The following is a 47,726-nucleotide window of genomic DNA, read 5'->3' on the forward strand; positions in this document are numbered from 1 at the left end:
GTTTTGCCCGTCAGGTGTCTGACCGGGTGCTATATATGGAAGAAGGCCGCATCGTGGCGGAAGGAACACCGGAGGAAATTTTCGAATCGAAGGATAATGCCAGACTGAACCGATTTTTCAGCAGTTTGCACGGTTGACAGGGGGCGGCTTGCGGGACTGACGGCATTCAAAGTTTGGGCCGCCAGTCCCGCACCCCGACTCGCAACCGAGCAGAAGCGGCCTAAAGCTGAAATGATTCAATCCATTATCACTCGCTGCGTCGTTGTATTCTGATAGTAACGCGCAAGCTCTATAATCATCGCGCCCATTCGTTCCTTCTCGGGTGCTACTACCCGCTCGATCCCCTCTTCCTTCAACGCTTCCGCCGTTATCCGGCCCACTGCAACTGCAATGACCCCATTACGAAAGCTTTCCTTTATATCCGAATAGAGATTATTGCTTTTCACAAATTCAAAAAAATAACGCACCTGCACTGCCGTTGTAAAACAAACGGCATCTACCGCTCCTTCAACTATCTCCTGGCTAAGCTGATGGGATACATCGGGATCGGGAGCTACATGCCTGTACGGCAAAATAGCCTGTACATCCGCACCTTGTCTTTCAAAAAAAGCAACCAATTCCGGCATCGGTTCGCCATGAAGCTGGATCGCAACGTCTTGGCCAGCAAATTGCTGACCTTGCAGCGCCCGGATTAATCCTTGTGTCGTTCCGTCTTCGTCTACAACAAGCGTCTGAATACCTTGCTGCTTCAGCAAACTAAACGTTTTATAGCCTCTTGCACCAACTTTGGCATGCCGCAGGATATCCAGCAGCCGATCCCGAACCCCTATTTTCTCTGCCTGCTCCATTAGAGCACTAAATCCTGTCCCTGTCGTGAAGATTGCCCAATCCGTGCCTCTGTCGGCCAATTGAAGCAGCTCTTGTTCCACTTCCCGCTCTTTCAGCATTAGCAAGCCCTGCTGCGGACGAACGAAAGCTTCGCCGCCTTGCCGCTCTATTATCTCACTAAGCTCCTGCAATTTACGGGAGCCTGCGATGACAACCCGTTTGCCTTCCAGCCCTCTAGCCACAGCGTTTCCCCCAAACGGCCCCAATTTTTTCTCGCCAATCATTTTAGACATACACCAGACTCCCTCTCGCTGAATTCCAACTTAATCACTATGATAAAAAAAACGGCAGCAAAACGAACCATCCAAAATCGGATGAATTACAGCCATCCACTTCTATTGGGGCCAGCTATTGCACATGAATGGATGTCAGTTGAGCAGTTGTATAGAAAAATAGATTTGAAAACGCTCATCCCCATTTTCAAGCGTAATATCTGCCAGCTGTTTTATTTTGTTAATTCGGTAGAACAACGTATTGCGATGAATATTTAAAGCCTTCGCAGCCTCATTCGGGGAATCCGTATAATACAGATAATACTTTAGCGTTTCTACAAAAGCCGTCCCATGATTCCGATCCTCTTCCCTTAGCTTAATAACAGCGGGATGACAGAAATCAGCAATATCTTTCTCGGCAACAATAAGTTCCGCCAGGAAATTAAGCATATGCTTTTCATATAAGCAAAAATCCAGATGCTTTCTTTGTGCATATTCGCCCGCCTTCAGCGCTTGTACATAATATTTTCGGCTTTCGGACAATTTCTTGAAAGGCAGACTGACACCAGCAATTAAGGCGTTCACATGCAAATATTCGATAAACGCCGTATTCGATTTTCCCAAGATAGCAGCACTGATTTCACGATCCATAAAAACAACCAGTCCGGTCTTGTAAATAATAAATCTGCCGCTCGGTATAAAAGATTGCAAGGAATGTACGATAAAGGGAGCTTTTCGTTCAAATGCATCGTTTTCCTCATGCGCAATTGTCATGATGTGATAGGTTTCATGCTTGGCCCACTTCAGATAGTTCAGTTGTGCCTCCACTACTTCTTCATCATTAACCCTTTTATCCAGCAAATCTCTCAGAAAAAAATTAGGCATGAAATTTTTCCCGATATTGAAAAAATCGTTCTTTTGAAGTTCCGTGGACAATAATTTACCAAAATGCTCAATCAATCTAATATCACTCTGATTGAATGGCTTTCCCGCTTCAAATAATACCAATTGCGCAACCTCAATGCCCTGGATGTGAACCAAGGAAACCAGCGTCCCGTGCAAGTCATTTGATTTTTTCTCATAATAGGACAGTTCACTGTTGCGCAGACGACCCAGAAAATGATTGTCTTGAATAAACGAAATAATGCTGGCATCCAGATATTTCTCTCCGCTTGCTGTTTCACTCAAGGCAACAGCATCCGGTACGCCTTCGGACAATGCCAGAATCATAAATTTGGTATCGTTCAGCAGCATTGGACGACCGAAAACGTCGCTGGCGGCTTGAATCAAATACTGCAGCCCCAAATTCGAATAGGAAGCATCAAACAGCTTCTGCATATTTAACGCTATCTGTACCTCTTCCCCCATTATGGCTGAGACCGCATGAAAAAGCTCATAATGGCTCAAGGCAGATCCGGCTATACGAGCAAGATTGAGGTGCCCTGCCTCCAGATACGCTTGCGGAAGCTGTACATCCTCTATGCATATAAGGTTTATTTCTTGAACAGGCGGTGTCGCCGGAAGTAAGGATACAGGACCTATATAGAGGCAATCTGGCATAAAAAAAGCCTGTTCCCAGTTCAATAAGGAATAAGCATGAACTGATTTCAACTCATTCATAAAATGAACGGAATCGAAAGGGCCGCTATTCAAACGCCTTACCAGCTCGGACAGCTGCATATATACCCTCCTCAATGAATTGTGCTGCAGCACAATAATTACTTTCTAAAACTCCGTATATTTAAATTATAGCACATGGTTCCTGTACCACCGATTTTATATAATTTCTCCATAGAGCAAATATTCTTTACAAAAAAGGGGATGTCATTCTAAGAGGATCCTAAAGTGAAATACGCTTATCCATTGTTCTATAATCCAATCTCGAAGAGGAGAAATCAAAATGAAAACGATACTATGGGCGGGCTTGTCCGCCAACGGCAACTATTCGCAATCTGATTACGACCACGCGCCATCAGAAGCAGCGCTGTATAACTTTGGAGAATTCGTCAAGGAAGCCGGAAATTATATCGTTGGCCGCCGAACGTTTGAAGCGCTGCTGCGTAATCAGCCTGCTCCTTCATCGAAGGACAATGCGGCTGACCCTTTTGCGGGGATCGACATTGTCGTCATCTCAAGAAACTTTCAGGAATTGCCCGGCGTGAAAATCGTGGCGACCCCACAGCAAGCAATCGCTTATCTTCAGGAAAAAGGCCATTCTACTGCGCTTTTAGCCGGAGGCGTGACGCTTCACAACACGTTCCTTGAAGCAGGCCTTGTCGATGAGCTCATTCTTAATATTTCGCCTCTTCTGGAGGGCAAAGGCGTTAACCTGCTGCTCAACCAGGAACGCCCTGAACACAAAGAAATCAAGCTGCTTGATTTCAAATCCATCGGAAGTGACATCATTCAATTGCGTTATGCCATTAACCCTGCTTAACTTGCTCCAACATTATGAAAGAATCGCTAATAAACGAAATGGACGTCTTGCGCGCAAACCTTCGCACTGACGTCCGTTTCGTTTATTTTTCAATATGATACATCATCAGCCGCACTGTTCGTTAATGATGAAAATCCAGCCCTGAAGCAACCGGCTTGACTTCGCCTGCTCGGATGACAAAATCGCCAAAATGCTCGCCTGATAAACGCTCTTTGGCATAGCGGTTAATCAATGGCTTCAAATGCTCCAAGATCGCCTCTTCATTCAAGTTTTCCGCATATAATCTGCTCATTCTTTGCCCGATGAAGTCGGCACCCAGATATAAATTGTATCTTCCCGGCGATTTGCCAATCAAAGCAATCTCTCCGAGCACCGGCCTCGCGCAGCCATTCGGGCAGCCCGTTATCCGGATGACGATTTCATCGTCCCGCAATCCCGCTTCATCTAATAGGCATTCAATCTTATCGAGCAGCGAAGGCAAATAGCGTTCCGCTTCAGCCATAGCCAGTCCGCATGTAGGAAAGGATACACAAGACATCGCATTCCGGCGGAGTGCCGATTGCTGCTTCCCGTCACTTAATCCGTATTGCTCCACCAGAGCAGCAATTTTATGTTTATTCCGGCTGGACACATTAGCAATGATTAAATTCTGGTTGGCTGTCAACCGGAAATCTCCTTTATGAATACGGGCAATCTCGCGCAGGCCGCTCATGAGCTTATAACCCGGATCGTCCTTGATTCGCCCGCTCATAATAAACAGCGTCAAGTGCCACATTCCGTCGCTCCCTTTAACCCAGCCGTACCGGTCTCCATGATGCTCAAAGTGATAGGGGAGCGGCTCCTCAAGAGCCCAGCCCATCCGTTCATGCAGCGTGGAAATAAACCAGTCCAACCCGTAGCGATCGATGGTATACTTGAATCTTGCATTTTTACGCACGGAACGATTTCCGTAATCGCGCTGGATCAGTACCGTTTTCTCGGCAACGTCAATCACCTGCTCCGGCTTACAGAACCCGATGACCTTTGCCACTTGAGGATAGGTTTCCTTGTCGCCGTGCGTCATACCCATTCCGCCGCCTACAGCCACATTAAACCCTTTCAGCTCTCCATCTTGTACAATGGCGATAAACCCCAGATCCTGCGAGAATACATCAATATCGTTCGACGGGGGAACGGCTACGCCAATTTTGAATTTACGCGGCAAATAAGCAGGACCATAAATAGGCTCTACCAGCTTTCCTTGCAGGCTGTCCGTTACTTTCTTATCATCGATCCATATTTCGTGATAGGCAGGCGTACGCGGTAATAAATGTTCGCTAAGTGCCCGCGCCCAGCCATATACCTCGGTATGGATATCGGACTGATTCGGGTTCGGGTTGCACATGACATTACGGACTACGTCACCGCAGGCTGCTTTGGTCGTCATCAGCATATCGTTGACGGTTTTTATCGTTTGCTGCAAATTCCATTTCACGATACCGTGAAGCTGGAAAGATTGCCGCGTCGTTAGTCTTATCGTGTGATTGCCATACAATTGCGCAAGGTTATCCAGCGCCAAATATTGCTGCGGGGAAGCGACTCCGCCAGGCGCCAATACGCGCAGCATAAACTGATAGGAAGGCTCGAGCTTTTTCTTCTGGCGTTCATTGCGCTCGTCCCGGTCATCCTGCATGTAGCTGCCATGAAATTTCAGCAGCCGATTATCCTGCTCCGAGATCGATCCCGTAATCCGGTCCCGCAGACCGTCATAAATCGTACCGCGTAAATATTCGCTTTCCCGCTTCATATGCTCTACCTCACTTGGCGGTCCTGCCGGCGGTTTGACGGCGGGCGGCAAATCAGGCACTTTCAAAGTTGCTCCATACATTGAACGCACTTCATCCGCTTGCTTATTATCCACACTTAGCGCCACCTTTCAACACAATTGTTCCAGCTTGCCTACTATTATAAAAGTAAATAGACGAAGACAAACCATCCAAACCGACAGAAATACTCGCCATCCATTCCTTTCCTCCGTCAGCTCTCCATGACAATGCACGCGAAATAGCCCGCCTCCTTCATCAGAAGAAAACGGGCTATTCACTCCTCTTGCTAGAAATCAATCAGCCGACAAGCTGTTGTATCTTCTACATCTTACTCGCCAGATCCGTCGTAACCTGATCCAAAGTTAAAGCAGAGAGCTTGTTCTCCAGCGCCAGCTGCGCTTGTGAGAAGACATTTTCCAGCGATGACTGGATATTCCTCCCAACGGAGCAATCAGGATTCGGCTTATCATGGATTGCGAACAGTTCCTCTTGCCCGCCGCTTTGCACCGCACGGTAAATGTCCAGCAGCGTAATTTGATCCGTCGGACGGGAAAGCGAAGCGCCGGCAACCCCGGGGCTCGTCAGTACAAGTCCCGCTTTGCTCAGCATCCCCATTATCCGCCGGATGACGACGGCATTGGTATTCACGCTGCCTGCGATATATTCCGAGGTTAAGCGCGTATCCTTCATAAGTTCCAGTAACGATAGTATATGGACAGCAACGGCAAACCGGTTATTGTTCATCCCGCACGCCTCCTTGCTCGTAAGTCGCAGCTATTCATGTGACGATTATAGTTACAACGGTTTTCGTTGTCAATGCAGGAAGGCAGCCTTTCCATCCTCCTGCGATACCCGGTATTCCGATAGCACATCCTGATTATTTTAAATTTCCTATTGACTGTTATCTGCCATAGATGATATTATATTTTCTGTTGACACAACATATGCGGTCGTGGCGGAATTGGCAGACGCGCTAGATTCAGGTTCTAGTGGTGTAACAGCCGTGGAGGTTCGAGTCCTCTCGACCGCATTAACTCTTGAATTTATAAGCTCGTGAACTTGTTTTAATAACAGGTCACGGGCTTTTTTTCATGCCAAAAAATAAATAAAACCTGTAAATCAGCAGCCGTTCCTTCTAAGGCAGCTTTTCAAATTTATTTTCCTGCGCATCAATTAATGCCATCTTGTAATTAAGTTTTTCCAGCGTTCTCATTAGAAGTGCTATTTGGTCTTCCACTTTCATTTTCTGATGTGCCAGCATATTTTTTCTGTCTGGCAAGGTGCTGTCTCCGCCTTTATAAAGCTCTATATATTGTTTGATTTCTGTCAAAGATAATCCTGTTGAACGAAGTGCTTGTACCGTTTCGATCCAATCGAGGTTATTGTCGCTATACGAGCGTATCCCATTCCGGTCCATCTCCTTCTTTAAGTTAGAGTTACTCTAACGAATTTTACGATCTTAACCCCGCCAAATCAAATGCTGCCCCTTATCAATTAAGGGTTAAAAAAGACGTTTGACTTAGAGCGGCTACCGCCCTGTAAGCTTACAGAGTAATTCATGACGTATACAGTGAAGGAAGTTTCGCGAAAAATGGGCATTTCACCTTATACGCTGCGTTTTTATGAGAAGGAAGGTGTCCTTACCGATGTTGATCGGGATGTGAAGGTTACAAATCCAGCCAGCATTGAGGCGGCAATTGCCGCAGGGACCGCCAGATTTGGCCGCATAGACGCCATTGTGAATAATGCTGGAGTCAGCGTTGTTTCGATTTTTGAAGCGACACCTATGGATGTTGTCCGCCGCATTTTCGAAACCAATGTCTTCGGTGTCATGAATGTAATTCAAGCTATCACACCATACTTTCGCAATCAGGGGGGCGGAACTATTGTCAATATCAGTTCAGGCGTCGGCTTTGCGACATCCCCTCTTCTAGCCGTCTATACTGCGACCAAGCATACAATTGAAGGATTGTCGGAATCGTTGTCATACGAGCTTGAATCGCAAAACATTGCCGTCAAGCTTGTAGAGCCAGGGGCTATACGGACAACGAACTTCACGGTAAACACCATGTCTGCGACCCAAGACTTGTCCATTCCAGCCTCGTACCAAGCTTATTATGACCACATGATGCAATCGATGATGAATTATCCATTCGAAGATGCGGATGAAAATCAGGTCGCTGCCCAAATATACGCTGCTGCCTGTGATGAGTCGGATCGGCTGCGCTTTCTCGCAGGCCCGGATGCAGAAGAAATGGCCAAGCTGAGATGGTCTCAGTCTGAAGATCGGTACATGACTGTCATGCGAAATCATATGGGACAGACAGCATGGCGTAATAGCAATAAACAATAAGCCGGATGACTCTAGTTCCAACAACAGAGAACCCCAACATAGTGCGGCCACAACGTTGGGGTTCTCTATATTTATCTGTATGTTCTAGTTACTCATTCAAATACGTCTTCACCCGGTTTTGAATCAGTTTGCTCACTTCTTCAACTGACTTCTGTCCCGTAATGAAAGGTTCAAACTCTTCAAAGACGATATCAAGCACTTTCTGATCACTGAATGACTTCTCCCCTCCATCTCCCTCCAACAATGTTTTTAAGGATTGAATTTGTTTCTTCACAGTTTCGGAATCGGGAATGGTAAAATTCACTTCCAGCTCGCCTTGTTCAAGCGCATGCTCCGTGTCAGCGAATTTTTTATCCAGCGCAGCTTTGCTTAATGGAAAGCCCATTAATTCTGGTGCGGACTGCATCTCTTCAGAAAGCATAAATTTGAGAAATTCCCAAGCTTCCGGCTGAACCTTCGATTTGCTATTCAAACCAAACGTAGTAAAGGAGCCCATCTTCCAACCCGACGATTTACCGTTCATTGTCGGCTTCTGATAATACTGAAGCTTCGGATCTAGAGCAGACAATAATACATTTTTGGGATTGCTCATGCTCTTCATTGAAAACAGCACTTTGTCTGTTTCCGTATAGTTTCCTTCGATTACCTTCTCGCTGAACATCACTTTTATTTGCGTCAGTGCATCTCTGAACGTGTCAGAATCGAAATCCGGATTCCCTTTTTTCAAAAGATCAGAAAAGTTTTCGTTGATGTAATCCGCAAGTATTTCACCAGGTCCGACGAACGCCAAATAGTCAGAACCGTTCTGTTCTTTCAGTCTCTTAGTAATATCAGCAAATTGATTCCAAGTCCAATTGTGATCATTTATAGTAATATTGGCTTTCTTCAACAGCTCCACATTGCCTTGCACGGCACCAAGCGAAAAGGAAAGCGGCATGACATAAAGACCGTCTCCAATTTGAGAGGATTTCAAAACGTTCCCGTAATATTGTTTTTTATCAAAGGAGGAATCTTTCTCCATAAGGTCGTTCAGATTGACTAATACCTTCTTTTCTACAAATTTATCTTCAGGCAATATCCCCATCGCAATCAAATCCGTTGCTTTACCAGCGATTGCTTGCGTCGTTACCGACTGAATATATTTCTCCATATCTGCTAGCGTTAACGCTATTCTGCCATCTCCATCAGGACTAGCCATATGGGATTTAATTTCAATATGAATATCGTCATGAAGGGCTTCAAATGCCTGGGCTGCTTTCTCCAAGAAGGGATCTGAGTTCATGACCGCCACAACAACAGTCTTCTTCCCGCCCGGCGACGAAGCGCCAGAGTTCACTGAAGAATCGGTTTTGCTGCATGCCGTTAACATTAAGAATGCTGCCAGTAAAAGTAAGGTCCATTTCTTATTCATTGTGATCATCCTTTTCAACGTATTCGAATTCGATTGCCTTCTTGAAGAGGCTCGCTCGTTTCGGCAATCAGATCGTCTTGCGGTCTGAGTCCTTTCAAGATTAAACATTCATCACCGACTTCTTCTCCAACCGTCACATAGGCTTTCTGCACAAAGTACGAATTGCCTAAGGAGCTTTTTTTCTCACGAACGACAAACACATAGCTTCCCGTACCATCTTTCTTCAACAGCTCTTTACGTATGACGAGTCCTTGTTCTGCAGTCTTTTTTTCAATTTGCAAGCTGGCCTGCTCACCGCCTTGAAGATTGTTATCCGCGGCAATCGCAACGACAATCTTTTTCTGCAGTTGGTCTTCTTTCATACCTCCTTTCATAGCCGATCCGTCTCCCCCAGATGTCGCTTCGATTTCTTTGATCACTCCATCCACCCGCAGAGGCTTGCCCCCTTGCACTTGAATAGTGACTGGAACAGTTTCTTCTACTTGTAAAAGTCCGGCCTCCTCCTCGTTAATCTGAAATGAAAACTCGAATGGACTGCCCGCTTTAATAAGCGTAAACACCGCTTGTCCCTGCGGGACACGCATGCCATCCTCCGCATTCACAGCCCCGACCTTTCCGGCAAACGGAGCTTTCAGGCTGCTTTGCTCGGTTAAATTTTTGCGCAAGTAGTTTATTTTTCGGGTAGCCATTTCGAAATCCAATTGATCGTTGTCCAAATCGCGCTTTGCCCTGCGAATCGCCTCCTCGTCTCCGCTCCGCTGGGCTTCCATGAACTGCTCCTTCAGCACTTCCCTGTTCAATTGCTGTTTCTTGAGCCGGGTTTCTTCATCAAGCAGCTGCTGTCGTGCATCTTCATTATCATAGGTAATTAGAACTTGCCCTTTTTTCACAGCGTCGTTCTTTTTCACATGAACTTTTACAATTTTCAATCCGCTTTCACTTCGTAAATCGGATTGATCCTTTAAGCTAATCACCCCGCTTCCCTAAATGTGATACTTCAGTGATTTAGATACTGGCCTCTCCGTGGTTACTTTCGGCAGTATGATGGATTGCAGCGTGTTGCTGAAAAACGTAAATCCAGCCATAACGACCAAAAACAAAACTAAAAATATGAAAGTTATACGTTGTCTCCGTTGCATCTTGTTCACTTCCCCTTTTCGTTACACCCTTGAAGTCACTCGCCCCCGCTATCCTTTAATGCCCGAAAGCTCAATGCCCTCAATAAAATGCCGTTCAGCAATGGCAAACAAGAACACCATAGGCAGCATATAGATGACCGAAGCAGCGAAGGAAACGCTAAATGCTTCTTTTTGCAAGCGAGATAAAAAAACGGATAGCGGCTGCATTTCGGCTTCTTGCAAAAAAATGAGCGGCTGTTCGACCATATTCCAGTAGTCGGCAAACAATAAAACAATTAAAGCAGCAATGCCGGGCTTCACCATTGGCAGTACAATAGATAAGAAGGTTCGCAAATAACCGGCTCCATCCATTTTCGCGGCTTCCATATAGGCATAAGGAATATTCAACATAAACTGCCGCAGCAAGAAGACTCCAAAAGCAGCAAATATACCAGGCATAATAATAGAAGAGGGATGATTCAATAGTCCAAGCTTTTCTGCCATCAAATAGTTGGGCACGAGCGTCACTTGAAACGGCATGAGCATCGTGATCAAGTAGAACAGAAATAAGGGCTCACGGCCGGGAAACCGTAATTTCGCAAATGCGTAGGCAGCCACAGAAGCGATAACAACTTGTCCCAAGATGATCGGAACGACTAGAAATACCGAGTTCCAGAACATATATAGAAAATGCGGAGCCGCTATCAGCACTTTGTAATATTGCTGCAAGGATACGAAATCGGGTATCCACTTTAAGTTCACAAATTCACTCGTATTGCTATTTCCGAGCATGTCATAGTTGGTCATAATTTCCAGTTCCGACATAAACGAACTAACAGCCGTTAAGACGACCGGGACGAGCAGGACAACAGCGATTGCGGTTAGGAGGCATGTTCGCAGCAAGGCGAGTATCCATTCTTTTTTCAACCGGCACACCCCCTATTCCATAAATGCACGGAATGCACGCTCGATCGCATACATCACCGCCACAAGCAATAAAATGCTGGCGGCCATCAGCACAGCTGCTGCCGACAGTTTCTCGATTTCTAGCGACAGAAACATGTTGTTCATGTAATGTTGAATCATATAAATGCTGTCATGCGGATAATCGCCGGCAACGAGATACGTTTCCCGGAACACTTTGAACGAATTTAAGATGGACATCAAGACGACAAAAAAAGTGGCCGGCATCAAATAGATGAGTGTAATGCCAAACAGTTTACGAATCGTCCCCGCACCTTCCAGGTCAGCAATCTCATAATATTGCGCCGGAATATTTTGTAATCCGGCCAAAAAGAGAATGACATTGTAACCGACAGTCTTCCAAATGTAGATCAGAATGATGACGAGCTTCGCCCAGTCCGATTTCATCCAGTCGCTTCGCTCCCCGCCAAAATGCTGCAAGAACGCATTCAACGCTCCGTTCCAGTCGAATAGTATTTGCCATACTAGAACAATAGAAGCTACCGGAACGACGAGCGGAAGCACGTAAGCCGAACGCAGCCAATTGCGCAGAAATACACGTTGGTTTAATAGGAGTGCCAATACCAAAGACAAAGCAATCACGATCGGCACACTGCTGGCTGTGAACCAGAACGTGTTGACCGCTGCTTTTTGGAAAGAGGAGCTGGAAAGCAGTTCTCTGTAATTAGATAACGTTAAACCCGATCCTTCCTCGGCATTCTGAAAGGAATACAGCACACTCTGACCAAACGGAATGAGATAAAAGATAGCAAATCCGGTCATACTCGGTGCGAGGAAACAGAAAGCTGCCACTAGTTCCTTATGCGACAATCGTTGTAATTTCATGCAGGGTTCCTCCAAAGGTCTGTCCAACGTTGCGGCGTTACAGGTTCAGCACACAACTTACAGTTTCTAACTATACAGATGACCGTCAATTAAGATTGGGAGGAGTTATAGAAAAAGTAAGTAAAAAGTGTGGGATTGCACCGCAGCGGAGAGCCATTTGCTACAATAAATGATAATGATTTTGTTCGGAGGCTATAGACATGAGTGCATATAAAATTGCTATCGTAGACGACGATGCAAAAATTCGAGAAATTGTATCCGCTTATTTAAATAAAGAGGGGTATCGGACCTTCGCACTATCGACCGCAGAAGAAGCGTTGGCATTATGGAAAAGAGAGTCTCCCGATCTGTGGGTTCTCGATATTAATCTTCCGAAGATGAACGGCTACGACTTTTGCCGTCAAATCCGCAAAGAGACCGAAGTGCCGATTATTATGATCTCGGCACGGGATGAAGAAGTTGACCGCATACTTGGCATAGAGCTCGGCAGCGATGATTATTTGACCAAGCCCTTCAGTCCCCGAGAATTGGTTGCGCGGGTCAACCGGCTCTTCTATCGGCTCCGTACACTCCATCCGCAAGCAGGTGATCACCGCCCCCTTCCTGTTCAGAAGCTGCAGCTGGAGCTTGACGATCTAAAGCTGGTTATCGAAGAAAGGCAAGTCTTCTGGCGCGGCAAAGAAATAAATATGACCGCTAAGGAATTTACGCTGCTTCGAACCTTGCTCGAACAACCGAACCGCGCCTTCTCCCGTGATGAGCTGTTAACCTTGGTTTGGGGCGCCGACTATTTCGGCAGTGACCGGGCAATTGATGATCTGGTCAAGCGGCTTCGCAGAAAAATTAATGAACTCCCTATTGAGACAGTCTGGGGACATGGCTATAGATTGCGCGTTCAAGGAGAGGAAGAACAAATATGAGATTGATCTATCGACTTAATCTGTCTTTCGGGATTTTGCTGTTTGCTGTTCTAGCAATTACGGCTGTCCTTCTCTACCCGCTATTGTCGAATACGCTAATCGAAGGGCAAAGAAAAGAGATGCGGGTGGCAGGAAGATTGTATCTGAATGAGCTTCAAGCTGTGCCAGGTCAAACTCTCGAAATTGCAAAATTACAGAACGGATCGCCCAGCAATGGACCAACGGAACCAATGGAGGCGATATGGGCGCAGTCCTTAAACCAGCTCTTCTACAGCCAACTAACCGCTGCGAAGACAGTAGAATGGGCCAATTTCTTCGCATTTCAAAAAGTAAATGGCGTTCCTCAACAAACAAATGGAGCCTATATTATAGAATCCATATCAAGCAGAGGATTTATAGACCCTAACAATCCCTATTCCACCACCTTTATGATGACTACGCCACTCAGCACAATCAAATCGATGCAGTGGGCTTTATTTAGCCGTATGCTGCTGATTTTATCGGCAGGAGGCGCTCTAGCCTTTTTACTTAGCATGTTCATTACGAGAAAGCTCGTTACGCCGTTGACGGACTTAAGAAAAGAATTGAAAAAGGTAGAAACACGCCGATTCTCTGAGGTTGAGCTGGTCAAATCAAGTGGAGAGGTTGGCGAAGTCGCACAAAGTGTTTATCAACTAGCAGGCGAACTTGAAAAATACCATCGTGCGCAAAAGCAGTTTTTTCAAAACGCCTCCCATGAACTGAAAACACCATTGATGTCGATACAAGGCTATGCGGAGGGAATTCGGGATGGAATCTTCACCGGGGAACATGCGGACAAAGGGCTGGAGACGATCGCAGAGGAATGTGAAAGGCTAAAAAAGATTGTGACGGAAATGATTCTTCTCGCAAAACTCGAAAGTGAAGAGGGAATTTTCGAGAACTTCGATATTCCGGTGCAAAACTTGATTACCAAAACAGTAGAACGAATGAATCCGCTTCTGCTGGACAAGGGAATTCATATTGAAGTGTCCAGCATGCCGGATTGGGGAAAACAGCCTCACATTAAAGTCGACCCGGAGAAATTGCTTCAGGCTTTACTGAATATTGTCGGCAACGCTTCGCGTTATGCAAAGGAAACGATACGCATCAATGTGTCTGAAAATGATAATCGCGTAGCCATTGAAATTTGTGATGATGGGGAAGGCATTTCGGAAGCGATCCTCCCTCGGCTGTTTCAACGTTTCGTTAAAGGACAAGATGGCCAAACCGGATTAGGGTTAGCCATTTCCCGGGCAATTGTCGAACGCTGTCACGGCCAAATATCAGCTCACAATCGAACCAACGGAGGAGCAGCTTTCGTATTAAGCTTCCCTACCTCTCAAGCCAGCTGAGTCGGCAGCCTTTCGAGGGTAAAACGTTATCAGCGGTGCAGTTTACTATCATCGGCCTAATTGATTCCAAAGCCTGTTTCCAGTACAATTCAGTGATACTCATGATCAATCATGTAGATAAGGAATGATGTAATGTGACTTTACTGCTCCCGCAGCCTGCAAAAGGCAACGGTGATAATCTCATCTTCCGTTTTATCGATATAGAGAAACTAGACTCACAAATGGAAAATGCCCCACGCTCCGCTTTCTCGGAAACGTATATTCTGCTTCTTGCTGCAAAAGGCAGCTGTATATTGATGGCAGACAAACAGCGTTATGCGTTAGAGCGAGACCGATGCCTGCTGATCTCCCCTGGCATGTTGATCGAATATGAACAGAACGGGTCCGAGTCCCTCGAGGGTTACTCGATTCAATTTGAAGCTTTATCAGAGCACGCGCGCAACGAGCAAGAGCGTATATTTCAGATTTCTCCGCATGTGTTTAGCTGTGGCGTTGATCTGCCTAAGCACTATTTTCCAGAGCTTCATCGTTTGGCCTCACTGCTATGGGATAGTCACTCAGTCCCTAAGGAGCTGCGCAAACATAGCGATATGATTTCGTTCTATAAACTAGTTTACCTGCTGATGGACATTGAACTACCAGAGCAAGAGCAAGAGAACGATACCCATTATGCCATCCTGCGCACGATTCAGGAAATGGAACGCCGCTACGCGGAGCCTCTTACGCGCGATAAGTTAGCTGCTATCGCCTGTATGAGCCCCTGGCACTATTCGCATGTTTTCAAAGCGGTCACCGGACTTAGTCCGCATAGCTATTTGTCTAAAATTCGCATTTTACAATCCAAAGTATTGCTGCGCAAAGGGATGAGAACAAGCGAAGCAGCCCGGCGGGTCGGCTACGGGGACGACTCCCATTTTCGCCGTAAATTTAGGGAAGCCGTTGGCGTATCTCCCTCAGTGTTCGCTGCCGGCAGACATGAGAGAATCGCAACGGTCAGTTATCATTATGCAGCTCACCTTATGGCGCTTGATATCATTCCATATGCCGCACCAGTCGACCGTCAGCGGGAATATCACCGAAGCCAGTACCATGATTTAATTTCCGTTCACTTGCTGCGGGGCAAGGTCATGCCTGCCAATTTCTGGAGGCATAACATGCAAAGTCTGGCGGAAGCAAAGCCTGAACTGATTTTATGCGATGATATTATTCCGCCAGAAATTGACGAGCAGCTTCGTAAAATCGCACCTACTTTTGTAGTGCCATGGATGAGCAACCATTGGCGGGATCAGTTTCGGCAAATCGCATCCATCATCGGCCAGGAGAAAGCTGCTGAGCACTGGATGGCTCAATATGAATACAAAGCTGGCGAAGCAAGGAAGGTCATTCAGCGCAGCATTGGCGACGAGACCGTTACACTCCTGCACGTCATGCTCGGTAAATTAATTATTTACGGCAGACGTAACGGAGGGGCCGTTCTATACGATGATCTTGGACTTCGGCCGCCCTGCGATACGCTTAACATTCCTGTATTTCGCACGCTTTCTATGCTGGATCTTGCTCCTCTTCACGATACCGGTCATTTGCTGCTCGTCATCGATAAGGATCAGGAATCGCTGCAGGCATGGGAACGATTGCAGCAGAACACCGAGTGGACAACGATTCGAGCCGTGCAAAAAGGTCGAGTCTATATAATAGAAGAAACGCCATGGCTAGAGTATTCGCCTTATGCTCATGAACTTGTTATCGAACAGGCTCAGCAGTTATTGGGTAATAAACAGAATTGACTGAACGCACAATTCGCCTGCTCAACACCACACAATTCTCTCTATGAATCGCAATACTAGGGTGATAAAATAGCTTTTGTTGATAATGAAAATCAAAATCACCTTAGGAGGCACTATGCGTTACAAATTCCGAATAAGCTCAACCTTTTTTTTGACGGCACTTACTATCCTTTTACTCATAAGCGGATGCGGCTCGAAGGCAGACAATAACAGCACAACTCCTTCAGCACCACCCGATACAGGAACGGAGACCAACTCAGAGCCAAAAGAGTTCAAACATGAACTCGGTTCGATCCAGCTAGACTTCACTCCCCAACGGATCGTGGCTCCTTATTTGGAAGATGCGCTTCTGACACTTGGCATCAAGCCTGCCGCAAAATGGTCCTACGGCGAATTGGTGCAGGATTATCTGGAACAAGATCTCCAGGATGTGCCCAAGCTTGATTTTTCCGGTGGCGGCTTAAACAAAGAAGCGCTGCTTGCAACGAACCCTGATCTCGTAGTGCTATACACAACGAATATGGCAGACGAAGAAGCCTATAAGCAATTTTCATCCATTGCTCCAACCTATGTTTTTGAAGATGCGACGGTTGACTGGAAGAAAACGCTTGAAGTTATCGGGCAGATGACCGGTACTTCCGCTAAAGCGGAACAAGCCATACTGGATTACGACAAGAAAGTCGTGCAGGCTAAAGAACAGCTAAAGCCTTTTGTGGACAATAAAACATTTGCTGTCATTCGCGTGAAACCGAAAGAAGTCCAATTGATGGACGGCTCCTATTATAGCGGCCTCGTGCTTTATTCCGATCTTAATTTGACGCCGCATAAGCTGGTTAAGGAATTGTCCTGGAATCGCGCTCAGCCGCTATCGCTGGAAATACTGCCTCAATTGGATGCCGACTATATCTTCGTATTAGTGCAAGGGGAGGATTCAAGAGCACTGTTGACCGATTATGAAAACAGCGCCTTGTGGCGGAATCTGCCTGCCGTCAAAAACGGCCAGGTCTTCGAAATGCCAAGCAACTACTGGATGGCCAGCGGAGCGATTGCCAACACGAAAAAAATCGATGACATTTTGAATGCCCTTGTGAAATAACAAAAATGCCGGAAGAAATCGTATGCGATATACGACCTCTCCCGGCATTTTTCGTTTTGACCGGTCATTGCTCATAAACCCATGAGAGTCCTCCGTCTTTACTCGTTAAATAAATCGTTTGAGCTTCGTTTCCATTCTTGCTGATCCAGATCGGAAGACGTCCTTCCATGCCATTAAAAACAGGAGAAAGCGGCGTTTTCTCATATTCGTCAAACTGCTCCGGCAAAGCAATAGATAGTTTTTCCCACGTTTGCCCGCGATCCTTCGTCAAGTATATGACAGGTCCTTTGTCTTCATAATATCTAAAACCTAGAAAGCCAATATTCTTGTTATAGAAACCTGCACCCGTCAATTGCTCCGCATATTGTTCATTAGCGTTACCAATCTCCTGCCATGTCTGGCCGCCGTCCGACGTCTGGTAAATATAATTCATCGATTGCCCCACACCGGCTGAACCGCCGGAGATGATCCAGCCCTCTTTTTCCGAAGAAAACCCTATAAACTTCGTATCATACCCCTTGGCGCCTTCAATCGTATATTCATTCCACGTCTTCCCCATGTCATTGCTAATCGTTACATGCAGCGGAGACGATTTCCCGTCAGCAAATCCATATACAATTGCGGTTTTTTCCTCCGATAAGTAGAAGCCTGTTTCAGAAAAGCTCATTCCGGGTACCGATCCCGTCACATCCAGCGTTAACGGTGCTTTCACTGTAACGGCACCATTCCTATATCTGAATGTAATATTGCCTGCCCGATCCATCGTATAGGAATTATCTGCAATAGGGACGATAAACAGATCGTCGCTAGGTTTAGGAGTAGAAACTGATGTAGAGACGGAGCCAGGCAAAAAAGAAAAACTTCCGTTTATGTTTGTACAAGAAGCTAATAGTCCTGCTACTGTAATGAGTAGAATGACCGTTGCAAAGGGAACAGCACCATTTCGTTTGTTATTCAAGTTAAATATCCGGCTAAATTTATGCTTCATTATAGGTTTCCTCCACAACAATGAACGAGTAGTTAACGCGACATCTTATTTTCCATATATTCTCGTTTGTTCAGATAGCCTTCTGACGAAGCTCACACGGTGAATGTTGCTGAATGACGCAATGTTCCTTTTTAGTACTATGAGGATTAAATAGTGTAACGAAAAAACATCTCCCTCCAGAGTAAATTGGCAGAAGGCTGCCTTTCACCTTAAAGGGAGATGCTCTATGATTTCAATAAAGTTTGGATCCTATCATTCTGTCTTTCAAGCTGTATACTTATTCATACGTGTCAAACAAGCTGCGCACCGTAAGTTGTTCCCGGAATGCATCCAGACTCAACGTCTCCGATAAGCTGTCTTTTTTAACCGTTACCGTCTTCGGACGGGATGCCGACAAATCGAAAATATTGTCGTCGAACAAGGCATCCGCAGCTTTGAAATCCAGCTCTACAAATTTGGCGAAAGCTTGGCTCTCCAGCTCGATAACGAACCGGTCTTCTGCTTCGCTGACTTGTACGCTGATTTGCGGATTCAAATAGTCAAAATGCTTCGACTTCACGAATTGCACCGTTCCGCCGCTCACCGACTGGCCGTTCACGATGAAGTCAAATTCCAAATAGCTTTGTCTTTGCTTCTGCTTGGAGTCCAGTACAGCGGCAAAATCCAGTGCAACAATCTCTTTCGTTGCCAGAGCGTCTACCGCAGCCGCCTGTTCACCGCTTTGGATAACTTCGGAACGATGATTCAGCAAACGCCAAGTCAGCTTGCCTTCGACCGGCTCCAGCGTCTCATTGCTCACATGAAGCGCGACCGACGTTCCCTCTTCGCAAGCCGATGCCAATACCGGCGCGAAGTATCTTTTCGTCGAATAATGAGCAGCTTTCCATCTGCCGAAGTAATCCAGGCTAGACCAGGATGCAACCGGCCAAATGTCGTTCAGCTGCCAGTAAATCGCCCCCATGCATCTGCCGCGGTTTCTTCTCCAGTGCTCCACCGCATTGCGCATCCCTTCCGCTTGAATGAGCTGCGAAACATAGAGAAGCGTGTCGAAGTTTTTCGGGTATTTGAAATATTCGCTGATGTAATACAAAATTTTCTCGTTGCCCGTGCCGTTCTTCTGATGCGACTCCATCACATAGGAGAAGATATTGCGATCCTCCGGCAGCGTGAAGCTCTCCACTGTTTTCAAAGACGGGAATGACTGCAAACCAAACTCCGACATAAAGCGCGGATACAACGTTCTGAATTCGGTAATCGGTTTGCGTCCGTGCCATACATCCCAGTAGTGCATATCCCCGATGTTCTCATTGTTCGGATCGTCAAAGTTACCGGTGGATGAAGGCGAAGAACGCCAATAGAACGTATTCGGATCAATCGACTCGTTCAGCTCCGGCAAATATTGCTCGAACTGCTTGAGGTAATCCTGTTGGAGCTTCTCGCCGTAGCGCTCTCCCCAGCCCCAGTATGCCCAGGCGTATTCCAGCTCATTGTTCCCGCTCCACAACCCAAGGGAGGCATGATGACGGATACGCTTTACGTTGTCGATCGTTTCCAGACGAATACTTTCTTTAAATTGCTCGTTAAAATCATAATTGCCGCAGGCATACATATGATCCTGCCAAACGATCAAGCCATATTGGTCGCACAGGTCATAGAAATAATCGTCGCAATAGTAGCCGCCGCCCCATACTCGGATACAGTTATAGTTGGCTTCCACACAGCTTTTAATCAGCTTCTCCGTTCTTTCAAAGCTGATCCGGCCAAAGACGTTATCTTCTGGGATATAGTTCGCGCCCATAGCAAAAATACGTTTGCCGTTGGCTTCGAACTCGAAGGACTCGCCCCAGGCATCTTTTTCCTGGTTGATGGTCAACGTTCTCAGCCCGATAGTCAACGACTTATCGTCAATCGCATGGCTGCCATTAAGCAGCTCAACCTTCAAGGAATACAGCGGCTGGCTGCCGTAGTTGTGCGGCCACCATATTTGCGGATCTGCCACTTCAAGCTGAAGCAAAGCATCCGAACCGCCTGCAGCAGAAACCGTATGTTCATACGTTTTGCCGTCCGGCGATTCCAGAACCGCGCGCAAGCTAAGCGAGGAATCACTCCACTTCTGAAGATCTACCTTAATATCCAGATTTACTTTGTTATCGGAATGCTGCTGAGTAACATATACATCGTCAATTCTGCACGTATCGAAGCCAACGATCGAGATGCTGCGCCAAATGCCGGCGTCAGGAATTTGCGGACCCCAATCCCAGCCGAACATGCTGTGTGCCTTCCGGATGTGAGAGATGCCCGGTACAGCGTCGGCACAGCTGGATAAATGCTGCTCCTTCTCTTTTTCCAGCGCGTATAGCGTGGCCGATTGAATAACGATATGAATCGTATTGTCGCCGGCAACAAGCGTATTTTTAACATCGATTTCGTATGTTCTGTGCATGTTATCCGCTTTCAAAACGGAGCTGCCGTTAATGAAAACCTCGCATAACGTATCGAGACCCTCGCAGCGCAGCAAAACAACGTCATGATGAAGCGTGTCCTGCTCTACCGTAAAGTTCCGTTTGTATTCATAGTCGAACTTGGACAGTTCAAGTGCATCGTATTCGTTATCCCGGAAAAACGGATCTTCCATTTTGCCCGCTTGAAGCAAATCGTTAAATACCGAGCCAGGTACGGTTCCGTTAATCCATTCCGCTTCGTCGGTTCTCTTCATGTTCCATACGCCGTTAAGGGTTAGCAATTGCATTTGCATTCCACCTGCTTTTTCAGTAATTTATTGTGCTATATGAGTATCGTAAATTATGAGGCGAAGGGTATGTCTTTCCGCCAACAGCATGATAGTAACACTTGATTGCGTCATCAGTCTTGTATTGTTTGATCTTTTTTTGTGCTATATTAACATCATATTGTTAACCCGTAATTCAACGATGAGGTGAGCCTAACGATGCAAGTTGCCGTTCTGAAAGCCGAAACGCTGATCGATCCTAAGGTCCAGGCGAATTTTCATATCGAATACTCGATTAAACATACGACTCCGCTGCATCGCCATGATTATTACGAAGTTTTTATAATCACGTCCGGCAAATGCATCCATCATATTAATGGCGAAGCGCATGATTTGGACAAGGGAACAATGGTGTTCATCCGCCCTGACGATACCCATTGGTATGATTTTTACGATATTGATTCCGACTGCCAGTTTATTAATGTCAATTTCTATAAAGAAGTGATTGAGGATGCGTTTAAATATTTTGCCAATCCCGTTATTGCTCAAAAGTTAAAAAGCGTATGGATGCCGCCCTCCCTCGTCCTGCCGCCCTCGGACGTAGAGACGCTTGTCAGAAAGGGAGAGTTGATTCATCTCTACTCGACAATTGATAAGCAGAAAGCCAGAATATTAGCGCGAAGCTTTCTGACGGATGCCCTGGCTTATTATTACTTCAACGATCAGAACGAGCATCAAAAAATAATGCCGCAATGGCTGGATGCTCTGCTGCTAGAGCTGCAAAAAAAAGATAACTTCACTGGCGGTCTGGAGCGGCTGAATACGTTATCGGATCGCAGCGCCGGGCATATGAACCGTGTATTCAAGCAATATCTTCATACGACGCCGACGGCCTACATTAACCATCTTAAATTGGGTTACGCTAAAAACCTGCTGCTGACGACGACTTTATCCATACTCGAAATTTCGTATGAAGCCGGTTTTGACAATCTCAGTCACTTCTATCACCTGTTCAAAAAAAATTACGGCGCTTCCCCGGGGAAAATCCGCCGCCGCTAAAACGAAAAGAGACAGGCGAATCCGGAATGCCGGATGGCCTGTCTCTGCTGTACTGCCGAACTTACTATAATAATTACAAAGTAATCAAATATTCCTCAAGCCGGTCCATCGTTTGAGCAATGCCGGGCTCCATGCCCATTTCAAGCACCTTGTTCAACTGATCCTCCGATTCATATTTTGCACGGCTAACCATTCTCGTCCGATTGCCTTCCAGCGGTTCAAACGACAGCGCAACAATTGAAGATGGCATGCCTTCCGTCTCATTGCCCTCGGCATCGGAGAAGAAGTCCTGGTAAGTAAATGCTTCAGGTGCTGCAATTTCCTTATAAACGCCTTTACCCCAAGATTCAAACCCAAAGAAATCGCCTTGGCTCTCGTCCACGCATTTCATGCAATAGTGCCAGATGCCGCCTGGGCGGAAATCGACGGTACAATAGGACAATATCCAGCCGCGAGGCCCCCACCAATGCTTCAAGTGCTCCGCCTGCGTGTAAGCAGCGTACACAAGCTCGCGGGGCGCATCGAACTCCCGCTCCATAATTAATACTGAACCTTCTGGTTTAAGCGTCAATTGGTTTGTCATTTGAAATTCCTCCTGTTATTTGTTTTTCCGTCCCTTGAGCTGATCCAAATAATGCTCCAGCTTGTCGAACCTTTCATTCCAAATACGCAGATAGTCGGCGAGCCAGGCATCTATTTCCTGAAGCGGCTCCAGCCTCAGCTTGTAGCGCCGCCTGTTGGCTTCCGCCTGCACTTCGACGAGCCCTGCCTCAAGCAAAATGCGCAAATGCTTGGAGACTTGAGGCTGGCGGATTTGCAGACGTTCTGCAATCTCCCCTACGGTCAAGGAACCTTCCAGCAGCAGCTCGACAATTTGCAACCGGTTTGGATCGGATAATGCGCTGAACGTTGTAATTTCCATCCTGACATCGCCCCTTATTGAATGATGTTCACCGAGGCTGTATCGTCAAACGGATCAGCTCACGTATCCTTAATTTAAATATACCATTATGGGAATATTCCTGTAAAGGAATATTAAAAACAAAATACTGCTGCCTCATTTTACGTATCAGTAGTCAGCGCTAATTGCTTCAGCAGCTTGCCATTTCCGTCCTGTTGACTCTACCTTGAAAATAAGATACATTTAAATTGTTAAAAGCTTTTAACTACTTCAATTAGAAGCATATATGAAATTAGTAAGTCGTATCGTTATGAGGTGATGGTGATGGACAAGCAGGAGCAGCTATCCCTATTGTTTGCCCGTCAGATGATGACTATCGTCGCGAGTTATGCCAAACTTCCGGACTTTGACTTAACCTCGTCGCAATATTTTATCCTGCAGGCATTATTTCATGAGAAGCAGCTTACCAGCTCTTATTTCTCCAAAGTGTTGGACATTACACTCCCGGCCGTATCGAATTTAAGCAATAAGCTTGTTCGAAAAGGTTTGGTCGAGCGTGTCGTGTCTGAGACGGATCGGCGGCAAGTTTATTTGCAGCTTACGGACCAAGGGCGTCATATTCACGAGCGTATGCTGGAAAAGTACCAGACGCTTACGGATGGACTTTGGTCTGACTTATCGGAATCGGAAAAAGATTTGCTCATCGCTTCATATGAGCGTATTAATGAATTGCTCCAGTTGAAGAATAGCAGCATTTAATCTCAAGAACGGGGAGGCAATCAACAATGGGAAGACTTCTTAATAAAGTAGCTATTATTACAGGTGCAGCCGGCGGCATGGGGAAAGCAGACGCTTTGCTGTTCGCCAAAGAAGGCGCTAAAGTGGTCGTTACCGACTTGCAGGAAGATAAAATCAATGAGGTCGTTCGTGAAATCGAAGCCAGCGGCGGTGAAGCGTTGGGCTTCAAGCATAACGTTGCTTCCGAGGAAGATTGGGTTCGCATCGTAGATGAGACGGTTGCAAAATTCGGCAAAATCGATATTCTCGTCAACAACGCCGGCATTTCCAATGCTACGCCATTCATGGACTTGACTGTTGAAGCCTGGGAGAAAACGATGTCGATTAATGTGACTAGCATTTTTCTGGGGCAAAAATACGTCATTCCCCATATGATCGAAGCTGGCGGCGGTTCAATTGTGAATATATCTTCGATCGCCGGACTGACCGGCGGCAGCGGCACAGGTCCATATACGGCTAGTAAAGGCGCCGTGCGGATGCTGACGAAAGCAACAGCAGTCGATTACGCGAAGCATAACATCCGCGCCAACTCCATTCATCCGGGCTACATTGAAACGCCGATGACCGTCGACTTGATGAAGGACGAAAATATGCGGCAATGGTTCCTGTCGCAAACGCCATTGCCGCGTCTTGGCAAACCGGAAGATATCGCGCAAGGCGTCCTCTTCCTCGCATCCGATGATTCCTCGTACATTACAGGCGTTGAGTTGCCAATTGACGGCGGCTACTACGCGAAGTAAGGGGAATCATTGAAGGAGTAATGGAGGCAGCGGATGGTCGCTGCTTTTAGATGAAATCGCAGGTTGTCACCTGGGCGCTCATAGCAGCGCGGGGTGGCAGCCTGCGTTTTTGTTGCTTGTACCGCCGGCATATAAAGCCACTCTGCGCGCTGGGAGCTGTGGGAGGTGGCGGCTGACTTAATATAAAACTCGACGACTCAACGAAGCACCTTCGCTAATTAACGTAACATTTTTCTCTAGAGGATGGCTAAAAGGTTCGTTTGAGGGCCGTGGCGGCGATTAAAGTAACTTTTTTCTCTATAAGGAAATTGACTTACACTATAGCGAAAATAGATGCGCTGTTGCTGTCTTGGGCCGCTATCTGGCCTCAAATAGTGAAGTTTCCTCCTTTATATTGCGAAGTAGGTTCGCTATCATGCACTAGTCAGAATTGCACAGTATCTCCACGTACAATGTCCCCTCAATGTTACGCGGTGTCTAATGCGTTGCAAAACATCGTAATGATTAAAGCTCAAAATGAACAAACTACTAAAAAAGGGCCGACCCTCGGCTGAAATGCCGTTAGGTCAACCCACTCTCCGCCGTCGAGCGGCGTCCAATCCATCAATCGAACAGATCGCCGAAGACGTCTAGAACTGACTTTTTCTTTTTGTGCGGATAACCGTGCTTGCCGTCCTTGTAGGAGCCGTACTGGCCGTTGCCATATCCTTGGTTCTGCTGGTACGGGGGCGGCTGCTGACCATAAGGCTGCTGCGGGGGCTGAGATTGCGGTTGATTGTACGTGTTGTTATACCTTTCATCCCGTCCGTACTCTTCCCTCAGTTCCTTTACGCCTTTGACGAGCTTGTCCAGCTCCCCTCGATCGAGCCATACCCCTTTACACTCTGGACATACGTCAATCAGGACGCCGTCCTTCTCCACTTCCCTCATACGGACATCTTCGCAAACCGGACACTTCACTATACCCGCTCCTTTCGCCGCGTTTAAAGAGTCGTCCCTCTTTCGCTCGCGGCTGGTTCGAAGCGATAGCCGCGGCTAAGCTTTAATACGCGCCGATTCGCTTTTCGTAACACAACAGTTGAATCATCCCATGCGACGACGATGCCGACTACATCATTAGCCTCCACTTCATCCCGAATAGCTCTAACCAATTCGCCGCTAATCCGAAACTGATCCAATTGCTCTTCGCTTATCATAGCAACTCGCCTCCCTATCCTAATTTTGAAAAAAAACCTCAACGGACTGAAGCAGCCCATTGAGGTTTGGTCTATCCTTTGGTCTATCCGATTATGTTATGAAGCCTCAGTTTAACCGACATGCTCCTTGGAGTCATTCGTTTCCGTCTCGTACCATTCGTCCAGCACTTTCGAGGACATAACGCGTTTCGCAATATAATCCGCTTGACGTTCCGTAAACTGATCGCGCCACTCCATCTCCAGCTCCTCGCTCAGCTTCACGATCGTCAATAACTCCGACCAGGCTACATAACGTTTATACCAGAAAAATTGCGGATGCTCAATCATATAAGGATACAGATCATCAAATTCGGTATGTTTGCAATCGAGCGCACGTTCAAAGTGAACTTTCGCATCGTTCAACTTGGCGTTCATAAATTCTGCAGATAAGTTTCCCATTGCTTATGCCTCCTCTCAGTCACTTACGACCTATTATATGCTAAAACTCCGTGTCGGAAAAGAGCATATATACTGGAACATGCTATTCAAACGTAATTTGCCCGTCCGCCAGCGATGCGATTTTCACAAGCGGCTCCACACGAACTCCTTGTTCACGAAGCGTTCTGCCGCCAGCCTGGAACGTTTTCTCCACCACGATGCCTAGTCCGACCAAGTGCGCGCCCGAACGCTCGATAATTTTCACCAAACCGCGAGCCGCATCCCCGTTTGCAATAATATCGTCAATAAACAATACTTTATCATCGGCTGTCAAATACTGCTTGGACACCATAATGTCAGTGACCATTCCCTTCGTGAATGAAGGTACCCGCTCGCAATAAGCTTCCGGATCAGCAATGAGCGTTTTTTTGCGTCGTGCGAACACGAGCGGAACGCCCAGCACATAGGCGGCTGCGAACGCAGAAGGAATGCCTGACGATTCAATCGTCAACACTTTCGTAATTTCCTCGCCTGCAAAACGTTTGGCAAATTCATGGCCCATCTCCATCGTCAAAGCCGGATCAACTTGGTGGTTGATTAAAGAATCGAGCCTTAGTACATCATTCGAAAGTACCAGACCTTGTTGTAAAATGCGCTCTTTTAAAATATCCATCGTATTCATTCCTTCCACCAAAATCCCTTTTGGTTAACGTACCATAGGAATGGCTGCTAGCGCAACCTGCGAATGATGCAAAAGCTAACATTGGCGCATCATTCCATGCTTGAAGCTGCCCGAATATTTTTTAGCAGGCGCAACAAAAATCAGAAACTTTTTCCAGTTTCAACCGTCTAGAATAGTACAATGTTATTGCACGCTCGCAAATAGATGAATTCAGATATTACGGGTTCCACCCGCATTGCCGATATAAGGAACAAGAACCGCCGAACCGACGTACATAATTGAACAGGAATTCAATTCCTGTATAGGGAGAGTTGGAGCAATGAACAGACGCAAACGCGGATCGAAACTACATAACAGTGCGAAATTAGCCGCCGTGCTTACGCTGGCGATTGTCGCTGCCGGCTGCCAGAGCAATTATAACGGAGAGAAGCCGGACTTGACCGGAGATGCAAATGCCTTGAACGGCAAATCCTATATGCAAGGCGATACGCCACAGAAAAATTATTTGAAAAACAACCTCGTCAGCGGCGAGCCGACGGGTGAAACGGCCGATCCCGGACCCGGCGGCGGTACGAGCGCGGAATCCAACATCAAGTCGGATAACTCCGGGGGCAAAAGCTCCGCCAGCAGCGAACCGCAGTGGAACGCTTCCAAGCCTCTCATTATGGGTCTGGCGATTGGCGATGCCCGCTCCAAACTAATCAAACGATTCGGTGAGGCCGGTGATACTTACACGCTTGAAGACGGCGACGAATCCATTGAAGTCCATGAATACAAGGGCTTTTCCGTCGGTATTAACGGTAAAAACGCCATTCAATACGTTGAAGTCTATGATGCAAGCATCTCCACAGGCATTAGCGGCATTCGCGTCGGCGATAAAACCGAGACAGCTGTTAAGGCGTTAGGCAAGCCAAACACCCAAAACAGCTTTATTCTTACTTACGATGGCAAAAGCACGCTGCTCAAGCTCGATCTTGATCCGGATCATAGCAAAATCGTATCGATTAAGCTGCTAGCAGTTGCTTAGATGAATCGCAATCACTGCCATGCCATTATTAATCAAAAGGGCGCTGCTCCGTTTTTGAAACGGAAAGCGCCCTTTTTTTATATTTTCACAACGCTGAATAAGAGGCTAGTACCAAAAAACCGAACAAGCTGTCATGCTCGTCCCCGCTTCAACATACCTATGGATATATAGAAGGTTTATTGAACGGAGGACGGCCATGATGCTGAAACGTACCGGAAAGGTGCTTCAGATCGCTTCCACCTATATGGGGACGATCGTGGGCGCCGGTTTTGCGACCGGACAGGAAATTTTGCAGTTTTTCACCCGCTTCGGCTACTGGGGATCCTTGACGATCGCAATCGCGACAGCGATGTTCATCTGGCTGGGCAGCAAGATGATGCTCATTTCCAGCGAGATTCAGGCCAAATCGTATGAAGATTTGAATAAGGCGCTATTCGGCGAAAAATACGGCCGTTGGATCAGCCATTTCATGTTGATTGTGCTGCTCGGCGTAACCGCAGTGATGCTCGCCGGTGCCGGCACGATCTTTTACGAAAACTGGAATATATCGTACCAGGCGGGCTTGCTGATCACGATTGCCGCCTGCTATTTTCTGCTGCGTAAAGGCATGAAAGCGATACTGACGGTAAACGCAATCGTCGTTCCGCTGATGCTGCTGTTCACTGTTATCGTTATGATCGACACCTTCCATACGCCCGGCGCCGGACGGTTCATCTCGCTCCATAGCGATCATAGCGTTTGGGCCGCTTGGGCATCGCCATTCCTCTATACAGCTTTCAATCTGTCGATGTCACAAGCCGTGCTTGTACCGCTTGGCGCAGAAATTCGCGACCGGAAAACGATCATCCTCGGTTCCTGGGTCGGAGGCATCGGCATTGGATTCATGCTGCTAGCCGGCCATATCGCGCTCTCCGTCCATATGCCGGGCATCCAGCAATACGCCATTCCGATGGGCGGCATCGCCAAGCAGCTTGGTCAAACCGTCCAGTTCATTTATGTATTTCTAATTTTTGCAGAAATTTTCACGACGCTGATCGCGGACATCTATGGCCTAACGCTGCAGCTTCAAGAAAGGCTGAAATGGTCGCGCTCGATGCTGACGATTCTCGTGTTGCTCTGCTGCTTTGTCGCCAGCCAGATCGGTTTTGGACCGCTGCTCTCAACCCTTTATCCGATCTTTGGCCTTGTCAGCTTGGGCTGGCTGTATTTGATAATTCGCAAACGGATGACGGAAATAAAAACGTAATGGAGCTACCGCTCCAATTGGATAAGCGCAGCTTGCGGCATTAATCCGGTTAGCAGATCACGTATGTGATCATGACAAGTAAACAGCAGCATTTGCCGCGATTGTGCAAGCCGCTGGACAAGACCGGCAGCAGCCAGCAGCCGCGGACGGTCGAAATTAACGAATAAATCGTCAAGCAGCATAGGCAAACGCTGGCGATGTGCCGCTTCTTCAGCCAGAGCAAGGCGCATCGCCAAGTAGACCTGCTCTGCGGTTCCCCTGCTCAGTCTATCGGTTGGAACGAAACGTTTGTCCGCCGTTTCCAGCCGAATCGCCGGGTCGCCTGGCGTCGTCATGACCCGGACATAACGGCCTTCCGTCAACTCCCGTACATATTCGCTTGCCAGCCGCAGCACTTCCGGCTGCCTTTCCTCCTCGTAAATTCGCTTCGTCGCGCGAATGAGCGAGGCGCTGACCGCCAGCACCGCATAGCGCTCTCCATCCTGCTCCAGCTGTGCAATCGTCATTTCCTTATCAGCAAGCAGCTTGCGCCCCTCGTCCTCCTGAAGCAGTTGCTCCAGCTGCTGCCTCATTCTTCCCCGTGCATCCAGCTTTTCCGCCTTCATTCGTTCGCTGTGGTCATAGCTTTCCACTGCTTCGGCATGAAGCTCTATTAATTCAGCCTCGTCATGGGACTGGAGCAGTGAATTCAATTCAGTGAAACGCTGCTCGGACAAGCCTGCCGTCAGCTCAATCGTCAGCCGGTTCAAATCAGCGTCGATTGACGAAAGTCTCAAGCGAAGAGACAGCGCTGCGGCAAATTCCGCCGCCGTCTCCATACCCGCCTGCTTGACGAGATCGGCCGTCTCTGCGTTGGCACTGTCAATCCGCGCGCTAGCGTCGCGGATCGCAAGGTTCAGCTCGGCAAGCCGCTCCTCCAGCCGAGCCGCCTCTTGCCGCGCCGTTTCCTGCCGGCGCAGCTCCGCTTGCAGCAGCCGCAGCGACAGCGGCGGACTTGCCTTCGCTGCCTCAGGCAGCGAGGCACATAGCTCCGCAGCTTGCGCCTCGAATGCGGCTAGCTGCTGCCCTGCCGCGGCATATTTCGCGGCGCGGCGTTCGCGCTGAGCCAGCCGCTGCAGCGCCTGCTCGACAAGCTCGAATACTTCGAGCGCCGCATCAGGCGACATTGCTTGCGGCAGCGCAAGCGCCTCCAGCCAGCCGCGCCAAGCGCCGGCGGCTGCTTCTCTTTGCCGCGCCGCTTCTTCTACGGCGGCGCGGCGCTCTTCCGCTGCGGCACGCAGCCGCTGGAGCCGGTTCCCGAGCTCCAGCCGGCTTTGCTGCAGCTGCTCGCGGCGCTGCAGCGCTTCGCGCCGCGCGGTCACGGCTGCGCGCAGCTGCTCGCGCGCATGCCGAGCCGCCAGCGCTTGCTCCGGTGCAGCGGCCATGCCTGCGCCGCTTGTTCCCGGCGCGGCGAGCAGCGCAGCCGCCGCCTCCGCAGGCGCTTGCAGCAGCGCAGCAAGCGCTGCATTCACGCGCTGCGCCGCTGGCCGCAGGCGCAGCGCGGCCGCTTCACGGCCCGTGACGAGCCGCTTGCTGCGCTCGCCAATATCCCGCGCTGCTGCTGCGCCATCTCTGCTATTGCTGCCGCCGCTATCGCTATAGCGGCTCTGCCCGCTGCCACGGCCCCGCCGCTGCCCGCTCTGTCGCGGCCCCGCCGCTTCGCCGGCGGCGCCATAACGGCCGCCCTGCGTGCTGCGGCCGCGCCACCACGCAAGCGCCGCCAGCATCGCTGCAGCGGCAGCGGCGCCCAATACAGCTGCGCCATTACCCGGCGCCAGCACAGCCAAAGCAACGGCCGCGCCGGCTGCTGCCGCAGCGGCTGCCCACAGCAGCAGCCCGGCTTCGCTTCGGGCCGCTGCCTCTGGCCCGGGAGCGGCATCGCTTTGCAGCCGCTCCAGCTCCCAATCCTGCAGCGCCGCCTCGCAGTCATTCCATGCCATTAGCAGCGCTTCGCTGGTCTGCGGCACGAATATAAAGCCTCTTGCTGCGCCGCCAGCCTGACTTGCCTGCTCTGCCCCGGCAAGCATCGCTTCCGCCTCAGCAAGCGAATGAGCAGCATCCCGCTCCGCCTCTAACGCATGGCTACGCTCGGCTTGCAGTCGCTCCTGCTGCCGCGCGCGCTCCATCTCCTGCTGCTTTACGCCGCGCACATGCTCGCGATCCGCTACCGTCAGCTTCACCGCGCGAAGCTCCTCCTCGGTCCAATCCGGCGCGATACGGGCAATGAGCCGTCCTATCGCCTCCTCGTCGCCGCGCAGCTCGGACGCCAGCTCGATGCGCTCTTCCTTCAGCAGCGTCATTCGCTCGCTCTCCAGCATTAATGCATCCGCTTCGTCCATCCGGCCAAGCAGTGATTCGTCAACTTGCAAACCGCTCCGCTGACTTTCAATAAGCTCAAGCTCCCGCCTGTATTGCTCAAGCCCATCCTGACGTCTGGAACGCTCCCGTTCCAGATCCAGCCAGCGTTGCTCCGCTTCCCCCGTTATCCGCTCAGCTGCAGCAAGACTTTCCCGCTCCCGCGTCAGCTCCAGACGCTCCAGCCATTGCGGACGTACGCCATTCGCTTTCGCCAGCAGCCGCACCTTTTCCAGTTTGAGGGGAAGCCTCTCGTCTAACTCTTCCAGCTCTTCATTCAGCTGTTTCAGCTGCCGCTTCAACGTATTGTAGCCAGAGATGGCATCGGCTTGCTTGCGAAGCTCCGCTTCCGTCCCCTCCAGCGATTTCAACTGCCGGTTCATCTGCTGATTGACCCCGCGCGGCTTAAACAGCGACTCCATCTCCTGCTGCAGCCGTTTCTCGGCTTGTCCAACCGCTTTGCCGCTCTCCCAGCCGGCGTCATAAAGATAGCGGCCAAGCTCGTCTCCGGCCAGCGCCCCGACCTGCTGAAGCTCCGTCAGCGTAATCGCATACAGCTGGCGGTACGTCGATTCGCTCGTTCCGTTCAAGAAACGGCGTTCCCACTCCTCCTGCGTCAGCCAGCGCTCTTCGCCGGCTCCCGCGCCTTCGACAGTCTGCAGCGCGATCAGCTTCGGCTTGCCTCCATTAACAGAAGCATAGCGCTCTACAATATAGACGTCCCCGCTCTCATCCGAGAACATTAGACGGCCGCCATGATTTCCGCCATTAACCGGTTCCTGACGGTCAGCAGGCGGGCCGTTCCGTCTTGCGAACCCGTACAGCATCGTCCGGATAAAGCCCATCAGCGTGCTCTTGCCCGCTTCATTAAGGCCGTATATGATAGCTGACTTGCTGTCCAACCGGCATTGCAGTCCTTGCAGCTGGCCAAATCCGTCAATTTGCGCCTCCAGCAGCTTCATCCGTCCTTCCTCCCTTCACCGTCCATCAATCCCAGCGTCAGCTCCCTGGCCTGCTCCAGCCAGCGGTCCGGCAGCTCCTCCAGACTGCTGCGAAGCAAGCGGCCAAGCTTAACATGAGCGGCTATCGGCTCTATCGCTTCCCTGGCGAACGTCCGCCACTGCTCCTTGTCGGCAAGCAAAGCTGCCGTTACGCGGCTCAACTCTCCGGCGAAGCTGTCTTCATCCGCTAGTCCTTCCAATTGAAGCTCCGATGCGGTATTCGCCTCCAGCGCATAGATCCAGCTCCAGACATCATGCACCGGCTCCGTTCGCGTCTCCTGCAGCTGCTCCAGCAGTGTTCGGCGCACAAGCGCATCTGTCAGCTTCGCATGAAGCGGCCCCCTGCCAGTAAGCTGCAGCCGAATCATGACGGAGCGTCCTTCTCCCAGCAAAGCGATTCTATCCGCCGTCTCTTCAAGTCTAACCAGCAGCTCCTGCTCCGACGCTATGCCTGCAATCGGCAGCTCCGCTTCCAGCCAGCGTACCTCGTCTAGCGGCGCAAAAGTAAGCGATACCGCACGCGACGCAGATACATCCACGATATAGCAGCCTCTCTCTCCGGCCTCACGCGGGTTTCTTCCCTGAATGTTGCCCGGATAGACGACATGCGGATATTGATGCAGCACCTGTCTCGTATGGATATGGCCAAGCGCCCAATAATCGAAGCCTTTGCTGCCAATCAGCTCGTCCAAGCGGCAGGGCGCATAAGGATCATGCGACGAATCGCCATCCACATTGCCGTGCAGCATCGCAATATGGAACGGCGCTCCCGGCTCTGCTTCGTAAGTGGCAGCCAAGTTTTCCGTAACATGGCGGGTACCATAAGACATCCCGTATACAAAAGCAGCCAGCTCACCGCTTCTGCAGTAAGCCGGCCGGTATTCCATGCGGTCAGCGCCAAAAACGGTGACGGAAGCCGGAAGCTGAAGCTCCGCTCTCGCACCGTTCATCGGATCGTGATTGCCATGTATGACGAACACGGCGATGCCGTGCTCCTGTAGCCGTTCCCATTCCTTGACCAGAAGCAATTGAGCCTTCAGCGACCGGTCTGCGCTGTCATAAAGATCGCCGGACAGCACGATGAAATCAACCTGCTCGCGGATAGCCGTCTCCGTCATCGCACGCAGCGCTCCGAAGGTAGAGGCCATCAATTGCGCCTTCAACGCCTCCGGCGCTTTGCTCATGCCGCGAAAAGGGCTATCCAGATGCAGATCGGCGGCGTGAATAAATCGAAAAGGCGCGGACAACCGCTACACCTCCGTTTTGTAGGACAAATATACTTTTTTCAATTGGGAAATGACACGCTGCAGGGAATAGACCTTCTTCGCTTTATCCCAGCCCGATCTCGCGATATTGTACCGGTAGATCGGATCGGACACGAGCTTCTCCAGCGCTTCGGCCAATGCAATCGGGTCCTCGGGCGGCACCAGAAGCCCGTTCACGCCATCATCGATCTGCTCGGCGATACCGCCTACATTCGTACCGACCAGAGCGAGCCAGCACAGAGCCGCTTCCGCGAATACCGAGCCAAATGCCTCTGCGCGGGATGGAAGAACGAATATATCGAAGAACGGCATAAATTCCTCCGGATGAAGCATATAGCCGTAAAAAATGATGTCGTCGTACAAATCCAGCTCCACCGCAAGCTGCTCCAGCTCCTCGCGGATCGGTCCGTCGCCAATAATATGAAGAACGAACGGATGGCCGTTCCGCTTCAGCTCCGCACATGCGCGCAGCAGCACATCAAGTCCTTTGGCCGGAACGAGGCGGCATACTGTAATGAGTTGCGGCACCGCGTTCTCATGGGCGATTGGCTTAAACCTTTTTTCATCAAATCCGTTCGGAATGACTTTAATTAGGCTCGGATCTTTAATGTAGGGAGAAATATAAGTACGGAAAGACTCCGACACCGTCAATAGCCGGTCCAGCTTCACTTCCAGCTCGCCATAGAGCTTCGTTAGAAACAGATGCTCTGGTCCGTTCTCGGCAATTTTACCGTTCAGGATCAGCTCCCGCTCATAGCTGGAGTGAATCGTCATCATAACCGGCGTATCCGGGTACAGCTGCTTCATAACTAGCGCTGCAATGGGGTGATGCGCATGAATAATATCGTAAGACCCTTTATTTCTCAAGCGGGTCCACCAAATATAATCGCGAAACGTTTGCAAATATTTATCGACGATCGGATTGCCTGCGAATTCCGTTATATCAAACGTCTCGAAGACAATATCCTCCTGTCCTTTTCCTCTAACCCGCTTGGGCAGCGAGAACAGTTCCATTTGCCAGCCTAGCTTCGTAAAACGGTCTTGAATATAAGGGACCATGGAGGACACCCCGCCCGGTTGCTCCGGCGGGAAAAATAATGCCTGAAGTATGTTCAATTGTCCTTCCTCCTCGTAACCTATTTGCATTTCGACACTTTTCGCCTGCCGTAAAACATGATAGTATAGAACATATGTTTCTGCAAGCAGGCTAACATCCTATTAAAAATGCGGTGATACATAACTATGTCCATTATTCATTGGTTAGCAGGTCCAGACGGCCAGCTGATTTCTTCCGCCTGCGTCATCGTGATTTTAATGCTGATGCTGTTTATGTCCTTGCGGCTGTATGCCAGCTACCGGAACAAGCGTGTCTATCGCTTGCTGACCTCGGCCTTGCCTTTATTTATGATTCAGCAGCTGCTGCTCGCCTGGATTTCCTATCCTGGGCAAGCTGCGCCGCCATGGCTTCAAGTGACGGCATCCATTACACAAATTGTTTCTTTTATTATTATAAACTTTGTTTTCATGAAATTATATACTCATCGGAGCGCCCGGTTAAAAAGTACTCCGTTCGTTGTCATGATCGTCTTGACCTTTGTTATCGCTGGGGCGCATTACGCTTTATTCCCGTTATCGATGGAGGCCGCAGCCTCAGGCGAGCAGGTCCGTTTTCTGGCGCTGGACTTCTATTCCTTAATCGTTACCTTCCTCATCCTGCTCGACACGAAGGGAACGGAGATGAATACGCGGTATTCCGCGAGTCTCATCACTTATTTCATTATAGAGCTGTCCCGCATTGCGGACGGCTACGTCTTCCATGGATCGGTTGCCTGGCTGATGCTGCTTAGTCATCTGCTCCCAATTGTTTATTTCACACAGCTGTTTCTGCTGTTGTTCCAATGGGTTATCGAACGGCTGATGCTGACCTATCAATCGTCGATAACGGATGGCTTGACCGGCCTGTACAACCGCAGGCATTTCAATTTGAAGGCGGAGCAACTGCTGAGCAGATCGCGGGGTACCGCCGTTATTTTTTGCGACATCGACAATTTCAAGAAGCTCAACGACACGCAGGGCCATCATAAAGCGGACGGCGTGCTCAAACAAGTATCCGAGATCATTAAAGAGGAGTCGGCCGGTATCGGCACGGCAGGCCGCTATGGCGGTGAAGAGCTGCTCGCCTGCATCGGCACCGATAAGGTGAAGCCTGAGCGGGTTGCTGAATCGATTCGCAAACGGGTAGAGCTAGAGACGATCGTGACGATTAGCGTCGGGGTCAGCACCTCGAAGGATGCCGATTCCGTACAGGAGCTGGTGAAGCTGGCTGATGAAGCGATGTACCACTCCAAGACGACCGGTAAAAACAAGGTCACCTTATTTCAATCTATGCCTGCTGCGAAGAAGAAATCGCTTAGTTAACGCAAAAGAGCTGTTCTCCTGTAAAACCACAGGAGAACAGCTCTTTTTTGCCTGCTAAGTCACTCCATTAAGGTGCCGCTGTTATAATGAACTCTTCCCACTGGGACGCCGTATCCCGGTTCGCATAAAGGACGGAGCCCTGATTTTGGTCAGCGCTTACATATTTGTTGTTGGCTACCGCTTGGAGTGCCACTTTCCCGTTGCCGCGATCTATCCTGCGGAATTTCTCCCAGGCCTGGATCGAGGTTGCCCGCGCAACCAGCTGGGAATTCTCATCGATAACGGCCGTTACGTATCGATTGTTGGCTGCGGACAGAAGCGAGATCGTTCCGTCGGCATTGTTAATGACCGTGAACTTCTCCCAGCCTCCTACCGTCGGCCGGTTCGCAACAAGCGGACCAACACCTGCATTCTCTGCGCTCACATAGCTGTTGTTGGCCAGCGCCTGAATGCTGGAGGTGCTCGTTACCGGCGCAGGAGCTTGAGTCGAATATTTCTTAATGACATTGATCAGACCGGTATTCGGCTGGAAATAGGAAGTCTGGAACCTGTTCCACTTCGCAACGATCGTCGCGGCACTGTCGTTATAAATGTCTGGAATCGGGTTGTTATTGTTGTTGTAGTAGCCCCAATTGCCGCCACCTCTTACTTTATAGGACCAGTTGGACCACGAGGCGTTCAGCGCATTCAAGCCGCCCAGCCATTTCTCCCATAGATCAAGCTGGCCATAAGAGAATTCACCCGCATAGACCGGGACATTCCAAGCCGTTTGATATTGCGCCATCTTCGACAGCCAATTATCCATCATTGCATTGGTTACGCTCCAGTTGTCGTATTGGTCGAAATTGTAGTTATGCGTCTCATAGACAACGTTCGTCCAGCCGTAGGTGGACGGCGGCAGCGCCTGCTCCCAATCGAAGAATGCGGCAACCATAATGATATGATTAGGGTCCTTGGCCCGTACCGCTTTGTACAGACGATCGTAATAATCGAACTTCTTCTTAATTTGCGCAGCATTCTCGGCTGCGCCGTTCGATACGAGCGGTTCGTTCAGCAAATCGTAAGCGGCGATCGTCGGATTCCCGTTGTAGTAGGTTGCGATACGCTCCCAGATTTGCACAGTGCGGTCCTGATAAGTTGTATTCGTCCACAGCTGATTCGAGTTCGAGATGCCGCAAGAATGCCATGGACAGGCTCCCCCTTGTACGCCATGGAAATCGATAATGACGTAAATATTCCGCTGCGCGCTTTCTGCGACGAGCCAATTCAGCTCTCGGAAGGAGACCGAGTCGGGCTTCATTGTGCCGTCCGGGTTCATGAAATCCTCCCAATAGATCGGCACCCGTACCGAGTTCAGCCCCATGCTCTTAATGTTGTCGAGGTCACTCGCCTGAATCCAAATGTCCTGATAGCTGTTTTGCAGATTATGATTGCCGTCTGTACCAAACCGGTTCCACAGCGTTTGCGTCAGCGTATACTGGTCCGGCGTATTCATCGGCGACATCCACTCTTCCTGGAGCAGCCATCCGCCGAGATTCGGCCCGCGCAAATTCACGATAGCCCCGGTACCGGAGTTGTTGCGAATCACTTTACCGCTCGTTTTTAAGAAATCGGAAGGTCCAAACGCCGCTTCGACGGTCGCCGGCTTCGGAGTTATTACGATTAAGCTAAGCAGCACAACAAATGACATCGTGAGCAGGAACATTCTTTTCATCATCATCCATCCTCTCATTTTTATATGCATTGGAGTTTCGTCTGACTGACTTCAGGCTTTGCCGTTCAGTACGCAAATAAAGCGATTGAAGCGAAAGGCGTAATCTGGAGTAAGCAACTGGACTTCCAGGTGCAGGGAGCAGACTCCCACTATGAGTTCGCAACACCTCCATCTCGAATGTAATCGGTTTCATAAATCATTGTCTTTGATCTCTTACTATGAAAAGCTCATATATAGAATAAGAGCTTATCACCGTGCGAAATGTCTGTTATCGAAACCTTATGTAGAATTCTATCAGGTAGACTGTAATAGAATCAAAAATGAAATCGAATTCATTTTTATTATACCAAAAATGGAAAAAAAACGCAATCCGGCATTTTGCTGCCGGATCACCTTCTTTTCTCGCGCGCATTGCCTTCTATTACCGGTCGTTATACCGGTCAAATGCTGCTTTCTGAATCGCGATCGCCCGGTTTACGCCAAGCTCCTTCAGCTGCGCTGTGTAGCCTTCGAAGGCATCAAGCGGCTCGATGCCCAAAATGATTTTCAGCGACATCTCATCTACCATTGTCGTTACATCCTGCATAATGGCCGAGAACTCCGCGCTCTCCTTCTCGCTCTTCTGGACAGGCGGAAGATTATGCTTGTCCGCATCGGTATCGGCCCATAACGTAATGGCCTGCTTCTGCTCAGGCAGCGAGTAATATTGCTCGATATACCGTTTATCCTGTACAAATGGACCGAAGTAACTGGCTCTCGTATACATCGCTAAAGCTTGAGAAGGCGCCAGCTTATCGGGGTTTGCCAGGATGAGATCGGTATAGGCCGGATAGCCGTCGACCATCTTATAGCTCGTCCCTTCGATGCCGAAGTTGAACAGCATATGACCTTCTTCCCCATAGCCGTAATCCAGCAGCCTCACCGCTTCCTCGACATGCTCGCTCTTGGCCGAGATGGCAACACCGCCGCTGCTCATATACGAATGGACGCGCTGGCCAAACTTTGGCTTCTCGCCCCTGTGCAGCACCGGATACGGAGCCGGTACGAATCTGGCATTAGGGTCCTTGGCCTGCATAATCGGCTGCCAGGTACCGATGCCCGCACCGGCGTTCCAGATGCTGGCACCGGATCTGCCCGACAGCATGCTGGCATCCAGCGTTTTGGTATCCACCGTCGCCATGTTGATATCGATCAGTCCTTCTGCGTACCATTGGCGGAACAAAGCGAGAAACTGCTTATAGCCGGGCTCGATAGGTCCGTACTTCACCTCGCCATCGTCCGTATAAAACCCTTTCTTAATGCCATAAGCGCCGATGAAGCTGCCGCTTTCAACGCCAAACAGCACGTACGGAACGCCAAGAAACGTCAGCGGAGCAATGACTCCTTTTTTCTCTTTAAACGCTTTCAAAACCGTATGCCATTCATCTATCGTTGTCGGAACCTCCAAACCCAGCTCGTCGAGCCAGTCCTTGCGGATAATGGGACCCTGATAGGTACGAAGCGTATCGTCATTCTGAATAAATGGAAAGACATAATAGCTGCCGTCGTCGGTCTTAATCTGCTTATCGATCTCGGGATGCGCTTTCAAATAAGCTTTCAGATTAGGCGCATAGCGGTCAATGGCATCGTTAAGCCGCAGCAAATAGCCGTCGGAAATCGCTTTAGCCGGACCGCCGGGAAAATTCGACCATTCATATTCAATCATATCCGGCAGCTCGCCTGAAGCGAGCAGCACATTGATCACTTCCTGCGCTTGATTAGCGGGCGGCTGAATAAATTCCAGCTGCACGCCCGTCCGTTTCTGCCATTCCTTGAAGAAAGGTACGTCCTGGAAGCTCGGCTTTACGCTCGCCGCATTGCCGTTGAGCTCCGCCCAATAAGTGAGCTTATATCCCGTATCCCCTGATAGCTCCGCCGAACGGGAAGATCCGCTTTGACCGCAAGCGCCGGCAAGGAGAACAGTTGCCAGCAGAGCCGGCAGGAGCACCGCTATTTTTCGCCTCATCCTCTTCATCATCAATGCCCCCAGCATTCAGATCAGATCATTTCTTTATATTTACCAGGCGTTATACCCTCGAATTTTTTGAATACGCGAATGAAGGTGGCAGCCTCATTGTAGCCGACCTGCTTGGCAATGTCGGAAATCGAGCTCTGCTTGCAGCGAATGAGCTCTTTCGCCTGTTCGATCCGGAACTTATGGATATAATCAAGCAACCCCTCGCCGATCTGGCTTTTGAACAGCTTCGACAAATAGCTGCCCTTCAGATCGAACCGCTCGCCAATCATGTTGACGTTCAGATTCGGGTCGCGGTACTCCTCCTCGATATAACGGACGACATCTTGAGCAAGTCCGCGAAGCGACTCCGCCCGCTCCTGTGTCATATGGCTTTCGTTGCGGGCTGCCGCAAAGACGCAAACCTCTCCAAGCAGCTGTTGAAGCTCCGTTTGCATCTCCTGAATCGTATCGCAAGCCAATATCTTTTCCATCCAGAGCGGATTGTCGCCAAGCAGACTGCTTTCTCCGTCACCCAGCTCATTAATCGCCTTCGCCATCGTGCCGACAAGATTGAAGATGAGCGTCTTCGCAAGCGTCAGCGACATAATCGGCTGGGCGAAATTTCGCTGCATAATGTCGTTCATGTAATAGGAGGCTTGGGCGAAATCGCCGGCCTTGATGAAATTAATCATCTGCTGCTCCACCTGCAGCGGATAGTAATAGCCGGATTGTACGGCTTCACCGTTGTCGAACCGAATATCATCGTAATGGATGATGCCTTTTTTGCCCAGCACCATTTTATACTCCATCGCATCGACAGCCTCCTGATACGCCTCCGCAATTCCCGGCAGCGAAGTGTGCGTGCCGCTAATAGAAACGGTCAAATCCATTTGGAAACGCATCAGGAAACGCTGTGCCTCGGAGGCGATTTGCTGCAGCTCGTCTTTACGGCCGCCTGCATCCGCTTCCGATAAATTAACGATGCAGGCCATCATATCGTCGATTTCGGCTACATAGCCGTAATGACCCTGCTGCCCCGACAGCTCTTCAACCACATTCGTAATGATGAATTGAAGCAGCTTCATCTTCGCGCCTCCGTCCAGCCCCGGCAGCTCGGAGGAGATGCTCTCACCATTCTCCACTGCAAACAAAATGACAGCGAACTGATCAGATTGCAGCTCAATGCCGAAGGATTGGAACGCCTCTTCGTAAGGCACCAGCGTATCGACCCTGCCCTTCAACAGCCGGTTGAACATATTGGAGCGAAGCGCATGCTGATGAATCTTCAGCTCCGTCGCAATTTGCTCCTTCTCGCTTCGGGTTCTCGTAATTGCACGTTCGATAAAGCTCAGCTCATTCCACTCCACCCGCTCCTCCTGCGCGCTTCGGTCCATGAGCGATTGCACGATTTGCTTAATCGGCGAGTAATTGCGGCGCATGAAAAACCATGTCAGCACAACAGCGCCGAGAATGCTGATAACAATGCTGATATAAGTAAATTTGCGGACATACTCTGCTTTCTGCCAGTAGATATTGCTAGGTATGACGAGCATATATTTCAAATCCGATACAGCCGATGACATATAGAACAATTCCAGATCGCCATCCGTTTCGGAAGCGGATGCCTGGCTTATTCCATTCAAATGATTTTGCAGCAGACGGGTGATCTCTTCTGTAACCGGCTTATTGGACAATAGCACCTCGTTATCTGCATTAAGAACCAGCGCTTGGCCGCCGCTGAAGCCGGAAATGTTCTCGATGGCTGCGCTGAAACGGACCGTATCCGCCATTACGACAACGGTGCCGGTCTCCTGTCCGCTGAGGTCCTTGGGCAAATGCGTAATATACGCGATAGACTGCTTCGTATCGGGGGCATCCCCTCTTGGCAGCAGCGTAAACCGGTTGCTCGCCGACTTGCGGATCGTGTCGAGCCATCCTTCGTACGTCATGGTCCCCGTCTGGTGAATCGTCTGAAAAGCGGTCGGCAAGTCTCTGACGTTGCCCGGACGCAAGATGGAAGCTCCCTGTTCCCAAGCGACATAGAACTCGTCTATCGACGCGTAGGACGTTTTGTACGTACGGAATTCTTTCACCAATTGATAGGCGCCAAACTGAGCCTCGCTAGGCTTGCCCGTAGAATTAATCAATGACTGCAGCTTGGAGTTCCAGGTGAGCTCCATGTTTAACCGTTTCATCAGATCGATCTGATTGTCGATCGTGTACCGCACCTGCTTCAGCAAAGAATCGTTGGCGCGATGAATTTCGCTTTTGAGTGCCATGCTGGATTGCGAATAAATGATCAGGCTGATTATAATCGGCACGATTAAAACCGCCGAATAGGAAATGAGCCATGTAAACACGATGCTTTTACGCTTGTTCCATAAAGAAGTCAGATTCAACTATATCTCCTCGTTTACATAAAATCATCCCAGTTGGACTGGCTTGCAGAATCCTATTATAGCGCTATCATTTCATGAAATGGAATGGGCAAAAGTTTCAATCGGATTGACAATATGATCGTTTGGTCCTGTAAAACCCGCATAAGAGCAGCAAAAACAGCCCGAACGGCGTATTCCGCTCAGGCTGTTATTATTATGGATGAATAGGGCGGCAATTAGAAAATACGATGCTTCCAGCCGTTCAGCTTGGCGATCGCCTCGACGAAAAAGTAGTCGCCGTAGATGAGCGAGACGTCGACGTTTTGCCCCGCCGGCTTATGTCCCGTGCCGTGAAGCAGCATCGCCTCATGGCTGTCATCGTCCCATGTCGCATAATGATCATGCAGCGATTGCAGGATGCGCTCCGCCGCTTGTTTGTACACCCGGCCTTCCTTCTCCGGAAGCAGCTCAGCCAGCTCCAGCATGCCGGAGGCAGCAATGGCGCCTGCCGACGTATCACGCGGCTCATTGTCCAGCTGTACATCGGCGCGGAAATCCCAATGCGGCACATTATCCTCCGGCAAATTCGCTACAAAATAATGAGCGACGCGCTGCGCAGCCCGCAGATAGGAGCGGTCCGCCGTATAGCGGAACGTATTCGCCATGCCATACAGCGCCCAAGCCGCTCCCCGGCTCCAGCCGGAATCCGGCGCGGCGCCTTGACCGCCCCGCGTCTCGTCATACAATCCCGTATGAGGGTCGAAGCAGACGATATGGTTGACCGAGCCATCCTCGCGGATAAAATAACGTAAAACGGTATCGGCATGCGCTCTGGCTATTTGCTCAAAGCGCGGGTCTCCGCTTTGGCGGGTCGCCCAGAAGAGCAGCGACAGGTTCATCGCGGTATCGATAATCGACCAGCCATGCATATCGCTGTTCCAGGCCCGGATAAAACGGCCATTCAGGTTAAAACGGCCCGCCAGGAAATTCGCAGCGAACAACGCGCGGCGCTCCGCGTCCGCATCCCCTGTCAGCTGATATTTAAATACCGCGGTCGGAAGGAAATGAAAGCCGACATCATGGTCGAATGAGTTTTTTTCGATCATTTGCCTCTCCAGCCGCTCATCCCAGCTCCAAGCTGAGGTTTTGTACTTTTCCTCTCCGGTCATCTCATGCGCGATCCACAGAATGCCCGGCCAGAAGCCGCTCGTCCACCAATCGACGCGCTGATCATCGTATTTGCCGTCCGCTCCTGCCACATGCGGCGACTTGCCGCCGATGCTTTCATGCATGACGCTTAATTTCGCTTCAATGCGCTTCCATATCGCTTGTGCATCCAAAGATTGATTTACTGCTTGCATCCGTAAAAGCCCCTCTCTGTCGTTTGCTTCGATTAGACTTTAACCTCTAGCTGTTAGCCTTTCAGAGAACCTACCATTACGCCTTTCACGAAAAACCGTTGAACGAACGGATAGACGCAAAGAATCGGAACAGTTGCAACCATAATGGTTGCGTATTTAATCGTTTCGCCAATCTGGTGCCTGTCTCCTGCACTGGCACCTGCCGACATGCTGTCTGTCGAGTTGGCAATCAATATTTCACGCAGGACGAGCTGCAGCGGGAAGAGCTCCCGGCTGCGGATAAATACCGAGGCGTAAAACCAGCCATTCCATTTGTCTACTGCATAGTAGAGGATCATAACGGCGATAACGGGCATGGAAAGCGGAATAATGATGCGGAACAAAATCGTGAAATGGTTCGCCCCGTCGATTTTGGCCGATTCCTCCAGACTGTCCGGTACGCCCATAAAAGCTGTACGCATAATGATCAGGTTAAACGTGCTGATCGAGAACGGAAGAATCGTCGACCAGAGGGAGTCCAGCAGTCCGACCCCTTTCACAACGAGATAGAGCGGAATCAGCCCGCCGCTGAAAAACATCGTAAATACGATAAAGATCATAAACGCATTGTTCCACAGCACATTTTTACGGGACAGGACGTACGCGCCAAGCGACGTCATGAACAAATTGACCATAAGGCCAAACACAACGATAAACAGCGTATTGCGATAGCCGATCGCGATGCCCGGATTTTCTAGCACACTTTTATAGGCGCCAAGATCGAACCCCAGCGGCTTCCACAGCACGCCTTTATGCCCCACCAATTGACCTGCGTCGCTGAACGATGCGAACAACACATACAGCAATGGGTACAGCGTCACGACAACGAGGAAAATGAGGACGGCATAGATCGCGGTATCAAACACTTTGTCTCCAATAGTTGACTCTTTTCTCATCTGCTTCACCTCACCATAAACTGCTTTTGTTAACTTTGCGACTCACATAGTTGGCCGTAATCAACAACACCAGGTTGATGACCGAGTTGAACAGCCCAACGGCCGAGCTGTAGCTCCAGCCAAACTCCAGAAGGCCTTTGCGGTATACGAACGACGAAATAACGTCGGCGGTTTCGTAAGTAACGGGATTGTACAGCAGAATGATTTTTTCAAAACCGACATTCAGCAAATTGCCCATCCGCAAGATCAGCATAATGGCGATCGTCGGCATAATGCCGGGCAGCGTAATGTGGAAAATTTGCTTCAGCCTGCTTGCGCCGTCCATGCGGGCGGCCTCATACTGCTCTAAGTCAATGCTCATCAGTGCGGCAATGTAAATGATCGATTCCCAGCCGATACGCTGCCAGATTTCCGATAAAATATAGATCGGCCGGAACAGCTCCGGCTTCTGCAGCATGGCTTGGCCGTCGTAGCCGAATAGCATGAACAACCGGTTAATAACGCCATCCGCATTGGTGAAATCCGTAATGATGCCGCAAATGACGACAAGTGAAATAAAATACGGCATATAAGTAATCGTTTGCGCCACGCGCTTGAATGCCTTGCTGCGCACCTCATTGATCAGCAGCGCTAATATAATTGGAGCCGGAAACTCGAACAGCAGTGAATATAAGCTGATAATCAGCGTGTTTTTCAATATACGGACAAAGTAATAGCTGTTGAAAAAGTCATTAAAATGTTTGAGTCCTACCCAATCGCTGCCGAGTATTCCCTTCATCGGCGTATATTCCTTAAATGCAATCAGCGCTCCGTACATGGGCGCATAATGGAAGACGATGTAATAGGCAACGACCGGAATCATCATCAAGTACAAGTATTTATTCATCATAAGGTCGCGAATGAAACGGCTTTTTCCCGTTTTTCCGGTCTTTCCGCTTTTCAGCGCCTGCGCGTTTGCCATGAAGCTGCTCACCTCCACCCAAATTGGAGGAGAGAAGGCGAAGCCCTCTCCCCGCTTTGTTTATCTGTTGTTATAGCGTTCCAAAGCTGCTTTTTGAATCTCGATCGCGCGGTCCAGCTTCAACTGCTTCATTTTCGCAATATAGCTGTCATAAGCGTCGAGCGGCTCTGTGCCGAGAATGATTTTGAGTGACATTTCATCCACCAGCGTATTGATGTCATTCATAATCGTCGCGTATTCCGAGCTTTCCTCCGGCGTTGGTGTAATCGGAGGCAAATTGTATTTCGCCGCATCCGTTTTACCCCAAGTTACAACAGCGTCACGCTGCGTTTGCAGGGCGAAAAATTGCTCGGCATAACGTTTGTCCTGAATGAACGGACCGTTGTAGCTGCCGCGGGCATACATCGAAATCGCTTGCGCCGGAGCTAATTTGTCCGGGTTTTTCATCAGCAGATCGGTATAAGTCGGGTAACCGTCTACCATGTTGTAGCTTTCGCCTTCTGTACCAAAGTTGAAGAACAGGCGGCCTTCTTCGCTGTAACCATAGTCGAGCATTTTAACTGCAAGAATCGGATCTTTGGCCGATGCGCTGATCGCGACCGTGCCTTCAGAAGCGTAAGCTTGATGCTTTTGACCAAATTTCGGCGTTTCGCCTTTGTTCAGTACCGGATAAGGTGCACCTACCAGCACTGCTTTCGGATCGTTAGCCTCTACAAGCGGCTGCCATTTGCCGATGCCGCCGCCGGCATTGCCGACCGATGCGCCAGTTGCGCCGGATGCGATATTGCCGTCCACTGCTTTCGTATCAGCTGTTGCAATGTTTTTGTCGATCAGACCTTTGGCATACCAGTCGCGGAACAGACCCAAATATTGTTTAAAGCCCGCTTCAGCTGGTCCAAACTTCACTACGCCGTCCTCTTGATAGAAGCCGCGGTTTACGCCAAATGCGCCAAGGAATGCGCCGTTGCCGGAATCATTGAAGTAACGCGGTTTGCTGTTCACTGTGAATGGAGCCGAAGCGCCTTTTTTCTCTTTGAAAGCCGTAAGCGTCGTCGTCCAATCGTCAATCGTTTCCGGAACCGGAAGGCCTAGCTCATCGAGCCAGTCTTGGCGGATAATCGGCCCTTGGAATACGCGCAAATACTCATCGCCCCGGATGAACGGGAAGGCATAGTAGCTGCCGTTATCGGTTTTGACCATTTTGTCGATATCCGGGTTATCCTGCAAAAACTTTTTCAGGTTTGGCGCATATTGATCAATTAGATCATTCAATTTGAGAATGTAACCGTCGTTGATCGCTTTCTCAGGACCGCCCGGGAAGTCGCCCAGGAAGTTGAATTCGATCATATCCGGCAGATCACCGGAAGCAAGCAATACGTTGAGCGCTTCTTTCGTCTGTCCGGTAGGCGGCGCCGTAAACTCAAGCGAAACGCCCGTTTTCTTCTGCCATTGTTGGAAGAACGGAATATCTTTGTGGCTCGCTTTTACGCCGATCAGGTTTCCGTTAATTTCGCCCCAGTACGTGAGCTTCTTATCTGTTTCAATCGGGTACTTCGTTGGCTCTCCGGACGCTTCACTATTATTAGTATTGTTCTTGCCTTCACTGCCGCTTTCTTTGCCGCCGTTCGACGAGCAAGCGACTGCCAGCATAGCCAGCATCATAATGACCAGCGTTGAAGCTAAAAGACGTTTCATAGCTCTACCCCTTTTCATTTTCGAGTTCAAAAATGTACGAGATGCATCTCCTCCACAGAATAGCAACCGCGGCGATACTCCCGATATGAGCAAAACGTAAAAAACGATTCCGATTTCGATTCAGCGCGATGATCATTTCGCCAATGCAATGGGCAAAAACGAAAAAAAGCGCTATTTTAGTTCATCCTGCCCCGGGGCGCTGCGCGTTTTGGTTCGTCTAACCCCCGGGCTCCCTGCGCGTTTTGGTTCGTGCTGCTATTCTTGATTCCATTTTCTCTATCGCTTACACGATAACAAATGGATAGAATCTGCAAAAAATCATCCCGAACTCAAAACGCTCCGCTCACCCAAATGCGAAATGAACCAATTCCTCTCTAATTTGCTGTTAGAAAAGGTAAACATTATTTATGATCATCAGCGATTTTCACTCGCTTATTAACTTTCCGGTATCGCTCGAGTTTCCATGATTCCATTTTACGAGTCTGGGTTGCTGTAGGCCGCTGAAATCGAAACAACATGTAAAAGCTCCAAGACCCCCTAAATAAACTAGAGTCTCCCTATCCAAATGAATTAAAATAAAGAAAAGGGAGATGATTCGGTATGGGTGGCAAAAGACTGAA

At 49.4% G+C, this 47,726-nt stretch carries 40 protein-coding genes and 1 tRNA gene (1 of these 41 only partly in view); 14 read left to right on the top strand and 27 right to left on the bottom strand.

The window, feature by feature from the left end:
* Positions 1–137 carry the final stretch of an amino acid ABC transporter ATP-binding protein gene (locus tag IEX98_RS24925; RefSeq protein ID WP_188892408.1) on the top strand. The gene continues 628 nt to the left of window position 1, outside the view, so the window shows 137 of its 765 coding nt (coding positions 629–765); the start codon falls outside the window, past its left edge; it ends in the stop codon at positions 135–137.
* Positions 138–236: 99 nt separating this feature from the next.
* Here IEX98_RS24925 and IEX98_RS24930 read toward each other — a convergent pair whose 3' ends face one another.
* Together IEX98_RS24930 and IEX98_RS24935 are read right to left on the bottom strand one after the other, a co-directional pair.
* Entirely contained in the window at positions 237–1,070 is an 834-nt protein-coding gene (locus IEX98_RS24930; RefSeq protein ID WP_188892447.1) for a uroporphyrinogen-III synthase, read from the bottom strand.
* Positions 1,071–1,256: 186 nt separating this feature from the next.
* Positions 1,257–2,780 carry a PucR family transcriptional regulator gene (locus IEX98_RS24935; protein WP_188892409.1) on the bottom strand — a complete coding sequence of 508 codons (1,524 nt, stop codon included), beginning with the start codon at positions 2,778–2,780 and terminating at the stop codon, positions 1,257–1,259.
* Between the two features lie 220 nt (positions 2,781–3,000).
* Here IEX98_RS24935 and IEX98_RS24940 point away from each other — a divergent pair, with 220 nt between their 5' ends.
* On the top strand, positions 3,001–3,537 hold the full coding sequence (locus tag IEX98_RS24940) for a dihydrofolate reductase family protein (protein WP_188892410.1): 537 nt from the start codon (positions 3,001–3,003) through the stop codon (positions 3,535–3,537).
* Between the two features lie 121 nt (positions 3,538–3,658).
* On the opposite strand, the gene cysI is transcribed toward IEX98_RS24940, so the two are convergent.
* Together cysI and IEX98_RS24950 are read right to left on the bottom strand one after the other, a co-directional pair.
* Positions 3,659–5,404 carry an assimilatory sulfite reductase (NADPH) hemoprotein subunit gene (gene cysI, locus IEX98_RS24945; RefSeq protein ID WP_188892448.1) on the bottom strand — a complete coding sequence of 582 codons (1,746 nt, stop codon included), beginning with the start codon at positions 5,402–5,404 and terminating at the stop codon, positions 3,659–3,661.
* A 259-nt stretch (positions 5,405–5,663) separates the two neighbouring features.
* Positions 5,664–6,086, bottom strand: a complete 423-nt coding sequence (locus IEX98_RS24950; protein ID WP_188892411.1) for an Rrf2 family transcriptional regulator — start codon at positions 6,084–6,086, stop codon at positions 5,664–5,666.
* 202 nt (positions 6,087–6,288) lie between these two features.
* Here IEX98_RS24950 and IEX98_RS24955 point away from each other — a divergent pair.
* A tRNA-Leu gene (locus IEX98_RS24955) sits at positions 6,289–6,372 on the top strand.
* A gap of 105 nt (positions 6,373–6,477) precedes the next feature.
* On the opposite strand, the gene IEX98_RS24960 is transcribed toward IEX98_RS24955, so the two are convergent.
* Positions 6,478–6,759 (bottom strand): MerR family DNA-binding protein, encoded by a 282-nt coding sequence (locus IEX98_RS24960; RefSeq protein WP_229692381.1) that lies wholly within the window; start codon positions 6,757–6,759, stop codon positions 6,478–6,480.
* Positions 6,760–6,900: 141 nt separating this feature from the next.
* On the opposite strand from IEX98_RS24960, the gene IEX98_RS24965 reads away from it, so the two are divergent.
* Positions 6,901–7,695 carry an SDR family NAD(P)-dependent oxidoreductase gene (locus tag IEX98_RS24965; RefSeq protein ID WP_268237842.1) on the top strand — a complete coding sequence of 265 codons (795 nt, stop codon included), beginning with the start codon at positions 6,901–6,903 and terminating at the stop codon, positions 7,693–7,695.
* An 88-nt stretch (positions 7,696–7,783) separates the two neighbouring features.
* On the opposite strand, the gene IEX98_RS24970 is transcribed toward IEX98_RS24965, so the two are convergent.
* The 4 genes from IEX98_RS24970 to IEX98_RS24985 form a co-directional block, all read right to left on the bottom strand.
* Positions 7,784–9,106, bottom strand: coding sequence for an ABC transporter substrate-binding protein (locus IEX98_RS24970; protein ID WP_188892414.1), 1,323 nt, complete (start codon positions 9,104–9,106; stop codon positions 7,784–7,786).
* A gap of 14 nt (positions 9,107–9,120) precedes the next feature.
* Positions 9,121–10,080 carry an efflux RND transporter periplasmic adaptor subunit gene (locus IEX98_RS24975; protein WP_188892415.1) on the bottom strand — a complete coding sequence of 320 codons (960 nt, stop codon included), beginning with the start codon at positions 10,078–10,080 and terminating at the stop codon, positions 9,121–9,123.
* A 213-nt stretch (positions 10,081–10,293) separates the two neighbouring features.
* A complete protein-coding gene (locus IEX98_RS24980) occupies positions 10,294–11,160 on the bottom strand; it encodes a carbohydrate ABC transporter permease (protein ID WP_374705383.1) in 867 nt (288 codons plus the stop codon).
* A gap of 3 nt (positions 11,161–11,163) precedes the next feature.
* On the bottom strand, positions 11,164–12,033 hold the full coding sequence (locus IEX98_RS24985) for a carbohydrate ABC transporter permease (protein WP_188892416.1): 870 nt from the start codon (positions 12,031–12,033) through the stop codon (positions 11,164–11,166).
* 200 nt (positions 12,034–12,233) lie between these two features.
* Between IEX98_RS24985 and IEX98_RS24990 the strand changes: the two genes are divergently transcribed.
* From IEX98_RS24990 to IEX98_RS25005, 4 genes are all read left to right on the top strand, one after another.
* The gene (locus IEX98_RS24990; protein ID WP_188892417.1) at positions 12,234–12,953 is read left to right on the top strand and encodes a response regulator transcription factor; all 720 of its coding nucleotides are present in this window, start codon (positions 12,234–12,236) and stop codon (positions 12,951–12,953) included.
* Positions 12,950–14,326, top strand: a complete 1,377-nt coding sequence (locus IEX98_RS24995) for a sensor histidine kinase (protein WP_188892418.1) — start codon at positions 12,950–12,952, stop codon at positions 14,324–14,326. The genes IEX98_RS24990 and IEX98_RS24995 overlap by 4 nt, the downstream gene beginning before the upstream one ends.
* A gap of 134 nt (positions 14,327–14,460) precedes the next feature.
* Positions 14,461–16,110 carry an AraC family transcriptional regulator gene (locus IEX98_RS25000; RefSeq protein ID WP_188892419.1) on the top strand — a complete coding sequence of 550 codons (1,650 nt, stop codon included), beginning with the start codon at positions 14,461–14,463 and terminating at the stop codon, positions 16,108–16,110.
* 115 nt (positions 16,111–16,225) lie between these two features.
* Positions 16,226–17,206 (top strand): ABC transporter substrate-binding protein, encoded by a 981-nt coding sequence (locus IEX98_RS25005; RefSeq protein WP_188892420.1) that lies wholly within the window; start codon positions 16,226–16,228, stop codon positions 17,204–17,206.
* A 64-nt stretch (positions 17,207–17,270) separates the two neighbouring features.
* On the opposite strand, the gene IEX98_RS25010 is transcribed toward IEX98_RS25005, so the two are convergent.
* Positions 17,271–18,194: a WD40/YVTN/BNR-like repeat-containing protein gene (locus tag IEX98_RS25010; RefSeq protein ID WP_188892421.1), complete on the bottom strand. Its 924-nt coding sequence runs from the start codon at positions 18,192–18,194 to the stop codon at positions 17,271–17,273.
* Between the two features lie 277 nt (positions 18,195–18,471).
* Entirely contained in the window at positions 18,472–20,943 is a 2,472-nt protein-coding gene (locus tag IEX98_RS25015; protein WP_188892422.1) for a beta-mannosidase, read from the bottom strand.
* Positions 20,944–21,141: 198 nt separating this feature from the next.
* On the opposite strand from IEX98_RS25015, the gene IEX98_RS25020 reads away from it, so the two are divergent.
* The gene (locus IEX98_RS25020) at positions 21,142–21,981 is read left to right on the top strand and encodes a helix-turn-helix domain-containing protein (RefSeq protein WP_188892423.1); all 840 of its coding nucleotides are present in this window, start codon (positions 21,142–21,144) and stop codon (positions 21,979–21,981) included.
* 73 nt (positions 21,982–22,054) lie between these two features.
* On the opposite strand, the gene IEX98_RS25025 is transcribed toward IEX98_RS25020, so the two are convergent.
* Both IEX98_RS25025 and IEX98_RS25030 read right to left on the bottom strand, forming a co-directional pair.
* Positions 22,055–22,564 carry an SRPBCC domain-containing protein gene (locus IEX98_RS25025; RefSeq protein ID WP_188892424.1) on the bottom strand — a complete coding sequence of 170 codons (510 nt, stop codon included), beginning with the start codon at positions 22,562–22,564 and terminating at the stop codon, positions 22,055–22,057.
* Positions 22,565–22,579: 15 nt separating this feature from the next.
* Entirely contained in the window at positions 22,580–22,903 is a 324-nt protein-coding gene (locus IEX98_RS25030; protein WP_188892425.1) for an ArsR/SmtB family transcription factor, read from the bottom strand.
* A gap of 303 nt (positions 22,904–23,206) precedes the next feature.
* Between IEX98_RS25030 and IEX98_RS25035 the strand changes: the two genes are divergently transcribed.
* The gene (locus IEX98_RS25035) at positions 23,207–23,641 is read left to right on the top strand and encodes a MarR family transcriptional regulator (RefSeq protein ID WP_229692384.1); all 435 of its coding nucleotides are present in this window, start codon (positions 23,207–23,209) and stop codon (positions 23,639–23,641) included.
* A gap of 26 nt (positions 23,642–23,667) precedes the next feature.
* Complete coding sequence (locus tag IEX98_RS25040) at positions 23,668–24,420, top strand: SDR family NAD(P)-dependent oxidoreductase (protein WP_188892426.1); 753 nt, start codon at positions 23,668–23,670, stop codon at positions 24,418–24,420.
* A 603-nt stretch (positions 24,421–25,023) separates the two neighbouring features.
* On the opposite strand, the gene IEX98_RS25045 is transcribed toward IEX98_RS25040, so the two are convergent.
* The 4 genes from IEX98_RS25045 to IEX98_RS25060 form a co-directional block, all read right to left on the bottom strand.
* The gene (locus tag IEX98_RS25045; protein ID WP_188892427.1) at positions 25,024–25,380 is read right to left on the bottom strand and encodes a TFIIB-type zinc ribbon-containing protein; all 357 of its coding nucleotides are present in this window, start codon (positions 25,378–25,380) and stop codon (positions 25,024–25,026) included.
* A gap of 23 nt (positions 25,381–25,403) precedes the next feature.
* Entirely contained in the window at positions 25,404–25,616 is a 213-nt protein-coding gene (locus IEX98_RS25050) for a hypothetical protein (protein ID WP_188892428.1), read from the bottom strand.
* 111 nt (positions 25,617–25,727) lie between these two features.
* Positions 25,728–26,054 carry a hypothetical protein gene (locus IEX98_RS25055; protein ID WP_042159535.1) on the bottom strand — a complete coding sequence of 109 codons (327 nt, stop codon included), beginning with the start codon at positions 26,052–26,054 and terminating at the stop codon, positions 25,728–25,730.
* 82 nt (positions 26,055–26,136) lie between these two features.
* Entirely contained in the window at positions 26,137–26,706 is a 570-nt protein-coding gene (locus tag IEX98_RS25060; RefSeq protein WP_188892429.1) for a xanthine phosphoribosyltransferase, read from the bottom strand.
* 328 nt (positions 26,707–27,034) lie between these two features.
* Here IEX98_RS25060 and IEX98_RS25065 point away from each other — a divergent pair, with 328 nt between their 5' ends.
* Positions 27,035–27,742: a hypothetical protein gene (locus IEX98_RS25065; RefSeq protein ID WP_188892430.1), complete on the top strand. Its 708-nt coding sequence runs from the start codon at positions 27,035–27,037 to the stop codon at positions 27,740–27,742.
* Between the two features lie 199 nt (positions 27,743–27,941).
* Positions 27,942–28,988 carry a YkvI family membrane protein gene (locus IEX98_RS25070; protein WP_188892451.1) on the top strand — a complete coding sequence of 349 codons (1,047 nt, stop codon included), beginning with the start codon at positions 27,942–27,944 and terminating at the stop codon, positions 28,986–28,988.
* 5 nt (positions 28,989–28,993) lie between these two features.
* Here IEX98_RS25070 and IEX98_RS25075 read toward each other — a convergent pair whose 3' ends face one another.
* Genes IEX98_RS25075 through IEX98_RS25085 form a run of 3 tightly spaced genes read right to left on the bottom strand, consistent with a single transcriptional unit; the run spans position 28,994 to position 34,764 of the window.
* Positions 28,994–32,344, bottom strand: a complete 3,351-nt coding sequence (locus IEX98_RS25075; RefSeq protein ID WP_188892431.1) for an AAA family ATPase — start codon at positions 32,342–32,344, stop codon at positions 28,994–28,996.
* A complete protein-coding gene (locus tag IEX98_RS25080) occupies positions 32,341–33,630 on the bottom strand; it encodes a metallophosphoesterase family protein (protein ID WP_188892432.1) in 1,290 nt (429 codons plus the stop codon). Before IEX98_RS25080 ends, IEX98_RS25075 begins: the two co-directional genes overlap by 4 nt.
* 3 nt (positions 33,631–33,633) lie before the next feature.
* The gene (locus IEX98_RS25085) at positions 33,634–34,764 is read right to left on the bottom strand and encodes a glycosyltransferase family 4 protein (protein WP_188892433.1); all 1,131 of its coding nucleotides are present in this window, start codon (positions 34,762–34,764) and stop codon (positions 33,634–33,636) included.
* Positions 34,765–34,890: 126 nt separating this feature from the next.
* On the opposite strand from IEX98_RS25085, the gene IEX98_RS25090 reads away from it, so the two are divergent.
* Entirely contained in the window at positions 34,891–36,066 is a 1,176-nt protein-coding gene (locus IEX98_RS25090) for a GGDEF domain-containing protein (protein ID WP_188892434.1), read from the top strand.
* Between the two features lie 67 nt (positions 36,067–36,133).
* Here the strand turns inward: IEX98_RS25090 and IEX98_RS25095 are convergent, their stop codons facing one another.
* From IEX98_RS25095 to IEX98_RS25125, 7 genes are all read right to left on the bottom strand, one after another.
* Positions 36,134–37,786 carry a cellulase family glycosylhydrolase gene (locus IEX98_RS25095; protein ID WP_229692385.1) on the bottom strand — a complete coding sequence of 551 codons (1,653 nt, stop codon included), beginning with the start codon at positions 37,784–37,786 and terminating at the stop codon, positions 36,134–36,136.
* A gap of 415 nt (positions 37,787–38,201) precedes the next feature.
* Complete coding sequence (locus IEX98_RS25100) at positions 38,202–39,797, bottom strand: extracellular solute-binding protein (protein ID WP_308421828.1); 1,596 nt, start codon at positions 39,795–39,797, stop codon at positions 38,202–38,204.
* A gap of 20 nt (positions 39,798–39,817) precedes the next feature.
* Positions 39,818–42,175: a helix-turn-helix domain-containing protein gene (locus IEX98_RS25105; RefSeq protein WP_188892435.1), complete on the bottom strand. Its 2,358-nt coding sequence runs from the start codon at positions 42,173–42,175 to the stop codon at positions 39,818–39,820.
* Positions 42,176–42,390: 215 nt separating this feature from the next.
* Entirely contained in the window at positions 42,391–43,515 is a 1,125-nt protein-coding gene (locus IEX98_RS25110) for a glycoside hydrolase family 88 protein (protein ID WP_188892436.1), read from the bottom strand.
* A 53-nt stretch (positions 43,516–43,568) separates the two neighbouring features.
* Complete coding sequence (locus IEX98_RS25115) at positions 43,569–44,450, bottom strand: carbohydrate ABC transporter permease (RefSeq protein ID WP_188892437.1); 882 nt, start codon at positions 44,448–44,450, stop codon at positions 43,569–43,571.
* 10 nt (positions 44,451–44,460) lie between these two features.
* Positions 44,461–45,411 (bottom strand): ABC transporter permease, encoded by a 951-nt coding sequence (locus tag IEX98_RS25120; protein WP_188892438.1) that lies wholly within the window; start codon positions 45,409–45,411, stop codon positions 44,461–44,463.
* A gap of 60 nt (positions 45,412–45,471) precedes the next feature.
* The gene (locus IEX98_RS25125; protein WP_188892439.1) at positions 45,472–47,106 is read right to left on the bottom strand and encodes an extracellular solute-binding protein; all 1,635 of its coding nucleotides are present in this window, start codon (positions 47,104–47,106) and stop codon (positions 45,472–45,474) included.
* Between the last annotated feature and the right edge of the window lie 620 nt (positions 47,107–47,726).

Origin of the sequence: Paenibacillus radicis (ex Gao et al. 2016), assembly GCF_014641555.1 — a bacterium.
Classification (GTDB): domain Bacteria; phylum Bacillota; class Bacilli; order Paenibacillales; family Paenibacillaceae; genus Pristimantibacillus; species Pristimantibacillus radicis.

What these genes read in the sequence shown, in the direction of transcription:
- IEX98_RS24935 (WP_188892409.1), bottom strand. Translation starts at nt 2,780, where the DNA reads ATGCAGCTGTCCGAGCTGGTAAGGCGTTTGAATAGCGGCCCTTTCGAT.
- IEX98_RS24940 (WP_188892410.1), top strand. Translation starts at nt 3,001, where the DNA reads ATGAAAACGATACTATGGGCGGGCTTGTCCGCCAACGGCAACTATTCG.
- cysI (WP_188892448.1), bottom strand. Translation starts at nt 5,404, where the DNA reads ATGTATGGAGCAACTTTGAAAGTGCCTGATTTGCCGCCCGCCGTCAAA.
- IEX98_RS24950 (WP_188892411.1), bottom strand. Translation starts at nt 6,086, where the DNA reads ATGAACAATAACCGGTTTGCCGTTGCTGTCCATATACTATCGTTACTG.
- IEX98_RS24960 (WP_229692381.1), bottom strand. Translation starts at nt 6,759, where the DNA reads ATGGACCGGAATGGGATACGCTCGTATAGCGACAATAACCTCGATTGG.
- IEX98_RS24965 (WP_268237842.1), top strand. Translation starts at nt 6,901, where the DNA reads ATGACGTATACAGTGAAGGAAGTTTCGCGAAAAATGGGCATTTCACCT.
- IEX98_RS24970 (WP_188892414.1), bottom strand. Translation starts at nt 9,106, where the DNA reads ATGAATAAGAAATGGACCTTACTTTTACTGGCAGCATTCTTAATGTTA.
- IEX98_RS24985 (WP_188892416.1), bottom strand. Translation starts at nt 12,033, where the DNA reads ATGAAATTACAACGATTGTCGCATAAGGAACTAGTGGCAGCTTTCTGT.
- IEX98_RS24990 (WP_188892417.1), top strand. Translation starts at nt 12,234, where the DNA reads ATGAGTGCATATAAAATTGCTATCGTAGACGACGATGCAAAAATTCGA.
- IEX98_RS24995 (WP_188892418.1), top strand. Translation starts at nt 12,950, where the DNA reads ATGAGATTGATCTATCGACTTAATCTGTCTTTCGGGATTTTGCTGTTT.
- IEX98_RS25005 (WP_188892420.1), top strand. Translation starts at nt 16,226, where the DNA reads ATGCGTTACAAATTCCGAATAAGCTCAACCTTTTTTTTGACGGCACTT.
- IEX98_RS25010 (WP_188892421.1), bottom strand. Translation starts at nt 18,194, where the DNA reads ATGAAGCATAAATTTAGCCGGATATTTAACTTGAATAACAAACGAAAT.
- IEX98_RS25015 (WP_188892422.1), bottom strand. Translation starts at nt 20,943, where the DNA reads ATGCAATTGCTAACCCTTAACGGCGTATGGAACATGAAGAGAACCGAC.
- IEX98_RS25020 (WP_188892423.1), top strand. Translation starts at nt 21,142, where the DNA reads ATGCAAGTTGCCGTTCTGAAAGCCGAAACGCTGATCGATCCTAAGGTC.
- IEX98_RS25025 (WP_188892424.1), bottom strand. Translation starts at nt 22,564, where the DNA reads ATGACAAACCAATTGACGCTTAAACCAGAAGGTTCAGTATTAATTATG.
- IEX98_RS25030 (WP_188892425.1), bottom strand. Translation starts at nt 22,903, where the DNA reads ATGGAAATTACAACGTTCAGCGCATTATCCGATCCAAACCGGTTGCAA.
- IEX98_RS25035 (WP_229692384.1), top strand. Translation starts at nt 23,207, where the DNA reads ATGGACAAGCAGGAGCAGCTATCCCTATTGTTTGCCCGTCAGATGATG.
- IEX98_RS25040 (WP_188892426.1), top strand. Translation starts at nt 23,668, where the DNA reads ATGGGAAGACTTCTTAATAAAGTAGCTATTATTACAGGTGCAGCCGGC.
- IEX98_RS25050 (WP_188892428.1), bottom strand. Translation starts at nt 25,616, where the DNA reads ATGATAAGCGAAGAGCAATTGGATCAGTTTCGGATTAGCGGCGAATTG.
- IEX98_RS25055 (WP_042159535.1), bottom strand. Translation starts at nt 26,054, where the DNA reads ATGGGAAACTTATCTGCAGAATTTATGAACGCCAAGTTGAACGATGCG.
- IEX98_RS25060 (WP_188892429.1), bottom strand. Translation starts at nt 26,706, where the DNA reads ATGGATATTTTAAAAGAGCGCATTTTACAACAAGGTCTGGTACTTTCG.
- IEX98_RS25065 (WP_188892430.1), top strand. Translation starts at nt 27,035, where the DNA reads ATGAACAGACGCAAACGCGGATCGAAACTACATAACAGTGCGAAATTA.
- IEX98_RS25070 (WP_188892451.1), top strand. Translation starts at nt 27,942, where the DNA reads ATGCTGAAACGTACCGGAAAGGTGCTTCAGATCGCTTCCACCTATATG.
- IEX98_RS25075 (WP_188892431.1), bottom strand. Translation starts at nt 32,344, where the DNA reads ATGAAGCTGCTGGAGGCGCAAATTGACGGATTTGGCCAGCTGCAAGGA.
- IEX98_RS25090 (WP_188892434.1), top strand. Translation starts at nt 34,891, where the DNA reads ATGTCCATTATTCATTGGTTAGCAGGTCCAGACGGCCAGCTGATTTCT.
- IEX98_RS25095 (WP_229692385.1), bottom strand. Translation starts at nt 37,786, where the DNA reads ATGATGATGAAAAGAATGTTCCTGCTCACGATGTCATTTGTTGTGCTG.
- IEX98_RS25100 (WP_308421828.1), bottom strand. Translation starts at nt 39,797, where the DNA reads ATGATGAAGAGGATGAGGCGAAAAATAGCGGTGCTCCTGCCGGCTCTG.
- IEX98_RS25110 (WP_188892436.1), bottom strand. Translation starts at nt 43,515, where the DNA reads ATGCAAGCAGTAAATCAATCTTTGGATGCACAAGCGATATGGAAGCGC.
- IEX98_RS25115 (WP_188892437.1), bottom strand. Translation starts at nt 44,450, where the DNA reads ATGAGAAAAGAGTCAACTATTGGAGACAAAGTGTTTGATACCGCGATC.
- IEX98_RS25120 (WP_188892438.1), bottom strand. Translation starts at nt 45,411, where the DNA reads ATGGCAAACGCGCAGGCGCTGAAAAGCGGAAAGACCGGAAAAACGGGA.
- IEX98_RS25125 (WP_188892439.1), bottom strand. Translation starts at nt 47,106, where the DNA reads ATGAAACGTCTTTTAGCTTCAACGCTGGTCATTATGATGCTGGCTATG.